The 56,933-nt window shown below is 42.3% G+C and carries 56 protein-coding genes and 2 rRNA genes (2 of these 58 only partly in view); 27 read left to right on the top strand and 31 right to left on the bottom strand.

Annotation, left to right across the window (positions count from 1 at the left end):
• Both ACQY1Y_RS06840 and rrf read left to right on the top strand, forming a co-directional pair.
• A 23S ribosomal RNA gene (locus ACQY1Y_RS06840) occupies window positions 1-2,136 on the top strand (it extends 744 nt beyond the left edge of the window).
• A gap of 55 nt (window positions 2,137-2,191) precedes the next feature.
• Window positions 2,192-2,309 (top strand): 5S ribosomal RNA (gene rrf, locus ACQY1Y_RS06845).
• A 47-nt stretch (window positions 2,310-2,356) separates the two neighbouring features.
• Here the strand turns inward: rrf and ACQY1Y_RS06850 are convergent.
• The 3 genes from ACQY1Y_RS06850 to kaiC all read right to left on the bottom strand — a co-directional run bounded on the left by ACQY1Y_RS06850 (window position 2,357) and on the right by kaiC (window position 7,710).
• Window positions 2,357-4,981, bottom strand: coding sequence for a DNA polymerase III subunit alpha (locus ACQY1Y_RS06850; protein WP_430014240.1), 2,625 nt, complete (start codon window positions 4,979-4,981; stop codon window positions 2,357-2,359).
• Between the two features lie 84 nt (window positions 4,982-5,065).
• Window positions 5,066-5,896: an amino acid ABC transporter substrate-binding protein gene (locus ACQY1Y_RS06855; RefSeq protein ID WP_430014241.1), complete on the bottom strand. Its 831-nt coding sequence runs from the start codon at window positions 5,894-5,896 to the stop codon at window positions 5,066-5,068.
• Between the two features lie 293 nt (window positions 5,897-6,189).
• Window positions 6,190-7,710, bottom strand: a complete 1,521-nt coding sequence (gene kaiC / locus ACQY1Y_RS06860) for a circadian clock protein KaiC (RefSeq protein WP_002744832.1) — start codon at window positions 7,708-7,710, stop codon at window positions 6,190-6,192.
• A gap of 309 nt (window positions 7,711-8,019) precedes the next feature.
• Here kaiC and ACQY1Y_RS06865 point away from each other — a divergent pair, with 309 nt between their 5' ends.
• Window positions 8,020-8,169, top strand: coding sequence for a hypothetical protein (locus tag ACQY1Y_RS06865; protein WP_430014242.1), 150 nt, complete (start codon window positions 8,020-8,022; stop codon window positions 8,167-8,169).
• A gap of 78 nt (window positions 8,170-8,247) precedes the next feature.
• Here the strand turns inward: ACQY1Y_RS06865 and ACQY1Y_RS06870 are convergent, their stop codons facing one another.
• The 6 genes from ACQY1Y_RS06870 to ACQY1Y_RS06895 form a co-directional block, all read right to left on the bottom strand.
• Window positions 8,248-9,174 (bottom strand): branched-chain amino acid transaminase, encoded by a 927-nt coding sequence (locus ACQY1Y_RS06870; RefSeq protein ID WP_409878550.1) that lies wholly within the window; start codon window positions 9,172-9,174, stop codon window positions 8,248-8,250.
• 23 nt (window positions 9,175-9,197) lie between these two features.
• The gene (locus ACQY1Y_RS06875) at window positions 9,198-10,958 is read right to left on the bottom strand and encodes a M61 family metallopeptidase (protein ID WP_430014243.1); all 1,761 of its coding nucleotides are present in this window, start codon (window positions 10,956-10,958) and stop codon (window positions 9,198-9,200) included.
• A 145-nt stretch (window positions 10,959-11,103) separates the two neighbouring features.
• A complete protein-coding gene (locus ACQY1Y_RS06880; RefSeq protein ID WP_430014244.1) occupies window positions 11,104-13,554 on the bottom strand; it encodes a transglycosylase domain-containing protein in 2,451 nt (816 codons plus the stop codon).
• A 115-nt stretch (window positions 13,555-13,669) separates the two neighbouring features.
• Entirely contained in the window at window positions 13,670-14,251 is a 582-nt protein-coding gene (gene mreD, locus ACQY1Y_RS06885; RefSeq protein WP_430014245.1) for a rod shape-determining protein MreD, read from the bottom strand.
• Window positions 14,218-14,967 (bottom strand): rod shape-determining protein MreC, encoded by a 750-nt coding sequence (mreC, locus tag ACQY1Y_RS06890; protein WP_288125589.1) that lies wholly within the window; start codon window positions 14,965-14,967, stop codon window positions 14,218-14,220. The genes mreD and mreC overlap by 34 nt, the downstream gene beginning before the upstream one ends.
• Before the next feature lie 73 nt (window positions 14,968-15,040).
• Window positions 15,041-16,078, bottom strand: a complete 1,038-nt coding sequence (locus ACQY1Y_RS06895) for a rod shape-determining protein (RefSeq protein WP_043999767.1) — start codon at window positions 16,076-16,078, stop codon at window positions 15,041-15,043.
• A 226-nt stretch (window positions 16,079-16,304) separates the two neighbouring features.
• Between ACQY1Y_RS06895 and ACQY1Y_RS06900 the strand changes: the two genes are divergently transcribed.
• The gene (locus ACQY1Y_RS06900) at window positions 16,305-16,655 is read left to right on the top strand and encodes a single-stranded DNA-binding protein (protein WP_002731888.1); all 351 of its coding nucleotides are present in this window, start codon (window positions 16,305-16,307) and stop codon (window positions 16,653-16,655) included.
• A gap of 55 nt (window positions 16,656-16,710) precedes the next feature.
• Here ACQY1Y_RS06900 and ACQY1Y_RS06905 read toward each other — a convergent pair whose 3' ends face one another.
• Window positions 16,711-17,520, bottom strand: a complete 810-nt coding sequence (locus ACQY1Y_RS06905; protein WP_430014246.1) for an aminotransferase class IV — start codon at window positions 17,518-17,520, stop codon at window positions 16,711-16,713.
• A 430-nt stretch (window positions 17,521-17,950) separates the two neighbouring features.
• Between ACQY1Y_RS06905 and ACQY1Y_RS06910 the strand changes: the two genes are divergently transcribed.
• Entirely contained in the window at window positions 17,951-19,576 is a 1,626-nt protein-coding gene (locus tag ACQY1Y_RS06910; protein ID WP_430014247.1) for an ArnT family glycosyltransferase, read from the top strand.
• A 108-nt stretch (window positions 19,577-19,684) separates the two neighbouring features.
• Window positions 19,685-22,672 carry an aminomethyl-transferring glycine dehydrogenase gene (gene gcvP, locus ACQY1Y_RS06915; protein WP_430014248.1) on the top strand — a complete coding sequence of 996 codons (2,988 nt, stop codon included), beginning with the start codon at window positions 19,685-19,687 and terminating at the stop codon, window positions 22,670-22,672.
• A 39-nt stretch (window positions 22,673-22,711) separates the two neighbouring features.
• On the opposite strand, the gene lpxB is transcribed toward gcvP, so the two are convergent.
• Window positions 22,712-23,941: a lipid-A-disaccharide synthase gene (gene lpxB / locus ACQY1Y_RS06920; RefSeq protein ID WP_430014249.1), complete on the bottom strand. Its 1,230-nt coding sequence runs from the start codon at window positions 23,939-23,941 to the stop codon at window positions 22,712-22,714.
• Between the two features lie 141 nt (window positions 23,942-24,082).
• Complete coding sequence (lpxA, locus tag ACQY1Y_RS06925) at window positions 24,083-24,919, bottom strand: acyl-ACP--UDP-N-acetylglucosamine O-acyltransferase (RefSeq protein ID WP_036401272.1); 837 nt, start codon at window positions 24,917-24,919, stop codon at window positions 24,083-24,085.
• A 150-nt stretch (window positions 24,920-25,069) separates the two neighbouring features.
• On the opposite strand from lpxA, the gene ACQY1Y_RS06930 reads away from it, so the two are divergent.
• The gene (locus ACQY1Y_RS06930) at window positions 25,070-26,389 is read left to right on the top strand and encodes a four-carbon acid sugar kinase family protein (RefSeq protein WP_069474397.1); all 1,320 of its coding nucleotides are present in this window, start codon (window positions 25,070-25,072) and stop codon (window positions 26,387-26,389) included.
• On the opposite strand, the gene ACQY1Y_RS06935 is transcribed toward ACQY1Y_RS06930, so the two are convergent.
• Window positions 26,357-26,587 carry a hypothetical protein gene (locus ACQY1Y_RS06935; RefSeq protein ID WP_430014250.1) on the bottom strand — a complete coding sequence of 77 codons (231 nt, stop codon included), beginning with the start codon at window positions 26,585-26,587 and terminating at the stop codon, window positions 26,357-26,359. The two genes, ACQY1Y_RS06930 and ACQY1Y_RS06935, sit on opposite strands and share 33 nt — an antisense overlap.
• 367 nt (window positions 26,588-26,954) lie before the next feature.
• On the opposite strand from ACQY1Y_RS06935, the gene ACQY1Y_RS06940 reads away from it, so the two are divergent.
• A complete protein-coding gene (locus tag ACQY1Y_RS06940) occupies window positions 26,955-27,932 on the top strand; it encodes a hypothetical protein (RefSeq protein WP_012266647.1) in 978 nt (325 codons plus the stop codon).
• Between the two features lie 282 nt (window positions 27,933-28,214).
• Here the strand turns inward: ACQY1Y_RS06940 and ACQY1Y_RS06945 are convergent, their stop codons facing one another.
• The 5 genes from ACQY1Y_RS06945 to ACQY1Y_RS06965 form a co-directional block, all read right to left on the bottom strand.
• Window positions 28,215-28,529, bottom strand: coding sequence for a HigA family addiction module antitoxin (locus ACQY1Y_RS06945; protein WP_002733868.1), 315 nt, complete (start codon window positions 28,527-28,529; stop codon window positions 28,215-28,217).
• Between the two features lie 16 nt (window positions 28,530-28,545).
• On the bottom strand, window positions 28,546-28,827 hold the full coding sequence (locus tag ACQY1Y_RS06950; RefSeq protein ID WP_272076280.1) for a type II toxin-antitoxin system RelE/ParE family toxin: 282 nt from the start codon (window positions 28,825-28,827) through the stop codon (window positions 28,546-28,548).
• A 146-nt stretch (window positions 28,828-28,973) separates the two neighbouring features.
• Complete coding sequence (locus tag ACQY1Y_RS06955) at window positions 28,974-29,417, bottom strand: type II toxin-antitoxin system YhaV family toxin (protein ID WP_430014251.1); 444 nt, start codon at window positions 29,415-29,417, stop codon at window positions 28,974-28,976.
• Window positions 29,407-29,727: a hypothetical protein gene (locus ACQY1Y_RS06960; protein WP_069474398.1), complete on the bottom strand. Its 321-nt coding sequence runs from the start codon at window positions 29,725-29,727 to the stop codon at window positions 29,407-29,409. The genes ACQY1Y_RS06955 and ACQY1Y_RS06960 overlap by 11 nt, the downstream gene beginning before the upstream one ends.
• A gap of 428 nt (window positions 29,728-30,155) precedes the next feature.
• Window positions 30,156-30,728, bottom strand: a complete 573-nt coding sequence (locus ACQY1Y_RS06965; RefSeq protein WP_430014252.1) for a hypothetical protein — start codon at window positions 30,726-30,728, stop codon at window positions 30,156-30,158.
• Window positions 30,729-30,905: 177 nt separating this feature from the next.
• On the opposite strand from ACQY1Y_RS06965, the gene ACQY1Y_RS06970 reads away from it, so the two are divergent.
• From ACQY1Y_RS06970 to ACQY1Y_RS07015, 10 genes are all read left to right on the top strand, one after another.
• Window positions 30,906-31,256, top strand: coding sequence for a hypothetical protein (locus ACQY1Y_RS06970; RefSeq protein ID WP_002733098.1), 351 nt, complete (start codon window positions 30,906-30,908; stop codon window positions 31,254-31,256).
• A gap of 12 nt (window positions 31,257-31,268) precedes the next feature.
• Entirely contained in the window at window positions 31,269-32,096 is an 828-nt protein-coding gene (gene minC, locus ACQY1Y_RS06975) for a septum site-determining protein MinC (protein ID WP_002793372.1), read from the top strand.
• A gap of 159 nt (window positions 32,097-32,255) precedes the next feature.
• On the top strand, window positions 32,256-33,056 hold the full coding sequence (gene minD, locus ACQY1Y_RS06980; RefSeq protein WP_002733442.1) for a septum site-determining protein MinD: 801 nt from the start codon (window positions 32,256-32,258) through the stop codon (window positions 33,054-33,056).
• A gap of 29 nt (window positions 33,057-33,085) precedes the next feature.
• Complete coding sequence (minE, locus tag ACQY1Y_RS06985) at window positions 33,086-33,361, top strand: cell division topological specificity factor MinE (RefSeq protein ID WP_002732811.1); 276 nt, start codon at window positions 33,086-33,088, stop codon at window positions 33,359-33,361.
• Window positions 33,362-33,369: 8 nt separating this feature from the next.
• Window positions 33,370-33,558, top strand: a complete 189-nt coding sequence (locus tag ACQY1Y_RS06990) for a hypothetical protein (RefSeq protein ID WP_430014253.1) — start codon at window positions 33,370-33,372, stop codon at window positions 33,556-33,558.
• A gap of 282 nt (window positions 33,559-33,840) precedes the next feature.
• Window positions 33,841-36,897 carry a phosphoenolpyruvate carboxylase gene (gene ppc, locus ACQY1Y_RS06995; protein ID WP_430014254.1) on the top strand — a complete coding sequence of 1,019 codons (3,057 nt, stop codon included), beginning with the start codon at window positions 33,841-33,843 and terminating at the stop codon, window positions 36,895-36,897.
• A gap of 520 nt (window positions 36,898-37,417) precedes the next feature.
• Window positions 37,418-38,701, top strand: a complete 1,284-nt coding sequence (glyA, locus tag ACQY1Y_RS07000; RefSeq protein ID WP_123230927.1) for a serine hydroxymethyltransferase — start codon at window positions 37,418-37,420, stop codon at window positions 38,699-38,701.
• Between the two features lie 78 nt (window positions 38,702-38,779).
• Window positions 38,780-39,844, top strand: a complete 1,065-nt coding sequence (locus ACQY1Y_RS07005) for a glycosyltransferase family 4 protein (protein WP_002732067.1) — start codon at window positions 38,780-38,782, stop codon at window positions 39,842-39,844.
• 67 nt (window positions 39,845-39,911) lie between these two features.
• Window positions 39,912-40,232 (top strand): hypothetical protein, encoded by a 321-nt coding sequence (locus ACQY1Y_RS07010; protein WP_002733512.1) that lies wholly within the window; start codon window positions 39,912-39,914, stop codon window positions 40,230-40,232.
• 65 nt (window positions 40,233-40,297) lie between these two features.
• A complete protein-coding gene (locus ACQY1Y_RS07015; protein ID WP_130757829.1) occupies window positions 40,298-40,594 on the top strand; it encodes a DUF4164 family protein in 297 nt (98 codons plus the stop codon).
• A 129-nt stretch (window positions 40,595-40,723) separates the two neighbouring features.
• Here the strand turns inward: ACQY1Y_RS07015 and ACQY1Y_RS07020 are convergent, their stop codons facing one another.
• Together ACQY1Y_RS07020 and ACQY1Y_RS07025 are read right to left on the bottom strand one after the other, a co-directional pair.
• Window positions 40,724-42,280 carry an AAA-like domain-containing protein gene (locus ACQY1Y_RS07020; protein ID WP_430014255.1) on the bottom strand — a complete coding sequence of 519 codons (1,557 nt, stop codon included), beginning with the start codon at window positions 42,278-42,280 and terminating at the stop codon, window positions 40,724-40,726.
• A 70-nt stretch (window positions 42,281-42,350) separates the two neighbouring features.
• A complete protein-coding gene (locus ACQY1Y_RS07025) occupies window positions 42,351-42,635 on the bottom strand; it encodes a hypothetical protein (protein WP_002742048.1) in 285 nt (94 codons plus the stop codon).
• 70 nt (window positions 42,636-42,705) lie between these two features.
• Between ACQY1Y_RS07025 and ACQY1Y_RS07030 the strand changes: the two genes are divergently transcribed.
• Entirely contained in the window at window positions 42,706-42,930 is a 225-nt protein-coding gene (locus ACQY1Y_RS07030; protein ID WP_430014256.1) for an AbrB/MazE/SpoVT family DNA-binding domain-containing protein, read from the top strand.
• Window positions 42,927-43,319: a type II toxin-antitoxin system death-on-curing family toxin gene (locus ACQY1Y_RS07035; protein ID WP_002802172.1), complete on the top strand. Its 393-nt coding sequence runs from the start codon at window positions 42,927-42,929 to the stop codon at window positions 43,317-43,319. The genes ACQY1Y_RS07030 and ACQY1Y_RS07035 overlap by 4 nt, the downstream gene beginning before the upstream one ends.
• On the opposite strand, the gene ACQY1Y_RS07040 is transcribed toward ACQY1Y_RS07035, so the two are convergent.
• The 6 genes from ACQY1Y_RS07040 to ACQY1Y_RS07065 form a co-directional block, all read right to left on the bottom strand.
• Window positions 43,316-43,438, bottom strand: a complete 123-nt coding sequence (locus tag ACQY1Y_RS07040; RefSeq protein WP_002793363.1) for a hypothetical protein — start codon at window positions 43,436-43,438, stop codon at window positions 43,316-43,318. The genes ACQY1Y_RS07035 and ACQY1Y_RS07040 overlap by 4 nt on opposite strands.
• A 111-nt stretch (window positions 43,439-43,549) precedes the next feature.
• Window positions 43,550-43,774 (bottom strand): type II toxin-antitoxin system RelE/ParE family toxin, encoded by a 225-nt coding sequence (locus ACQY1Y_RS07045; RefSeq protein ID WP_002742047.1) that lies wholly within the window; start codon window positions 43,772-43,774, stop codon window positions 43,550-43,552.
• On the bottom strand, window positions 43,755-43,982 hold the full coding sequence (locus ACQY1Y_RS07050) for a hypothetical protein (protein ID WP_172969780.1): 228 nt from the start codon (window positions 43,980-43,982) through the stop codon (window positions 43,755-43,757). The genes ACQY1Y_RS07045 and ACQY1Y_RS07050 overlap by 20 nt, the downstream gene beginning before the upstream one ends.
• Before the next feature lie 122 nt (window positions 43,983-44,104).
• Window positions 44,105-45,199, bottom strand: a complete 1,095-nt coding sequence (locus ACQY1Y_RS07055; protein ID WP_430014651.1) for a restriction endonuclease subunit S — start codon at window positions 45,197-45,199, stop codon at window positions 44,105-44,107.
• Between the two features lie 29 nt (window positions 45,200-45,228).
• Entirely contained in the window at window positions 45,229-47,274 is a 2,046-nt protein-coding gene (locus ACQY1Y_RS07060) for an HsdM family class I SAM-dependent methyltransferase (RefSeq protein ID WP_430014257.1), read from the bottom strand.
• Window positions 47,275-47,378: 104 nt separating this feature from the next.
• Window positions 47,379-47,546: a DUF433 domain-containing protein gene (locus ACQY1Y_RS07065; protein WP_430014258.1), complete on the bottom strand. Its 168-nt coding sequence runs from the start codon at window positions 47,544-47,546 to the stop codon at window positions 47,379-47,381.
• 92 nt (window positions 47,547-47,638) lie between these two features.
• Here ACQY1Y_RS07065 and ACQY1Y_RS07070 point away from each other — a divergent pair, with 92 nt between their 5' ends.
• From ACQY1Y_RS07070 to ACQY1Y_RS07080, 3 genes are all read left to right on the top strand, one after another.
• The gene (locus tag ACQY1Y_RS07070; protein WP_002795041.1) at window positions 47,639-47,839 is read left to right on the top strand and encodes a hypothetical protein; all 201 of its coding nucleotides are present in this window, start codon (window positions 47,639-47,641) and stop codon (window positions 47,837-47,839) included.
• Window positions 47,840-48,161: 322 nt separating this feature from the next.
• Window positions 48,162-48,389: a hypothetical protein gene (locus tag ACQY1Y_RS07075; RefSeq protein WP_002734104.1), complete on the top strand. Its 228-nt coding sequence runs from the start codon at window positions 48,162-48,164 to the stop codon at window positions 48,387-48,389.
• Complete coding sequence (locus tag ACQY1Y_RS07080; RefSeq protein WP_002734303.1) at window positions 48,364-48,648, top strand: type II toxin-antitoxin system RelE family toxin; 285 nt, start codon at window positions 48,364-48,366, stop codon at window positions 48,646-48,648. Before ACQY1Y_RS07075 ends, ACQY1Y_RS07080 begins: the two co-directional genes overlap by 26 nt.
• Before the next feature lie 124 nt (window positions 48,649-48,772).
• Here the strand turns inward: ACQY1Y_RS07080 and ACQY1Y_RS07085 are convergent, their stop codons facing one another.
• Window positions 48,773-50,329, bottom strand: coding sequence for an AAA-like domain-containing protein (locus ACQY1Y_RS07085; protein ID WP_430014259.1), 1,557 nt, complete (start codon window positions 50,327-50,329; stop codon window positions 48,773-48,775).
• A 360-nt stretch (window positions 50,330-50,689) separates the two neighbouring features.
• Here ACQY1Y_RS07085 and ACQY1Y_RS07090 point away from each other — a divergent pair, with 360 nt between their 5' ends.
• Both ACQY1Y_RS07090 and ACQY1Y_RS07095 read left to right on the top strand, forming a co-directional pair.
• The gene (locus ACQY1Y_RS07090; protein WP_130757832.1) at window positions 50,690-51,943 is read left to right on the top strand and encodes a competence/damage-inducible protein A; all 1,254 of its coding nucleotides are present in this window, start codon (window positions 50,690-50,692) and stop codon (window positions 51,941-51,943) included.
• A gap of 207 nt (window positions 51,944-52,150) precedes the next feature.
• A complete protein-coding gene (locus ACQY1Y_RS07095; protein ID WP_002731870.1) occupies window positions 52,151-52,282 on the top strand; it encodes a hypothetical protein in 132 nt (43 codons plus the stop codon).
• A gap of 83 nt (window positions 52,283-52,365) precedes the next feature.
• On the opposite strand, the gene ACQY1Y_RS07100 is transcribed toward ACQY1Y_RS07095, so the two are convergent.
• Window positions 52,366-53,961 (bottom strand): Hsp70 family protein, encoded by a 1,596-nt coding sequence (locus tag ACQY1Y_RS07100; RefSeq protein WP_430014260.1) that lies wholly within the window; start codon window positions 53,959-53,961, stop codon window positions 52,366-52,368.
• A gap of 187 nt (window positions 53,962-54,148) precedes the next feature.
• On the opposite strand from ACQY1Y_RS07100, the gene ACQY1Y_RS07105 reads away from it, so the two are divergent.
• Window positions 54,149-54,748, top strand: a complete 600-nt coding sequence (locus ACQY1Y_RS07105; RefSeq protein ID WP_430014261.1) for a Uma2 family endonuclease — start codon at window positions 54,149-54,151, stop codon at window positions 54,746-54,748.
• 99 nt (window positions 54,749-54,847) lie between these two features.
• The gene (locus tag ACQY1Y_RS07110) at window positions 54,848-55,315 is read left to right on the top strand and encodes a DUF29 domain-containing protein (RefSeq protein WP_002732981.1); all 468 of its coding nucleotides are present in this window, start codon (window positions 54,848-54,850) and stop codon (window positions 55,313-55,315) included.
• A 77-nt stretch (window positions 55,316-55,392) separates the two neighbouring features.
• Here the strand turns inward: ACQY1Y_RS07110 and ACQY1Y_RS07115 are convergent, their stop codons facing one another.
• The 3 genes in view from ACQY1Y_RS07115 to ACQY1Y_RS07125 are tightly spaced (at most 26 nt apart) and all read right to left on the bottom strand, a layout consistent with a single transcriptional unit that may run on beyond the window.
• On the bottom strand, window positions 55,393-55,968 hold the full coding sequence (locus ACQY1Y_RS07115) for a Uma2 family endonuclease (RefSeq protein WP_042790429.1): 576 nt from the start codon (window positions 55,966-55,968) through the stop codon (window positions 55,393-55,395).
• A gap of 26 nt (window positions 55,969-55,994) precedes the next feature.
• Window positions 55,995-56,570 carry a Uma2 family endonuclease gene (locus ACQY1Y_RS07120; protein WP_002751145.1) on the bottom strand — a complete coding sequence of 192 codons (576 nt, stop codon included), beginning with the start codon at window positions 56,568-56,570 and terminating at the stop codon, window positions 55,995-55,997.
• A gap of 26 nt (window positions 56,571-56,596) precedes the next feature.
• On the bottom strand, window positions 56,597-56,933 hold the 3' portion of the coding sequence (locus ACQY1Y_RS07125) for a Uma2 family endonuclease (RefSeq protein WP_430014262.1). 233 nt of this gene lie beyond the right edge of the window; 337 of the gene's 570 nt are visible here — the last part of the coding sequence; the start codon falls outside the window, past its right edge; it ends in the stop codon at window positions 56,597-56,599.

Below are 56,933 nucleotides of genomic sequence, written 5' to 3' on the forward strand. Positions count from 1 at the left end.
AGTGGAGGTCAGAACCGACTAATGTTGAAAAATTAGCGGATGAGCTGTGGTTAGGGGTGAAATGCCAATCGAACTCGGAGCTAGCTGGTTCTCCCCGAAATGTGTTGAGGCGCAGCGGTAGTGGAAGTTTAGTCGGGGTAAAGCACTGTTTCGCCGCGGGCTGGGAGACCGGTACCAAGGCGAGGCAAACTCTGAATACGGCTAAAAAAACTACCAGTGAGACGGTGGGGGATAAGCTTCATCGTCAAGAGGGAAACAGCCCAGACCACCAGCTAAGTTCCCCAAATGATAACTAAGTGAGAAAGGAGGTGGGAGTGCATTGACAACCAGGAGGTTTGCCTAGAAGCAGCAACCCTTAAAAGAGTGCGTAATAGCTCACTGGTCAAGCGCTCCTGCGCCGAAAATGAACGGGGCTAAGTTATCTACCGAAGCTGTGGACTACATTGTAGTGGTAGGGGAGCGTTCTATAGGGGGTGAAGCAGTAGCGGCAAGCAGCTGTGGACTCTATAGAAGTGAGAATGTCGGCTTAAGTAGCGAAAATGTGGGTGAGAATCCCACACCCCGAAACCCCAAGGTTTCCTCCGCAAGGCTCGTCCGCGGAGGGTCAGTCAGGACCTAAGGCGAGGCTGAAAAGCGTAGTCGATGGACAACGGGTTAACATTCCCGTACCGATTAATGATTGTGCCGGAGAACGGAGAAGGTCAACGTCAGCTGGATGTTGGTTACCAGTGCAAGCAGTCGAGGCGATGAGAGGTGGCGAAAACACCAGGAGCTAAGACGCGAGTCCCACCTCCCACGGGAGGGAAGTGGCGTTGATCAAGCTTCCTAGAAAAGCCCGAACCACGTTAATCATTAATTGCCTGTACCCGAAACCGACACAGGTGGGGAAGTAGAGAATACTAAGGGGCGCGAGATAACTCTCTCTAAGGAACTCGGCAAAATGACCCCGTAACTTCGGGAGAAGGGGTACCCTCGCAAGAGGGTCGCAGTGAATAGGCCCAGGCGACTGTTTACCAAAAACACAGGTCTCCGCCAAGTCGTAAGACGCAGTATGGAGGCTGACGCCTGCCCAGTGCCGGAAGGTTAAGGAAGTTGGTCAGGAGTAATCTGAAGCTGACGACCGAAGCCCCGGTGAACGGCGGCCGTAACTATAACGGTCCTAAGGTAGCGAAATTCCTTGTCGGGTAAGTTCCGACCCGCACGAAAGGCGTAACGATCTGGGCACTGTCTCGGAGAGAGACTCGGCGAAATAGGATTGTCTGTGAAGATACGGACTACCTGCACCTGGACAGAAAGACCCTATGAAGCTTTACTGTAGCCTGGAATTGGCTTCGGGCTTCGCTTGCGCAGGATAGGTGGGAAGCTTTGAAACTCTCCTCGTGGGGAGGGTGGAGCTAACGGTGAGATACCACTCTGGCGAGGCTAGAATTCTAACCCTGACCCCTAATCGGGGCGGGAGACAGTTTCAGGTGGGCAGTTTGACTGGGGCGGTCGCCTCCTAAAAGGTAACGGAGGCGCGCAAAGGTTCCCTCGGTCCCGTTGGAAATGGGACGATAGAGTGCAAAAGCAGAAGGGAGCTTGACTGTGAGACCCACAAGTCGAACAGGGACGAAAGTCGGCTTTAGTGATCCGACGGCACCGCGTGGAAGGGCCGTCGCTCAACGGATAAAAGTTACTCTAGGGATAACAGGCTGATCTCCCCCAAGAGTTCACATCGACGGGGAGGTTTGGCACCTCGATGTCGGCTCATCGCAACCTGGGGCTGAAGTCGGTCCCAAGGGTTGGGCTGTTCGCCCATTAAAGCGGTACGTGAGCTGGGTTCAGAACGTCGTGAGACAGTTCGGTCCATATCCGGTGTAGGCGTAAGAGCATTGCGAGGAGCCTTCCTTAGTACGAGAGGACCGGGAAGGACGCACCGCTGGTGTACCTGTTATCGTGCCAACGGTAAACGCAGGGTAGCCATGTGCGGAGCGGATAACCGCTGAAAGCATCTAAGTGGGAAGCCCACCTCCAGATGATTGCTCTCATGGCATTAAGCCAGTAAGGTCTCGGGTAGACTACCCGTTGATAGGCTCTAGATGGAAGCTCGGTAACGAGTGCAGTCGAGGAGTACTAACCGACCGAGGGCTTGACCTGATTCTTCTTTCACCACTTTTTTCCTAGCTTTTGCAGTCTTGAGGGTTCTACCCTTCCTGGTGTCTTTAACGTGATGGCACCACTCCGATTCCATCCCGAACTCGGTTGTGAAACTTCACCGTGGCCAAGATACTTGTCGGGTTGCCGACCGGGACAATAGCTCGATGCCAGGATTATTCTTTCCTACCCCTCAATCTCACCAGATTGGGGGGTTTGGTTTTTAGGAAAAATCAGAGGATTTTAAATCTAAACCTCGCTCAAATATTGTATCTATGGCTAACATTTCTCCGTCGCTAGTCATAAATTTATGATCTTTGGTTGCTTGGATAGTTTGCCCATTTTCTAGGGTGTATTCAAAGACTTCTTGTAAACCTCGCTCGTGCCATTGAGAGATTGGTTGACTATAAACAAAACCATTTTTATCTACACTATAAACAGTGCAGTTAATTTCTTCGCTGACAATTTTAGCAATTGGTAATAATCCGTATTCCTCAGTTAAAATTAACGTCTCACCTCCTAGACAATATTCGGCAAAATTTACCATCTGTTCAAAGAGATTTTCAGCGATTCTTTTTTCCACGCCATTTTTAGCAGCACCATCGATAAACATCTCCCTTTGTTTCTGCATTTCGGAGGCTTTTTTCTTACCCATTGCCCGACGCAATAGATCCGCTTCTCCCAGGGAATAACCCGCTAAATCCTGCGCCATTTTCATAATCTGTTCTTGATAGACTAAAACTGCGTAGGTTTCCTTAAGAATTGGTTCCAATAAGGGATGATCATAACGAATGGGTTCTCTACCGTGTTTTCTGCCAATAAAGAGAGGAATTAATCCCGCATCTAAAGGTCCGGGGCGATAGAGTGCTAAGATTGAAGATATGTCCTCAATACCCGATGGTTTTAACTCTTTAACGATCTGTTTCATTCCCGATGATTCTAACTGGAAAATACCTTCTAAATCCCCTTCTTCTAGTAATTCATGGGTTTTGAGAATATCGGGAGGTAGTTTTTTATGTTCCCCTTTAGCCCGAATTTGCAGGGCTTTTCTTTCATCTAAAGGCAATTGATCGAGATCGATATATATACCCTGATTTTGTTTAACTAAATCGGCGGTTTTTTTCAAAGTGGTTAAATTTCTTAACCCTAAAAAGTCCATTTTTAACAATCCCAATGATTCTAAATCCTCCATGAAATATTGGGTAATTACCGCCCCATCATTATTTTTCTGGAGGGGAACCACTTCATCTAAAGGCTGGGAAGAAATGACGACTCCCGCGGCATGAACTCCGAAGGTTTTGTTAGTACCTTCGATACGAATTGCCATATCTAACCAATGACGCACATGGGGTTCCGTATCGTATCTTTCTTTAAATGCCGGTTCGGGAGTTTCATCGGAAATCATCACTTTTAAAGGTGTGGGTTTACCGCGAGAAACGGGAATCATTTTCGCCATTTTATCCGATTCGGCATAGGGAATATCTAACACCCGCGCCACATCTTTTAAAACAGCTTTTGATGTCATACGGTTAAAAGTAATGATTTGAGCAACATTAGCCTCCCCGTATTTTTCCGTAACGTATTGGATCATTTCATCCCGTCTCTCGATACAGAAATCCGTATCAATATCAGGCATAGATTTCCGTTCAGGATTGAGAAAACGCTCAAATAATAAACCGTGATGAACGGGATCAATATTGGTTATTTTTAAAGAATATGCTACCAAAGAACCCGCCGCCGAACCGCGTCCTGGACCGACGGGAATATCATGATCTCTAGCATATTTTATATAGTCCCAAACGACGAGAAAATAGGTAGAAAATCCCATTTTCTGTAACATTTTTAATTCGTATTCCAGCCTTTCTTTGTAAACAGGCTCAATCTCGTGACGAGAAGGACATTTTAATCTTTCTAGTAATCCTAACCAAGCAATTTCTTCTACATAACTATCAGCAGTATGTCCCGCAGGAACTGGATAGTTAGGTAGTCTTGGTTCATTAAATATGTTATAAGGTTCGACTTTTTCTGCTACTTCTAAGGTGTTATTAATCGCTTCTTCAATCACATCTTCTGGCAGATGATCACGGAAAAGTAAACGCATTTCATCAGCAGATTTTAAGTATTCTGTTCCGCTATAACGGAGGCGTTTATCTTCAGTAATTAACTTGGCAGTTTGAATACAAAGTAAGGCATCGTGTGCTTCTACATCGTAACAGGAAATAAAGTGAGAATCGTTAGTAGCAACTACTTTAATTCCTAATTCTTTAGCAATTTTAACTATTTCTACATTGACAATCCGATCTTCTTTAGAACCGTGGTCTTGAATTTCTAAATAAAAATCATCACCAAAAAGTTTTTTATACCATTTAGCAGTTTCCTTAGCCAATTTTCTGTTATTAGCTAAAATTGCTTGGGGAATCTCTCCACCCAAGCAAGCACTGGTAACTATCAATCCTTCGTGGTATTGCTGGAGTAACTCTTTATTGATACAAGGACGAGCAAAAATACCTTTACCTTGAATACCTTTCAGATTAGAAATAGTAGTTAATTTAACCAGATTTTTATAGCCTTGGGTGTTTTTGGCTAAAACAACTTGATGATATTTTCGGTGGCGAAGATTGACTTCAATATCGCCATTAACTACATACATTTCGTTGCCAATAATTGGTTTTATTCCCTTATTACGACAGGTTTTAATTAATTCGATCGCACCATACATGACTCCATGATCGGTTAAAGCGATCGCTGGTTGTCCTAATTCGATCGCTCGATCAATTAGTGCCGGTAATTGGGAAGCACCATCAAGTAAGCTATAATCACTGTGAATATGTAAACCGACAAAAGACATAATTTTTTGAGAAAAAAGTGACAAAGAAAAAGAAAAAAACCTAGAATCTACTTACTTTTAATTTTCAGCAATTACAGTCTATGTTTAGGGTTGATTGAGAATCGTATAGGGAAAAAAACCTTGTTCTAAATTAAACCATTGTTCTCGCAGTCTCCGGTTATCATTGCTGCCGACGACAGTATCAACAAATTTTTTCCATTCGGGATCGTTTTTGGGTAAAATACAGCCATAAAGTTCGGTGGTAATCGGTTGACGGGGTAGTAGCACAAATTCTCGGAGATCCTGTCCTTGTTTAACGATTTCCCCCAGTAGAAGAATTCCATCACTAACCACTGCGTTTACTTCTCCCCTTTGTAATTTTGCCACTGCCTCACTTCGATCGCTGACAGCTTGCCAATTAGCCAGAGGATAGATATAACGAATAATACTATCGGTGGTGGTGTGGGGAATGTAGGCGATCGCAACCGCCGCTAAAGTGTTATTAATATCTATTTTATCAACATTTTCCCTTTTAGTTAGAAATTGCGCTCCTGTCATAAAATAGGGAGTAGAAAAATTAACCTTTTCTAGTCTTTCTTCCGTAATTGTTGCCGCATTACAGGATAAATCTACTTGTCCCTGTTCCACTTGCTGAAAACGATTATTAGTCGTCGCTTCTATAAAGGTTATTGTAATCGGTTTACCTAATTCTTGTGCTAATCGACGTTGGACTAAGCGCATTAATTCCACTCCGTAACCTGTCCATTGTCCCGTTTTCTCATCGATATAACTAAAGGGAGTAGCGTCTTTTCTGGCTGCCGCTTTTAATTCTCCCGTGCGAGCAATTCTTTGTAAAACTGTTTCTGCTAAGACTGATAAATGTAGATTATTTATCAGTAAAAGACCTAGAAAAATCAACCAAAAGTTTTTAGACATATCAAGAAAGCAAGAAGGAGATAGGGAGAAAAAGCCAACCACCGACGTGCGATTAGCAAATGCTGCTATATTTTAACTAGAGCTTGCTGAATAAATCTAAAAACCTTGTTGGATAAGACTTTTAGACCTTTTTAAAATCCAAAAGTGCCTCGTCTGGGAGTGATCAGGGGGAAAATTCCGGGACTTTTTCCCTGAAAATTAGGTAATTGAGCAGATGAAAATCGGTAAAACCCTACACCCCACACCCTAGACCCCACACCCTACCCCCACCGAAAAACTTTTTGCCGCAAACCCTAACTACGATCCTCAAATAATCCACTCAAACGTTCTACTTCTGTTTGTGCTGTGTACATAGGAGTTCCGGCCAGAATTCCGGTAACATTGCGGAAAGGTTGACCAATGTGCATACCTTGATGATCGATCGAAAACTCACGAATATCCTTATCGTGCATAGAACCGCGCATTTTTAAAACAGTGATACCCCGGCGCATTTCTCCATACATTTCCACATAACGCAGCAGAATAATTGAATCAGTAATTGTAGAAATATGTGCTTCTGTAATCGAGGAACCTCCTAATAAAGTGGGAGTGGTGGAAGTAAATAATCCTCCCACCTCTTTTTGCTTAATAAAAGAAGTCAAGCCGATAATAAATTCCCGAAATCCTTTCAGATTAGAAACCCTTTCTAAAGCAGATAAACTATCTACTGCCACTCGATTAGGTTGAAACTCCTCGATAATTTCCTTCATCATAATTAAATGATTTTCTAAACCCGTAGTTTCGGGATAACGGCAGACTACCTTTAATTTACCTTCCTTTTCCATGCGGTCATAATCCACCCCCCAACCGGTAGCATTTCTAAATAACTGTTCGCGACTTTCCTCGAAGGCAAAAATTAAACATCTTTCCCCATTGGTTACTCCCCCAGCCATAAATTCTGTCACCATCAGGGTTTTTCCTGTTCCTGTGGCTCCCGAAACCAAAATAACCGAATCGCGGAAGAAACCACCCCCACACATTCTATCGAGTTCGAGGCTGCCGGAAGTAATACGAATATTAGAGGATTTTTGTTCTAATTCAATAGCTGATAAAGGAATAATCACGGCCCCTTTATTGGGAATAATTGTAAAAGGAAATTCTCCTTTTTGGTGATCGGTTCCGCGATATTTTAAAATTTCGATCGTCCTTCTTCTTTTCTCATCGGTTAAAACGTTGCGTAAAATCACCACATTATCGGCCACAAACTCCTCCACCCCATAACGACTGATTTCGCCGTATTCTTGGGTTCTTTCTGCGGTCATAATCGCTGTTACTTCCAATTCTCGCAAAGCGGTTGCTAGACGAAAAAGATCACTTCTCACTTGAGCGCTGTCACTCAAATGGCTAAAAATTGCGCCTAAAGAATCCATAGACACCCGTTTGGCTTTATTTTTGCGGATAGCAAACTCAATGCGAGCGATTAATGCGCCTAGGTCGTATTCTCCTGTCACCATCGGCTTTTCTTCTGGTTGGGGGGAAGCATCGACAAAGGCCCATTGGCGATTCTCCTCCCACTGCCGGATATTCCAACCAAAACCACCCATATTTTTTCTGAGTGCGTGGGGTGGCTCCTCAAAGGTGACAAAAACGCCATTTTCTCCATTTTTGATGCCTTCTGCGAGAAATTGACAGGCAAAGACCGTTTTAGCACTTCCTGCCGTCCCCGCTATCAAAGTTGCTCTTCCTTTCGGCAATCCCCCTTCCGAAAGAAAATCAAAGCCGGGGATTCCTGTTTCTAACTTCTCAATCAACTCTAGGGGATTATTTTGCGTCATTCTAAGTTCTCTATGAAAACGAGCCAATGTTTATTGTACCTATTTCAGTGACCAGCGATACCAGAAATTCATCCCTAGTTTGACAGTTTGAGCATTGGTAATAAAATTTCCAAGACATAGTTTAAATGCCGGACAGCTTCACCCAAGAATAAATGGAAACTAGATAAGCAGGTAAATCTCGGCTACAATTAACCAAAACAGCAATAAACTAATAGTCAGAATCAAAGTAAGTTTTGTATTTAGTTGATTAATACTATTCTTGACAACTTTGAGAGAGTTTAAGGTATAATCATACTTATTTGCTCTACTATGGAACATACAACTGATAATAGTCAAAATCAGCAAGAAAGCGACAATCAACAAGAAAAAACAGCAACAGGGAAGAAACCCGTGCTGAAGATTGATCCTAAGAGAACTATACCCTACATACAGGAAGGAATCAAACCGAAAAATAGATAAATTCTGTTTATTTCAGGGTTCCTTGAGATGCGCCATTATTTGACGCATCTCAAGGAAAAATCAAGTAAATTTCTCTAACTATAAAGGAACTTGAGTAATCCAATCTTGATACTTTGGTTCCTGATTAAGAACGATAGAACTTAACTTTTCTTTTAACTGATAAGTAATCGGTTTAGCTGCAGGTAAAGAAAAAGTTTCAATCTTTTTAATCGGAGTAATTTTCGCCGCAGTGCCACTTAAAAACACCTCATCAGCGATAAATAACTCCGTCTTATCTACGGGTCTTTCAATAACCGGAATACCCAAATCCCGCGCAATAGTTAAAACACTATCTCTAGTAATACCCTCTAGGATATCTTGGTCAAAACTAGGAGTAATTAGCTGACCATTTCTGATGATAAAAATATTCATTCCCGTCGCTTCACAGACTTTACCCTGAGAATTCATTAAAATTGCCTCATCAAACCCCGATTCTACCGCTTCCGTTTTTGCTAAAGCAGAAGTGATATAAGCGGCGCTAATTTTACCTCGCAACGGGAAACTTCTATCCTCTTGACGATACCAAGAACTAATCCGACAGTTAACCCCATCGGCTGCTAAATAATCATCCATTTCTAGACCATAGACTAGAAAATCCTTCTCGATACCATGCAATCGCGGAGCAATTCCCAACCCTGAACTATAGACAAGGGGACGAATATAAAAAGGTCGATGACACTGATTCTTTTTCACAAAATCGATAATTATTTCATAGATTTTATCAGCAGAAATCTCGTAATTAAGAAACTTAGCACTTTGACTTAAACGCTGACAATGACGTTCTAATCTAAATAATAATATCTGTCCCGGATTGTTAGGGTCGGGAGTACCTCGTAAACCCCCAAAAGCGGCAGTTCCGTAGTGTAGTGCGTGGGTAGCAACGGATAATTTGGCCTCAGTAAAAGGGATAAATTTATTCTCAAAATAGGCGAGAGGAAGGAAAGGAATTTCGGCGGTAATAGACATTTTTTTGTTGATTTAACCAAGAACTAAACGGGATTTACCCATGCAGAAAAATTTTGTTTCTGGCTATTAGAAGGATTTTCTACCCTGATAATTTCATAGCGAATCGTCTGCGGGGTGGCCAGTGGAACAGCAAGGGTTCGCAATTCATCGAGATGAAAGACTGTTATCTGAATAATATCACCTGCGCGGTAGTCTTTTAATCTTTCGTTTAAGTGTTCCGCCGTCACCCGCAATCCATCGATAGCCAATAATTCATCATCAGCATTAATTCCCGCTTTTTGGCAAGGAGAACCCATCTCGACAAATTTAATTATTTCTTTACCAGCTTCACTCTGTACCCGCATTCCCAGATAAGGTATCGTCTCCCCATTGCCAACACCCCGCAGATAGAGTCCAAAAGGTTCAAGATATTCATTAAAGGGTAATTCTGCCAAACCGTCGATATAACGCTGGTAGAAGTCGCTTAAATCCACTCCCGCAGCCGATTCGAGAATTGCCTGCAACTCCCCATCGGTATAACCAATCTCCTCTTTACCGAAATGTTGCCACATCGAGCGTAAAACATCATCGAGGGAACGACGGTTATCGGTGTGGGTGCGAATTAGTAAATCGAGAAGCAGCGACAATAATTCCCCCTTGAGATAGTAGGAAATTTGACTATTATCGCTATTGCTATCCCGTCGGTAGAGTTTTATCCAAGCATCGAAACTCGATTCGCCTAGCGGTTGGACAAGACGACCGGGTATATTGAGATAACGAGTAATTTCTTTGCTTAAAAGCTCTAAAAAAGTCTTACTATCGTATATTCCCGCCCGTAGAGGGATTATCATATCGTAATAACTGGTGGTTCCTTCGGCAAACCAGAGGGAAGAAGTATAATTTTCTGCATCATAATCGAAGCTTTCTAAAGCTTTTGGGCGAATACGCTTGATATTCCAGAGATGAAAGAACTCATGGGCGACTAATTGCAGAAAACGATTATATTTATCCTTATCTCGTAATCCCAAACGCGCATAGTTAAGGGTACAGGAATTTTTATGTTCTAGTCCCCCGTAACCAGCCGCCGAAAGATGTAGCAAAAAGAGATAATTATCATAGGGGAGTCCACCGAACATAGCCGACTCGGTTTGAATAATTTTAGTCGTATCAGCGATAATTTGACTAGGATTGGCGTTTCCCCGTCCCCAGATAGCTAATTGATGGGGTTTTCCCTCGACGACAAAATCGTATAACTGATGAATCCCCACTTCCACAGGACTGTCCACCAGGGTATCAAAATCGGGAACGTGAAAGGTGTTTTTCTGTCCGGGTAAAGATTGTAAGGCAGTGGTAACGCGCCAATCGCCATGGGGGGGGATAATTGTCAGGGTGAGGGGATGTTTTTGATAATCGGGGATATAGAAAAATAAAGCAGCCCCGTTGAAGTAACCGTGAGTATCATCAAGATGGTTGGTTCTGACGGTTAAATCGTGGGCAAAAACGCGATATTTGACCGTTATTTCGGAACTGTCACCATTGTCAATCTGCCAGTGATTTTTAGCAACTTTGCGACTGTTAAGGTTAATAGCTTGAAAATCTTGAACTAAACGGGAGTATTCCCGCACTAGATAGGAACCGGGAGTCCAAACCGGCATTTTTAGGTTTAAAATCGGAGCTTGCCAACCGGTAATCTGTAGAGTGACTTCAAAGAGGTGCGAAGTCGGTTCCGACATAGCCACTTGATAGCTGAGACTTAAACGAGTTGAGGAGATGGTAGCGGGGGAAATAAGACTGGTCATCGGCATTAAACGGCTTTTAAGTTATTATAGCGGCAAGCTTTCGGCCAATTTACCCGGTTTCGCCGCCAAAAATCCGATGGTTTTCCAAGATTTGACCGAGCAGTTTGGGAAAGAAAACCCCCGCAAATCCTGCGAGGGTTGTCGTGCCGATTCAGCGTCTTTCTGCCGGGGGTGCAGGAGGAGCCACATCGGGGGGAGAAGTTACCTCTAGGGGAACCGAACGAGTTTCGGGAGCCGCCACATTGACGGGAACGGTAATCGGTTCGGCTGCTGCGGGGGCCGTATTTTGAGGACGAGGAGCGGCGGCGCTGGTAGGAGCGACTCTAGTACGCCGACGACTAGAACGGCGTTGGCCCGGTTCGCTAGTATTAGAACGAACGATAGTTTGCACACGACTTACCCGAACCCGTCGCCGTCTGCGGATAGGTCTTTCGGTGGGGGAACCCTCATCGCTGCTGGCTAAACGATTGTTAGTAGTTTGGGTAAAGTAGGTACGTCGGGGTTTAATGGGTTCCGCTTTTAATGTCACCGGACGTTTGCCTAAATTCGGTTCTGGGAAACCTTGATAGGGAATATCCTTAATTGCTTCTAACATAAATTGTCGCCACATCCAAGCGGACATGGTACTGGCTCCATTGGTGGGTTTATTATTGTCATTACCGAGCCAAATTCCCGTGACTAATTGGGGAATATAACCGACAAACCAAAGGTCGCGAGCTTTATCAGAAGTACCAGTTTTTCCTGCCACCGGACGACCAATTTGTGCTGGGGTTCCCGTTCCCGAATTAACCACATTCTGTAGCATCCAAGTCATCGTCGCTGCCGTGTTTTTATTCAGAGCAGTTTTTGGTTTAAAATTGGCTTGATAAATTACTTTACCATTGCGATCTAGTACCTGATTAATACCGTAAACTGGTTGATGCACACCATTATTAGCAAAAGTCCCGTAGGCGCTGGTCAATTCTAAAAGATTGACTTCCGAAGCACCCAAAGCCAAAGAATAAGTGGGTAAAAGTTTCGACTGGATCCCCATATCTTGAGCTAATTTAATCACCGGATTCCAACCGACGGCCACTAACACCTGAACTGCCACCACATTCAGGGAAGAAGTCAAAGCATCGCGCATGGACACCGCGCGGCCGCTATACCTATCACCGTAGTTTTCCGGTTTATAACCATCCACTACATACTGAGCATCTTTATAACTAGAATAGGGGGATTTCCCCGCCGCAATCGCCGCCGCATAGACAAAAGGTTTAAAAGTAGATCCTGGCTGACGTTTTGCCTGTGTCACCCGATTGAATTGATTCTTATCGTGGTCAATTCCTCCGACCATAGCCTTAATTTGCCCATTTTTGGGGTCAATTGCCACTAAAGCCGCCTGTTGGAAGTTCTGCCACTGGCCATAACGAGAAACCGCTCTTTCTACCACTTCCTCTGCTTCGCTTTGCCAACGAGGATTAAGGGTAGTTTTTACCACCAATCCCCCCGCTTCTAGGGTTTTAGCGGGAACCAGTTGCGGCAGTTCTTTTTCCACATAATCGGTAAAATAGGCCGCTTGCCGTTGCAGACGTTTTAGGGGACTGGTTTTAATGCCTAGGGGAGATGCGATCGCTTGTTCGGCTTGAGCAGCAGTAATAAATCCCACCTCGGCCATAGTTTTGAGGACGATATTACGCCGTTCTAGGGCAGATTTAGGGTTTTCGAGGGGAGAATAGAGACTAGGAGCGGGAACAATGCCGGCAAGGGTGGCAGCTTCGGCTAGGGTTAATTTATCGACGGGTTTACTGAAATATAACCAAGCGGCATCGGCAAGACCGTAGGCCCCGGAACCGAGATAAACTAGGTGAAAATAACGCTCTAAAATCTGGTCTTTTGTATAGTTATCTTCTATTTTCTGAGCGATACGCATTTCGCGTAATTTGCGATCAAAACTCCTTTCTTGGGATAAAAAGACAATCCGGGCCAATTGTTGGGTGATGGTGCTGCCTCCTTCCACTACTCCCCCGGCTCTCAGGTTAGAAAAGAGAGCGCGAGCAATACCCTGACCATCCACTCCCCCGTGTTCGCGAAAACGACGGTCTTCACTAGCGATAAAGGCCTCCTGTACCAGTGGGGGAACTTGAGCAATTTTCACGGTTTCGTAGGTGCTAGGGCCATTTTGCTTGAGGATTTCCCCATTAGCGGCTTCAATTGTCAAGGTGCCAGGACGAGCATAGGTTTGTATATCAGCGATATTTTGCGGTAAAGAGCTTTCAAGGCGATAAATGCCCCAACCTACCCCCAAAAGTCCCCCTGTCACCCCTAATCCTACTCCCAAGTACAAGCCAAAGCGGGGATGTTGTCGCCATTGCGGTAAGGGGGAATTGTCGATCAGGGTGGTAAATTTGTTCTTTAAGGGTTTTAATGTCTCTAGAGCCTTGCTACTGGTTCGGGAGACTAAATTAACCTTTTTCTCTTCGGAAGCGGCTTCTACTGGCTTTTCCCCAGCAACTGGCGCAGATTTGGAGTCGATAGGATCGACTTTAGGGGGTTGCTTGGAATTTCCTAATTTATTAGCAAGATTATGAAAAAATTGACTAAGTTTTTGTTTGTATTTCATGTTAGTTGAGCGGGTGAGGGTGAGTAATCAGTGAACAGTAATCAGTAATCAGTGAACTGAAAACTCAAATCTGATCACTGCTCACTGATAACTGATAACTGAAAAAGCTGACTCTTTAAAGATCGCTAAATTGTCGCCACCATTGCTGGAGAGGGTAATAGAGGAGGGGAGTCCAGAGACTACTAAGCAGAGCAGAAGTGAGGCCAATGCGTTGATAATCGAACCAAAGATCAGCGAGATTTTTGCCTCCTTGTAGATAGTATTGAAAAGCGATCGCACCATCAGCGATTAAAGTCATCACAAAGACAATTAAGACCACGGCGATCAATTCTTCTTTAACATAACGTTGTCGGTGTAAACGGGAAGTGAGGAAACCGATCAGACCAAAAACCATGATATGGGAAGGATAATTAGAGGTTAAACTATCTTGAATAGTGCCGATCGCTAATCCGGCCACCACACTATCGAGACAAGAGCGATTGAGACTCCAACTAACCAACCAAATCAGTAACCAATTGGGAGCGATGCCTAAAATCTCCATTCCGGGTAGCCGCATTAAGGAAAGAAAGGTACAGAGAAGCAACGAAGCGATAGTGACTAAAATATTCAGTATAAAACGAGAACGGGCTGATAAACGGCTTAATTTCAGCATAATTACCCTTCTCACTGCTGGGGTTGCGGGTGAACGAACACCCATTCGAGATTGTCCACGGTGGCGGTAAATTCAATTTTGGCGGTGGGGGCGGGATTTTCCTGTAAATTAAGGGAAATTATACGACCGATGGGCAACCCCGGCGAAAAAAGACTACTAAAAGCCGAAGTTGTCACCACATCTCCCGGTTTGACATCGGGAGCTTTTTCAAAAAAGCGCAGGGTGGCGACTTGGGAATTCTGACCTTGAATTAAACCCATGGCCCGACTACGATTCACCGTTGCTCCGATGCGACTTTGGGAATTACTGACCAATAGAACTTTGCTGGTGTGGGGGGTAACTTCCGTAATCCGTCCCACTAAACCACCAATTCCCGTCACCGAAGCACCCACTGGCACACCATCGGTGCTACCCCGACCGATAATCACCTGTTGCCACCAATCATCGGCGCTGCGGCCAATAATTGGAGCAGAAATCAGGGGTTTTTTCTGGGTTTGATAATAACCAAGCTGTTTTTTTAATTGTTGATTTTGATATTCGACTTCACTTAAACGATTTTGTAATTCTCGCACCCGTTGATCGGCCAGAAGTTGCTCTTGCAGATTAGTTTCCTCTCCCTGAAAAGGACGAGTTAATAAACCATACAATTCTAAAATCGCCCCACTTTGATAGGTGCGAATGTACCAAGCTCCCCCCAAAGCGGCAGCGAGCAGCAAAAGTCGCCATCTCTGCTGTGTCCATTTTCGTCGTGCTGAATACATGAGCGATTTTAAACCTCTTGACTGTGTAGAGTGAGAATCCGTGTCTTTTGCCGCTAACCGATCCTAGTGACCTTTAGACATTGCGAGTTGTTTCATTAACGATCCGCTCAAAGAGTTTCTGATTTTTTAACACTTCTCCCGTGCCTTTGACCACACAGCGCAGGGGATCTTCAGCGACATGGGTAACGATACCGGTTTCGTGACTGACTAGGCGATCGAGTCCCCGTAATAAAGCACCTCCTCCCGCTAACATGATGCCGCGATCGATAATATCGGCAGCTAATTCGGGGGGAGTTTTTTCTAGGGTACGTTTGATCGCATCAACGATCACGGAAAGTGGCTCATCCATACTTTCCCGTACTTCTTCCGCTTTGATGGTCACGGTGCGGGGTAAACCGGACATGAGATGCAATCCCCGCACTTCCAGAGGAGGAAATTCATCTCCGGGGGAGGGATAAGCCGAACCAAGGCGAATTTTAATATCTTCGGCTGTACGTTCCCCGATAATCAGGTTATGGACTTTTTTTAGATAGGCGATAATTGAGTCCGTCAGTTCATCCCCAGCGACGCGCACCGATTCGCTGATCACGGTCCCATCAAGACTGAGAATCGCCACTTCTGTCGTGCCACCACCGATATCGATGATCATATTTCCCGTCGCTTCCGAGACGGGTAAACCGGCACCCAAGGCCGCCGCAACGGGTTCATCAATTAACCCCACTTCTCGGGAGCCGGCATTTTTGGCCGCATCCACCACCGCGCGTCTTTCTACTCCAGTAATCCCACTGGGAACACCGATTACCATGCGGGGATTGCCAATCGTGCCATCGAGCGCTCGTTTGATGAATTCCGCTAACATGATCTCGCAACTGTAAAAATCGGCGATTACCCCATCGCGCAGGGGTCGCAGAGCGGTGACATGGCCCGGAGTGCGACCGAGCATTTTTTTGGCCTCCTCCCCGACAGCGACTGGGTTACGATCTTGATCGATCGCTACTACCGATGGTTCCTCTAAAACGATACCTTTCCCTGATACATAGACGAGGGTGTTTGCTGTACCCAAGTCTATACCTATGTCCCTTGATAAACCTAGTCCTCTAAAAAAACCCACTTGTTTTCACTCCTGTTCTGATCAATAAAACGTTGCTATAACTAGACTTTCGATCGAATCGACTTGGATTTTATTAGGTTTTGTTTCTCAAGTCTAGTTAATTATCGCTTCTTTCTCTCCAGATTTACCCAGGTCTTTGGCCTAATTTTCTCCCTAGTCACCGGTCAAGGCTAAGGTTTCAGGCTAAAATGAACATACTATTGTACTAAATTGAGGATTTAAGACCATGAGTGTAAATCTGGTTCATTTGGTGGGACGAGCGGGGAGAGACCCAGAAACCAAGTATTTCGAGTCGGGTAAGGTTTTATGTACTTTAACTTTAGCGGTTAATCGTCGCTCGAAAAATAGCGATCAGCCAGATTGGTTCGATCTGGAAATTTGGGGTAAAACGGCGGAAGTGGCCGCTAATTATGTGAAAAAAGGCGGTTTAATCGGGATTAAGGGTTCTTTAAAAATGGATACCTGGAATGATAAAAACACGGGATTAGCTCGTTCTAAACCGGTGATTCTCGTCGATCAATTAGATTTACTTGGTTCTAAACGCGATAGTGAGGCTAATTCCGAGCGAGAATTTTAAAGCTTAAGCGGCATTATTTCTGGATTTTGGGTGTGTTAGCCTCTAGTACACACCCTTATTTATTCTCAAATTGACTAAAAAAATATTGCTGTAAATCTGGTAAAATTTCTCTATAAATAGCTGTATTTATCTCTATATCCGAGCCAAGAATAGAATTAAAAGGGATAATTTCTACCAAGGAATTACTATAGGCGATCGCCTGTAAAGTCCCGACAAATTCCGGGGTCCAGAGATTTTCTTGCAGGGAAATATTTTGTTTTTTTAACCAGCCGATCAAAGCCGAGCGCCCGATTCCGGGTAAAATATCAGCAGTCAGCAGGGGACTGTACCAGCAATTATCTTTCCATCCCCATAAATTGCCCGTGCTAGTTTCTAACCAATTCCCCAATCGATCGACTAATATCGCCTCTTTTGCTCCTTTTTTTTGAGCAGTTTGTGACGCTAACCAAGGAGTTAAATAATTACCAGTTTTATGCTCTCCTAAAACGCGTTGCCAAGCGGGATTATCCACTACCCACCCAATAATTCCCCGCTCTTGTCTAAGGTTTAAATCTTCGGGTAAAAATCTGCCTTTAATCCACTCCCTACCATCGGGAAAAATTGTGATTCTCAGGACAGGATAGAATCGGGATAATTTTTCGGCTCCTTGGCGAATTCGCTGCCAATCGGGATCAGACCATTGGAAAACTTGTAAACTAGAGTGCAGACGTTTGATATGTTCTTGCCAATGGGTCAGGGGATGATCTAAGCTTTGTTGATAGATACGCAGGGTAGTAAAGAGTGTGGCTCCATAAAGCAGCCCAATATCATCAATACCCAGACTTATTCGCTCATCCTCGATTAATTCGCCATTATACCAATACATAATCAGTTATCAGTTATCAGTTATCAGTTATCAGATTTGAGTTTTAAGGATCTTCTAGAGTAGTTATGATATTTTAGCAGAAAATAATGGTTCTTCGTTACTTGGTATGGTTCGATCAGGGGGCAGAAATCGGCTAAATCCTTATCTGGCAAGGGACTTAATTGATTAGCTCGTTCTAGATTGAAAACAATTGGCAAAAATCGCAGCCATGTCTTTCTATATAAGGGTTTCACCCCTTATAACTCCCGTCCATTGCATAACACAAACCGAAGAACCAAAATAATCAAAGCTTTTTGCTTGGTTGGATTCTAGGCTATTTAAGGGATTAGGCTCATTGAAACTACTAATTTGCTATAACCAGTCTAGGAGAGCCTTACTGATTACTGTTTACTGATTACTGTTTACTGTTTACTGATAACTGACCTAGCTTATGAACCGTCAAAAATTTACTTGGGGATATTCTAGTTATAAATTGCGTCAGAGAGAAAATTTTAAAGAATTTCTGTGTTTACTGGGATTATTAATAGCGGCCTTAATTATCTATCTAGTGGGATTAGGTAATTTACCCTTGCGGGATTGGGATGAGGCAACAATCGCTCAGGTAGCCAAGGAAATTAGCCAAACCCCCCTGGAACAATTGCGCTGGTTATTTCCTAGTCTTTGGGGTGATCCCTACCTGAATAAACCGCCGTTGATTCACAGTTTAATTGGTCTAACCTACCATTTTTGGGGCATCAATGAGGCCAATACTAGACTAATTCCCGCTTTTTTTACAGCTTTATCGGTGCCGCTTCTCTATCTTCTCGGTCGAGAAATTTTTCCCGCTCGTTTGCCAGCTTTACTGTCGGCCTTGATCTATTTAACTCTTTTGCCGGTGGTGCGCCATGGCCGTTTAGCCATGTTGGATGGAGCGGTATTGTGTTTTGAAATGCTGATGTTTGTTGGTTTACTGCGCTCACGACGCGATTTACGCTGGTCTGTGGGGGCGGGGTTAGGATTTGCCCTCCTTTGTCTGACTAAGGGTATTATGGGGCTATTATTGGCGGGTATCGGCTTTATTTTTCTGCTCTGGGATACCCCCCGGTTATTAACGTCTGCCTATTTTTGGTCGGGTTGGTTATTGGGAGCAACTCCCGCTTTTGCCTGGTACACCGCCCAATTTTGGCACTACGAGCGGGAGTTTCTCGATTCCCTTTTTGTTCAACAGTTAAAGCGAGTTAGTGACGATCTGGACAATCATCGCGGACCGTTTTGGTATTATCTGCTAGAAATTATTAAATATAGTTGGCCCTGGTTAATTTTCTCGGTTTGGGGTTTACGTTTAGCTCGTCAGGAATATCTCTACAGTTGGGCGAAGTTACTGTTAGTTTGGACGGGTGTTTATCTGTTGGTGGTTTCGGTAATGGCGACTAAATTGCCTTGGTATATTCTGCCGATCTATCCGGCCTTGGCTTTAGCGGCCGGTTATGCCTTGGCGCAGATGGTTAATCTTCCCATCGATCGCACCTATAATCCAATCTGGTCAATTATTCTGGGTATTATCGGCGTTGTGACGGGTTTATTAGCTTTAATAGCCTATTTCCCTGGTAATTTTGCCGCTATCGAACCTATCCATCCCTTAATTATTTTAACCTTATTGTCACTTTCCCTGACCATGGTGACAACGGCGATTTTGTTAGCTCGGCGCTCGGAACAATTCAGCGTGGTTTTACTCTGGGGAATGTTTGTTTCTTTGTTTATTTTTGTCAATTCTCCCCTGTGGATCTGGGAATTAAATGAGAATTTCCCCGTCAAACCGGTGGCGAGTTTAGTACAGAAATATGTGCCAGCCGATCACCCTGTTTATATTGCTTTTGCCTACGAGCGCCCCTCGTTAAATTTTTATAGTAGTCGTCGGGTTTTTCCCCTGGCTACTGAAGAATTAATCAATCATTGGCAAAGTCACAAGCAACCTTACCTAATTATCGATCGTCAAACCAAAGAAGCTACTGATTTAGAAGGATTAAAGGCGCTCGGAGCCACGAATTCCGGTTGGTTTTTGGTGACGAAGCAGTAGTGGGGTTAATTTTATGAATGCTTTCGATAGCAAATTAGCTTAGGCTTTAACTTGCTGGCTTCAAATATTACAAAAATTTTACAAGTTGCGTTAAAATCACCCCTAGCGATGAAACGCAGCACTTTTGTAATTGTTGAAACCGAGATTAATATGCTAAATAGGTCAATTACGGCCGAGAAAACTGAGGAATTCGCTCCTGCTGACCTGCAAGACCTGCTAGACTGCACCGATAGCTTTGTTAACCGTCATATTGGGCCGACGGAGACGGAAATCGAGAAAATGCTGGCGGTTTTGGGTGTTGCTACCCTTGAGGAATTAATCGCTCAAACTGTCCCGTCAGGAATTCGTTTACAAAAAAGCCTTAATTTACCACCTGCCTTGAGTGAATACGCCGCTCTTGCCCAATTAAAAGCTATTGCCTCCAAAAATCAGGTATTTCGCTCCTTTATTGGCATGGGCTACCATGACTGTATCACCCCGCCGGTAATTCTCCGCAACATCTTAGAAAATCCGGGTTGGTACACCGCCTATACTCCCTATCAAGCGGAAATCGCCCAGGGACGCTTAGAAGCTCTCTTAAACTTCCAAACTCTCATCACTAGCTTAACCGGTCTAGAAATTGCTAACGCTTCCCTCCTCGATGAAGGAACAGCAGCTGCAGAAGCGATGAGCATGAGTTATGGACTATGTAAAACTAAAGCCAATGCTTTCTTTATCTCTAGTAGTTGCCATCCCCAAACGATTGAAGTTGTTAAAACCAGAGCGATTCCTTTAGGTATTGATATTATTATTGAGGATCATCGTCTCTTTGACTTCCAAACGCCGATTTTTGGCGCATTATTACAATATCCAGCCACCGATGGCGTAATTTATGATTATCGGGAATTTATCAGCAAAGCGCAGGAAAATGGGGCGTTAGTCACCGTTGCCGCCGATATTCTCAGTTTAGCCCTGTTGACTCCCCCCGGCGAATTGGGGGCTGATATTGCCGTGGGTAGCAGTCAACGCTTTGGGGTTCCCTTGGGTTATGGAGGTCCCCATGCCGCCTATTTTGCCACCAAAGATGCCTATAAACGTAGCATTCCGGGGCGCATTGTCGGGGTATCGAAGGATAGTCAGGGTAAACCCGCACTGCGTTTAGCTTTGCAAACCCGCGAACAACATATCCGCCGGGATAAAGCCACCAGTAATATTTGTACCGCACAGGTGTTACTAGCGGTGATTGCTTCCATGTACGCGGTGTATCACGGACCGGAAGGAATCAAGAAAATCGCCCAAAGAGTGCAGAAATTAACCGCTTTATTGGCAACTGGTTTAAAAAAGTTGGGTTATCAAGTGGGGAAAGAACCGCACTTCGATACGCTCAAAGTTACGGTATCCACGGGAGTTAAGGATATCTTCGCCAAGGCAAAAACCCATAAGATTAATCTGCGTTATTTTGATGAGAATAATCTAGGAATTAGTCTCGATGAAACCACCAGTCTCAGGGATGTGTGGGATTTATGGCAAATTTTTGCGCCAACCGAGGAATTACCCTTTGCCACGGCGGAATTAGTCGAGAAAATTAGTCTAGAATTACCCGCTAATTTAACCCGTACCAGTGCCTATCTTACCGAGCCGGTGTTCAATCGTTACCACTCGGAAACGGAATTACTCAGATATCTGCACCGTCTGGAAACAAAGGATCTAGCCTTAAATACTTCCATGATTCCCCTCGGTTCCTGTACGATGAAACTCAATGCCGTAGCGGAGATGATTCCGGTAACTTGGGCAGAATTCGGCAAATTACACCCTTTTGCCCCGATTGACCAAGCAGAAGGCTATCAACTGCTCTTTCAACAGTTAGAGACTTGGTTAGGGGAAATTACCGGGTTTGACGGCATTTCTCTACAACCGAACGCCGGTTCCCAGGGAGAGTATGCCGGTTTACAGGTAATCCGAGCCTACCATGAAAGTCGCGGTCAAGGTCATCGTCAGATTTGCTTAATTCCTGAGTCCGCTCACGGGACTAATCCTGCCAGTGCTGTTATGTGTGGTATGAAAGTAGTGGCGGTTAATTGCGATTCTCGGGGCAATATTGATATTGATGACCTGAAAACTAAGGCCCAGAAGCATCAGGATAATCTAGCGGCTTTGATGGTGACGTATCCTTCCACTCACGGCGTTTTTGAAGAGGGAATTAGCGAAATTTGCGCCTTGATTCATCAATACGGTGGTCAAGTCTATATGGATGGCGCGAATATGAATGCTCAGGTGGGTTTATGTCGTCCGGCGGATTTTGGCGCTGATGTCTGTCACTTGAATCTCCATAAAACTTTCTGTATTCCCCACGGTGGTGGCGGCCCCGGTATGGGACCAATCGGAGTAAAATCCCATTTAGTGCCTTTTCTGCCCGATGTTTCCCTAGTTTTGGCGAAATTATCCCCAGAAACCGCTAACGGTAAGCATCAGGACTCGATTGGGGCAATTTCGGCCGCGCCTTGGGGTAGTGCCAGCATTTTGGTGATTTCTTGGATGTATATCGCTATGATGGGGGCAGCCGGCTTGAAAAAAGCGACAGAAGTGGCAATTTTGAACGCTAATTATATGGCTTTTCGTTTGGAGTCGGCCTATCCGGTGTTATTTAAGGGTAGCGCGGGAACAGTTGCCCACGAGTGCGTGATTGATTTACGTCCCCTGAAAAAACAGGCCGGCATCGAGGTGGAAGATGTGGCAAAACGCTTGATGGATTTCGGTTTCCACGCGCCGACGGTTTCTTGGCCCGTGGCGGGTACAATGATGGTGGAACCCACGGAAAGCGAATCTTTGGGGGAATTAGACCGTTTTTGTGAAGCTTTGTTAACTATCTATCAAGAAGTACAAGCGATCGCTAATGGTAGCATGGATCCCCACGATAATCCCTTGAAAAATGCCCCCCACACAGCTGCGGTTTTAACTGCCGATGATTGGAGTCGTCCCTATTCCCGTCAACAGGCAGCTTACCCGCTTTCTTGGCTAAAAGATTATAAATTCTGGCCGGTAGTGGGACGGGTTGATAATGCCTACGGGGACAGAAATCTGGTTTGTTCCTGTGAGGGGATGGACGCTTATAAGTAATCGTAATTCCTTGATAATATTTGGTGGGGTAGTGGCAAATTACCCCGCTTTTTTCTGGTTTTTCGGAACTTGATCCGTAAAATTAAGTACCTCTTGTGCCACTCGCTCACAACTGCCTACTGTTCCTAAACCGGCCTTGGTTTCTGCGTATTCATCTAACATTTTTTGGCGACGTTGCTGATTTAATAATAAATCTAGACATTCCTGCATAATTCTTTCTGGGTTAGCTTCCTCTTGTAATAATTCGGGAACAATTTCTCGCATTAAAACTAAATTTACTGGTGAGACAAATGGTACAGAAAGCTTCATAATATTGCGGGCAATCCAAGCAGTAACTGCACTTAAACGGTAAACCACCACCTGCGGCACATTTAATAAAGCAATTTCGAGATTAACTGTACCAGACTTAGCCACAGCCAGATCGGCTGCGGCAATCGCTTCTAAAGTCTGATCTCGTTCCATAATCACCGCATTTAATCCGTATTCCGCCACTAATTCTCGCATTTTTGGTTCGTATAAAGCTAGGGGAACGGGAATTAAAAACTTAATATCGGGAATTTTTTCCTGTAATTTTTGGGCAGCAGCACACACCGTCGGCACGAGATATTTAAACTCCTGTTGACGGGAAGCAGGTAATAAAGCGATTACCGTTTCTTCGGGTTTTATTGCCCATTTTTGCCGCATTTCTTGCCGATTGGGAGCATTGGCCATACGATCAACTAAAGGATGTCCCACCCAAGTTACCGGTAAACCTTTTGTTTCAAAAAAACGAGCTTCAGCGGGAAAAATTGCCAATAATTTATCGGTGACGGCGATTAATTTTTCCGTATTAAATAACTTTTCTGCTGTGGCCCTGAGTTTAGCTGAGGGGATATTTTCTTCTGACCAAATCCACACCTGTGGGGCAATATAATAAATAATTGGGACATCGGGAATAATTTTTTTAGCCGACTGACCGATCGCCACATTTGCCCCCACATAATCAATTAAAATAATGATATCAGGGGGATTATCTCTAAAAAACTCTTTTGCTCGTTTTTGTAGTTGTAAAGTTGGCCAAATAAAGGGGATAGATTCAATTAATCCCATGGCAGCCAGTCGAGTGGTTTTACCCAACATTTTTGCTCCGGCTAACTCCATGCGATCGCCACCTAGGGCAAAAATTTCTAACTCAATTGCCTGGGTTTTAGCTAGTTTAAAAAGGGATTCAATCAGCATGGCTGCCTGTAAATCACCCGATACCTCACCCGTACTAATAAATATACGCATTTGGATAATTATTTGATAATAAAAGAATTCAGGAGACAGGATTGCTGGAGATAGGATTGCTGGAGATTGTTTTTATTTATTCTTCCCACTTCCCCATCACCCCACACCCCACTTTCCACACCCTGTTCCTCAATCAAGAAATTATTTTCCCGGAATTAAACCGCGACGTTTTTCTCCCGTGGTAGAGGATTGTAAAAATTGACAGAGATGTTGAACATGGGGGTTATCGGTTAAGAGAGAAACTTGTTCTAAAGCCTCCTGAAGATTTATATTAGAACGATAGATAATCCGAAAAGCTTTTTTGAGTAAAGCTAGATCTTCATCGGTAAAACCGGCCCTTTGTAAACCGACTAAATTAAGAGTTCGTACCCGACAGGGATTGCCTTCCACTAAAGTAAAAGGGGGAACATCGCGATCAATACGACTCATTCCTCCTAACATGGCCATTTTGCCAATATGAACAAATTGATGTACTCCTAAAACCCCCCCGATAACTGCTTTTGATTCGATCTGAACATGACCAGCCAAGGCGACACTATTAGCGATAATAATGTTATCTTGCAAAATACAATTATGGGCAACGTGAACATAGGCCATTAATAAATTATTACTGCCAATTTGGGTAACTTCTCCCGTATCCGTGGCGCGATTAATCGTGACAAACTCGCGAATTTGGTTATAATCACCAATTTCTACGCTACTTTCGCCCCCTTTATACTTTAAATCCTGTGGTTCATTACCAATAACAGCCCCAGAAAAAATATGATTACCCTTGCCAATTTTAGTCGGACCCTCAATGACCACATGGGCATCAATAATTGTATCAGCTTCAATTTCCACATTGGCCCCGATCACAGCATAGGGACCAACTTTAACCTTGGGATCAAGTTTTGCCGACGGATGGATAACCGCAGTGGGGTGGATTAACGTATTCAAAGGGAAGTCTCCCGCGCTCAACTTCGTCACTGTATGAATCATGGTATAGCTTATCCTATATTGGACAGATTGTGATCAAGATTGATAGCGGTTGCTTAGGGAGGGGACGACTTTAATGGGGAACCAGAACCCGATAAACTATTAACCAGATTCTCTTGGTTCCTTCGTCCCTCCCATCCTGATAAAAAATATATGAGCAATAATAGACCTAAAATTATAGTCTTAGATGACGACCCGACAGGTTCCCAAACAGTCCATAGTTGTCTGTTATTGATGCGGTGGGATGAAGATACTCTCCGCTTGGGATTGGCAGATAATGCGCCAATTTTCTTTGTTTTGACCAATACGCGCGCTTTAACCCCCGAAAAAGCCGAGTCTGTCACCAGAGAAGTCTGTCATAACCTGAAAACTGCCTTAACTAAAGAGGGAATCGAGGATTTTTTGGTGGTTAGTCGTTCCGATTCTACCCTGCGCGGGCATTATCCGATCGAAACTGATGTTATTGCCGAAGAATTGGGCGGTTTTGATGCACATTTCCTGATTCCAGCCTTTTTTGAGGGGGGGAGAATCACTCGCGATAGTATTCACTATTTAATCATCGATGGCGTTCCCACTCCCGTCCACGAGACGGAATTTGCTCGCGATTCGGTTTTTGCCTACCATTACAGTTATCTGCCGGATTATGTGGAGGAGAAAACGCAAGGTAAAATTAAAGCAGATGATGTGGAAAGATTTTTACTGGCAGATATCCGTCAAGGTAGTTTAGAACGACTGCAAAAGCTCAAAAATAATCAATGTGGGGTGGTAGATGGGGAAACTCAAGCGGATCTCGATCGCTTTGCTGAAGATATTTTAACCGCCGCAGGGGAAGGAAAAAAATTTTTATTCCGTAGTGCCGCCAGTATTTTAACTTCTTTGGCTAATTTAGGAACTCAACCGATCGCACCCGAATCTATGGGTAAGTATAAGCCCACGGGGGAAGCCGGGGCAATTATCGTCGGTTCCCACGTCAAAAAAACTAGCCAACAATTAGATAAACTGCTTCAACAACCCAACACCGTCGGAGTCGAAATCGATGTGACGGCATTGCGCGATCGTCCTGAGCAACGAGATCAACTCCTAGCACAAGCTCTGGAAAAAGTCAAGCTTATTCACAAAAATAAACAAACCCCCGTGATCTATACCAGTCGGCAAGAGTTAACCTTTGCCTCTGTGCAGAAACGTCTTGATTTTGGGGTTGCCGTCTCCACCCTGTTAATGGACATTGTTAAGGGTTTACCCAGTGACATCAGTTTTTTAATCAGTAAAGGCGGAATTACCTCCAATGATGTCTTAAGTACGGGTTTAAGCCTGCAATCAGCCCGTTTACTCGGTCAGATTCTCCCCGGTGTCTCCATGGTCCGCACAGCAGCCGATCATCCCCTCTTTCCTAATTTACCCGTGGTTCTTTTCCCGGGTAACGTCGGTGATGTCCAAGCTTTAGCTACAGTTTATCAACGTTTGTGTCAATAGGAGGCAATCAGTAATCAGTGAGCAGATATGAGTTTTCAGGTTCTTCGTTACTTGGTATGGTTCGATAGGGGGGCATAAATCGACTAAATCCTTATCTGGCAAGAGACTTAATTGATTAGTTCGCTCTAGAGCAAAAACAATTGACAAAAATCGCCAAATGTCTTTCTCTATAAGGGTTCCATCCCTTATAACCTCCATTCATTGCATAACACAAACCGAAGAGCCAAATCTCGAATGCAATTTTTCCGTCTTCAAGCTAAAGTGCTTGAGACGCATGACTTCTCGGACTTGTTCTAACAGTCGAGGGTACTGTGCTTCTTCCGTCATCGGCAAATGCGGTAAAATCCACTTGAAGGGAATACCAGACCACCCTCTGCGGTTATTATTCCCTAATTGAGGTGATTAAACCGCACAGTGCGGTATTAGGTATGATTAAGGGGGTGTTAGACCGATGCAAGTGGGATAGTAAGATAGAGGAGGGTGCTAGACCGCAGTGAGCGTTATAATTAATAGTTAGCATTTTTAAAAGGAAAATTAGTAGAACAAAGCTCGGAGGGAAGGCGAGATGGCTGACAAAGGACAGAATCCCGAACTCGAAAAGATCGATGAGCGGATACTGGAGCTGATCGAGCGACGCATCGAGGAGAAGGTCATCCAGCGCGTCGAGGCAACCCTGATGTGGCGCTACGGCCTTGCCGGTGTGGCATTTGCCTTTGCCTTGGTCATCGCCGGCCTAGGCTGGAACCAGATCATCACCTCTATGGTAGACGCAAAAATCAAGGAGATCACCGGTCAGGCAGAGGAGAAGAGCGAGCGTATCAATGTAACGCTCGGTATCGCGGAGGAGTTAGCCAAACAGAATGCCGAGTTTATCGCTTCAGCCAAGAAGAAGCTCGCCGAGGTGGGCCCGACTATCGATACTATCAACACATTGGAGACTCGGCAGAAAGCTCTCGACGATCGAACCAAGGCTCTGATCGTGACGGTTGGCGAGAAACCTATCACAACGTTGCTCGATGAAAACATGACAAGGGTTGCCGCCCTCGGCAAGCAGGTCGATCGACTGAGCCAGATCGTCGAGAAGCTACCCGGCACTAGCACGCTGACGGCCAAGGACGGTTCGACGGTGACTAAGGTGCAGACCGATGTTGCGAATCTTGTGCGACGGACGGATGAACAAGTGCGCCAGAGCGCCGAGGCGCAGAAGATGCCCACGGTGTTCATTCAGTTCGCCGGTGCGCCCCGCGAGCAGGCGAAGGCCCTGCGTACCGCTCTCCAAGCCGCCAAATACAATGTGCCTCCCGAGGATCGCGATGGCGGTGCCGCGGGGCTACACGAGGTTCGTTTCTTCAACAATAACGATAATAAGGATGCGTCCGCGGCGGGCAAACTGGCGAAAGATACAACGAATGCCCTGAAACAGCTAGGCTATAAAAATCTGACGGTGCAGACGGCGGACTTTACGAATTTCTCCGGCGTGAAGCCACAGCCCGGTGTGCTGGAACTGTGGATCGAACTGCCCAAGCTACCTCCGAAGTCCTGATGGGGGGCAATGGGTTCGGCAAATCGGCAACTACCCCTTGAGCGGCGGGTGGGTGCTGGTCTAACATTGCGCTGAACCGGAACGGAGCATAGACTACCTGTTGAGTTGCAAAGGTTATCGCTGTCCGGTTAGTGCGATCGCCGCTCTTGTAGGGTGCGTTAACGAAGTGTAACGCACCTAATCTATGGTTATTCAATAATTGATGTAATGGTGGATTACGCTGCGCTAATCCACCCTACGGGGGGTTAAAATTATTATTCTTCCCCTATTTCTTCGGTTATGCTACAGTGCTTGTGAAGCAGCATAGACTTTTACTTCCTTCTCTAAACGTTCTCTGAGCCTATCTTTTTCTACTTCAATATCATACCTTGTTTGAAGATTCATCCAGAACCTTTCAGACATACCAAAATAACGAGAAAGCCTTAAGGCAATATCAGCAGTAATTCCTCGCTTTTCCTCGATAATTTCCTTGATTTGCTCTATTGGTACATTAAGATCTTCTGCCAAACGTTCTTGGCTAATTTCCATCGGTTTGAGAAATTCTTCTAACAGAATCTCACCAGGATGAATGGGGGCTAATAATTTTTTCTCAGTCATGATTATTGAGTAACAATTAATGATAATCGACTATTTCTACATTGTAGGCGTTGCCATTTTTCCAAATAAAACAGATCCGCCACTGATCGTTAATTCGGATACTATGCTGATTTTTTCTATCTCCTGAGAGTTTTTCCAACCGATTAGATGGAGGAATGCATAAATCCTGTAAAGTTTCGGCCGCGTCTAAAACTTCTAGCTTTCTCCGAGCATTTCGTTGAATATCTTGAGGTAATTGTCGTGAAAATTTACGTTTGAATACCTGCTCTGTCTCCTTAGATGCAAAACTCTTAATCATCAATAATTAGGAAAATGCACTACTATCATATCATCTTAGTGCGATCATCGATCTCATGCTAATGTTAGATCGCAATCTTTCTGTGGAGGAGCAGTTGAAAGTGTATCTGTGGGTTACGATCGCTTTTTCAACCACCTTATCACTAGCTAATCTTCTTGGCTATCAAGGATTAAAGCGTCAAGAGAATTGGGAAAATCACCTCGCTCAACCATTTTTGTGAAAACTTTGTAACAATCATTTTTATCCCCTTGTTTGCGAGGATAGCTTAGCCATAAAACAAAAATTGCTTTATACTCCTCGGTTTGTATAGCCCGAAAGAATAAGCGATAACGGTCAGGTAGTCCCATCTTTTTGATTCTTCCGTAATGCTTGAGCGCCCCAGTCAGAGCAAAATGGGAAGTAAAAGGATCGAGAGGGATTTTTTCTTTAATGGCGACCATAATCGCCCTGTAGAGTTTGACTGTAGAATGAGTACGGTATGCTTCTGTTGGCAAGGTGTTTTTTAGTTTACGAACCTCAACTTGTAAATCGCGGCGTTGTTGCCCAAAAAGTCTTTTAATAAAGTAGATTCGCCAACCGTTAACTATCAAGTTCTACTCCTGTCATCAACTCTTCATCGACCGCTGCCATCGCTTCTGTATAAGCTTCTAACTCAGCATCAGCATTTAATAGGGCTTGCTTGGTCAGAAAATCTAAAAATAAACTCATCATCAGTTCATCTTCCTCCTGTTCTACAGATTGAGGCTGTAAGCGGACTAATAAGGTATCAGGGCTGATAACTTCAACAGCACCTTTAGCTTCCTTAAACTGGGGATTATCCTTAAAAAAACTGGCACTCAAACGGAAACCTGAAGCATTGCCTATCCTAGCCCAGGTTAGATTGTATTGTTTGTTACTCATGATTTTAGGCAAAGTTTACTACATATCATGTTATTACATAATTTAATAACATACAAGGTTGCCCAGTTTCTCTACCGCGTTTTAACTGAACTTACCCCATACATATATACTATAGGGGAGCGCGCCGAGAAAGCCATCGAGTAAAACTAGCGGATTTCGATTTAACACCGCGTAATGAAAAAAGTTCCGATTTTTGCCGTGGTGTACCGCAGCGTGAAACTTGCCGAAAACGTGTTCTGGAACATGGTAGAGAAACGTAGAAATTAAATCACCGAGTAGCAAGAGCGCTAGGGTGATCAGGATGGCTTTTAGTATAAGTAGTGTCAAAGTTTTCCCCTTAATTTTCCGCTCGATCGTGTTTTGCAATTTACTATAAAAGAGAAAGTTAAATTTTTCTTTATGATTAAGTTAATTTTTAAAATCACGCCTTATGTGAGTTGCCCAAAGGGTTGAACAGGAGTCTGCTCAAAGGTGAGAACATCAATACCAAAACGCTGACGCAACAGTATCCGCAGGGTATGACTTGCCATTTTAGCGGCAACCTGGACACAAAGTGCCTCAACTTTCTTTCTGAGCAATCGCTCCAAGTTGCGTCCTGTATTCTGCACCTCATTGAAAACCCCCTCAATCCGTTCTCGAAAATGTTGAAGAAGTCGCTCAAAGACGGGAGAAGTTTGTTGATGTTGATTGACTCTCTTAGCTGCAGAGACTCGATTACCTGTGGTTCTTGATATCTCAGTCTGCCAATCAGTACCAATAAACCCCTTGTCGGCTAGGATATTGTTGCCTTGAATGAACTGCAATACGGATTCTGCTGCGGGAGCGTTCGTCAGTATGAGCAGGGACGAGGGAATAAACCAAAAGGTCAACATTTCACTATCACTGAAACTAGGCTCAGGTCCAGGCAGCATGGGAGTCAAGCGATATCCCTGTTCTTGATACCAGTCATCCACCAGGACATAAATAATAGTCAAGAGGGTGGGAGCATCTATCCTATTCATGGGAGGCCTCATGCTTTGGAGTGATTACCTTTATCGTGACGCCTCCCTTTGATTTTACAAACCTCTCTATCTCGCATCAGCCGTAATTCCTAATTCATAATTCCTAATTCCCACTGCTGCTGGCTGCTCAAGGTTCATAATGAAAGAAACATCTATGCTGATAGCCAGTTAATTTTTATGAAAACTGTTGCCGATACGGACTTGAAAAGGCTAGAAGACTTAATTATCAACGGACAAAAAGCGATCGAGACTCGTTTCACGGCGATCGAGAATAGTATCGTCGAAATTAAAGCTGATATTGGCGAAATTAAGGCTGATATTAAGGAAATCAAGCAAGATGTTAAATCCCTAGAGATAGGACAGGCAAAATTAACCGAAAGAGTCGAAGGGATGGATAATCGCCTCAAAATAGTCGAGGGCAGTCAAAAAAATCAAATTTGGGCATTGATAACCATTTTAGGCGGTTCACTGATTACCGCTTCCGTCGGTTTGCTGATCGCTATTTTGCGCTTTGTCTTGTTTAAGTAAAAAATTATCTTTATGGATGAAACCAAAACCGGAATAAATCAAGAAATCGACCTAGAAACCGAAAAAATTGAGCCATCAGCCTCGGTAAGGTCAAGATACACCCAAATTCACCTTAAAAGTGAGGGCGAGAAATTGGTGCTAATTTTACCCAAAACCGGCGCCGGGGAGACAAGTCAGGATTGGACAGATATCTTGACAGGATTGAAATATTATCTCCGTAATAGCGGTCAAAACTGCCCAGCTAGAACACCTGTACATCTACAGGCCAACGATCGCCTGATGGATACGCGGCAACTACAAGCGATCGCCACAATTTTAGACAGTGCCGAATTACCCCTACATACGATCCAAACTCAAAGAAGACAAACCGCAGTGGCAGCGGCAACTATGGGTTACAATGTCGAACAAATGCAATCAAATGCCACGGTTTTCGGGGACGAGCAACCGCTGCCATCCCTCCTCGCTGAACCTTTATACTTAAAAACTACCCTGCGATCGGGTGTAGAAATCCGTCACCCGGGTACAGTTATAGTCATGGGCGATGTCAACCCCGGCGGATCGATTGTCGCTGATGGCGATATATTAGTTTGGGGGAGTTTACGCGGTGTGGCCCATGCGGGATTCCGCGGCGATCGAGCGGCGCTAATCATGGCCCTGCGAATCGATTTAACTCAACTGAGGATCGCGGAATTGGTGGCACGGGCCCCGGCTTTAAATAGCGATCGCATAGAACCAGAAATCGCCTGTATCAGCGAAGGAGGAATCCGCATCATTGGGGCTTATAATTTTTCCAGAACCTACACATTTAAAGATAAAGTGGGGTGGGTCGAAAAAAGGTGATCAGTAAACAGTGATCAGTAAACAGTGATTCAGTGACTGGTAAAAATAGCGATTAACTGCGTTGAAACGAAAAACTCTATAAAACTGATAGCTGATAACTGATAACTGATAACTGATAGCTGATAACTGATAACTGATAACTGATAACTGATATAAATTATGGCTCGTGTAATTGTGGTGACATCGGGAAAGGGAGGAGTCGGTAAAACGACGGTAACGGCGAATCTAGGTTCAGCTTTATCTCAATTAGGCTGTCGAGTCGCCCTTGTCGATGCCGATTTCGGACTGAGAAATCTCGATTTATTGTTAGGATTAGAACAGCGTATCGTTTATACTGCCCTCGATGTGGTGGCGGGAGATTGTAGCCTTGATAAAGCTTTAGTTAAGGATAAAAGACAGGAAAATCTGGTTCTATTACCGGCGGCACAAAATCGTACAAAAGAGGCAATTACTGCCGATCAAATGAAGGATTTAGTCGCCCAATTGTCAAAAAGTTATGATTATGTATTGATTGATTGCCCGGCAGGAATTGAAATGGGTTTCCGCAATGCGATCGCTGCTGCCCAAGAAGCGATCATCGTTACTACCCCAGAAATGTCGGCGGTGAGAGATGCCGATCGCGTGGTAGGATTACTAGAAAGCGAGGATATTAAAGGTATCCGTCTGATTGTCAACCGGCTGCGGCCAGAAATGATCCAACTTAATCAGATGATCAGCGTCGAGGACATTCTCGACTTATTGGTAATTCCCCTGTTGGGGATTATTCCCGACGATCAAAGAATTATTATTTCCACTAATAAAGGAGAACCATTAGTATTAGAGGAGAAGACTTCTCTTCCCTCCATGGCCTTTAGAAACATTGCCCAACGTTTACAGGGTCGCGATGTGCCGTTTCTAGATTTAATGGCCGGTCAGGAAGGTTTTCTTACCCGTCTGCGTCGTCGCTTGTTTGGGCCTTAAACTCTCTCATCTCAACCCTTTAACCTACTATGAATGACCTGATCGATAAACTTCTAGCATGGCGCGGTTCGGGCAAAAGTGGCGACCAAGCTAAAAAACGCTTAAAACTTATTCTAGCCCATGATCGCGCCGATCTTAGTCCCGAAATTCTCGATATGATGCGTCAAGAAATCTTAGAAGTGGTCGGTCGTTATCTTGATATCGACACCGAGGAAACCGAGTTACTCTTAGAAAGTGACCAACGAACTACCGCCCTGATTGCTAATTTTCCGATTCGTCGCATCAAACGCCGTCCTTTAACCTAAAAATTGCCATGAAAACTCAACCGATCGAGCTTTGGCTTAGTCTAGCGGTCAGTCCCTTTCTTTTATCCTACTTGGGACTACGTTCTATTAATAATTGGTTGATAGAAGTCGGGAAAGACAGCGAGGAATTGTTTCGCGGCGATCGCTTGCCCCTTCTCAATATTCCCGATCAGTTACCGGTCAAAAGTGACCAATAATCCAAGAAAAAAGTCCTTTTGCCCCCTGAAAAGAGGCAAAAATAGCGAAATTTTTGTTAAAAATAGGAAAAAATGTGATTCTTTGGCATATAATCTCATTTTTGACAAACCGTAAAGAACTAATCCCGATATATCAGTAATCAGTGATCAGTTATCAGTTATCAATGATCAGATTTGAGTTTTCAGTGAATAGTATTAACGGGCAAGTTCTGAGCTTTCTTTTCACTGATGACTGATGACTGATGACTGTTTACTGATTACTGATTACTGATTACTGAAATTATGAGCGTCCTTGTCCCCTCGACCGAAACCGAACAGGATATTTTCCCCACTTCCAACCTGTTTCTGCAGCAAAGACTGAAATTAATCGAAGATTTATGGAAAGAAGTCTTGATCTCCGAATGTGGTCAAGAATTAGTCGATTTACTGGAATTACTGCGCCATCTCTGTTCTGAGGAAGGACAAGTGACCGATGATAGTGCGGAGGCAACGATCGCCAAAATGATCGAAGACTTGGAACTAGGGGAAGCGATCAAAGTTACCCGCGCTTTTGCCCTCTATTTCCAGTTAATAAATATAATCGAACAACACTACGAACAAAGGGATCAGCAACTACTGCGACGGACGGTGATCGGGGAAGAAAACGAAAGTCCCAAGGCTGAACCAACGCAAAAAAGCCTTTTAGCCACCATTGTCGGGGCCGATTGGCTAGAAAAAACCCTAAACGAGTCCGATCACTCCAGCCCAAAATCGGGGCTATTTCACTGGTTATTTCCCTATCTCAAACAGGTGAACGTCCCCCCCCAGGAAATTCAGCGTCTTCTCGATCAATTAGATATTCGTCTGGTTTTCACGGCCCACCCCACGGAAATTGTCCGTCATACCATTCGCATTAAACAGCGCCGCATTTCGGGCATTCTCGAAAAACTCGACCAAGCAGAAGAAATCTTTCGCAGTATGGGGTTAACTAACTCCAGAGAAGCACAGACAGTCACCAAACAGTTAAAAGAAGAAATACGTTTTTGGTGGCGAACAGATGAACTACACCAATTTAAACCCACCGTCGTCGATGAGGTGGATTATGCCCTTCACTACTTCGATGAAGTTCTCTTCGATTCCCTACCCCAGTTAACCCTGCGTCTGCAGCAAAGCCTACAATCCTCCTTTCCCCGTTTACAAGCGCCGAAAAATAACTTCTGTCGCTTCGGTTCTTGGGTGGGGGGCGATCGGGATGGCAATCCCTCCGTTACCCCCGAAGTCACCTGGAAAACCTGCTGTTATCAGCGCAATCTCGTTGTTAAAAAATATCTCGATGCTATTCGCGACCTGACCAGTATTTTAAGTGCCTCCCTGCACTGGTGTCACGTCTTGCCGGAGTTGCTGGACTCCCTGGACAGAGATAAACAGCAAATGCCCGAAATCTATAGCCAGTTAGCAATCCGCTACCGTCAGGAACCCTATCGCCTCAAATTGGCCTTTATTCAAAAACGTCTGGAAAATACCCGTGATCGCAATGATCGCCTTAATGACCCGGAAGAACGACAATTATTAACTAAACTCAACGAAACCAACATCTATCGCTCTGGTTCCGAGTTTTTAGCCGAATTACAGCTATTAAAGCGCAGTCTCTTGCAAACCGGTCTTTCCTGTCAAGAACTCGATCGACTGATCGCCCAAGTGGAGATTTTTGGCTTTGTCCTGACTCAGTTAGATTTTCGGCAAGAATCCACCCGTCACGCCGAATGTATCGAAGAAATCGCCGCCTATCTCGGAGTTTTACCCAAACCCTACGGCCAATTAACCGAATCAGAAAAAATCGCCTGGTTAGTGGCGGAATTAAAAACCCGTCGGCCCTTAATTCCCCGGGAAATGCCCTTTTCGGAAAGAACCTGCGAAACCATTGAAACCCTGCGAGTTTTAAGAAGTCTGCAAGGGGAATTTGGTCTGGAAATCTGCCAAACCTACATTATCAGCATGACCAACGAGGCCAGCGATGTGCTAGAAGTGCTGTTATTAGCCCAAGAAGCTGGGTTATACGACCCCGCCACTAGCCGCAGTTCCCTCCGCATCGTTCCCCTCTTTGAAACCGTCGATGACCTCAAACACGCCCCCGGCATCATGCAGACTTTGTTTGAATTGCCCCTCTACCGGGCAGCCCTAGCCGGCGGTTACGACCATTTAGGGGCTTTAAACGGGGAGGAAGTGACCCCGGAACCGGCCATCCTCGAACCGGGTAATTTACAGGAGATTATGGTGGGTTACTCCGATAGTAACAAGGATTCCGGCTTTTTAAGCAGTAATTGGGAAATTCATAAGGCCCAGAAGGCTTTACAGAAAACCGCTAAACAATACGGCGTGGATCTACGTCTTTTTCATGGCCGGGGCGGTTCCGTTGGTCGCGGTGGTGGACCGGCCTACGCCGCTATCCTCGCCCAACCCCGGGGAACGATTAACGGTCGCATTAAAATCACCGAACAAGGCGAGGTTTTAGCCTCGAAATACTCTTTACCGGAATTGGCCTTGTATAACCTCGAAACCGCCGTAACGGCGGTCATACAGGCAAGTTTACTGGGCAGTGGTTTTGATGATCTCGAACCCTGGAATCGCATCATGGAGGACTTGGCCACCCGTTCACGGCAAACCTATCGCAGTTTGATTTATGAAGAACCGGACTTTTTAGACTTCTTTCTGTCCGTAACTCCCATTCCTGAAATTAGTCTTTTACAGATTAGTTCCCGACCGGCGCGCCGGAAAAGTGGTCAACAGGATTTAACTACCCTGCGGGCAATTCCCTGGGTATTTAGTTGGACCCAAACCCGTTTTCTTTTACCGGCTTGGTATGGTTTAGGGACAGCTTTACAGATGTTTCTCGATGATTCTCCTAGCAGAAATTTGGAATTGTTACGCCATTTTTATCACAAGTGGCCTTTCTTCCAGATGGTGATTTCTAAGGCAGACATGACTTTATCAAAGGTGGATTTACAGATGGCCTATCACTACGTCAGTGAACTTTCTAAACAGGAAGATCGAGAACGTTTTCAACGTCTGTTTGAAAGGATTAAAGAGGAATATAATCGCACTAGCGAGATTGTTCTCCAGATCACCGGCGAGAAACATTTATTAGATAATGATCCGAGCTTACAGCGCTCGGTGCAGTTACGCAACGGTTCGATCGTTCCCCTCGGTTTCCTACAGGTGTCTCTCCTCAAGCGTTTACGTCAATACAATAGTCAAGCTCAATCCGGTGTGATTCATTTCCGCTATTCTAAAGAGGAGTTATTAAGGGGCGCTTTAATGACGATTAATGGTATTGCCGCAGGGATGAGAAATACCGGTTGATTACAGATAATTAATGGTAGTTTTCGGGTGGTTATCTTGAAGGTAATCCACCCTATTTTTAAAATTTGTCAACTTTTTGTAGAACTTCTACTAAGTTGTTATTTTTAAAGGGAAAATCACCGTTAAAATTGGGCATTACTTCTGATTTTATCACTCAATCCCAGCTTTTGGGGGGTTCTATTGGCTAATATTAAGTAGCTGGTTATAATTAAATTAAAAATGGATTTTAGGTTCGATCCCCCCTGCCCCCCTTGATAAGGGGGGTGCCGATCCCCCCTTAGTCCCCCCTTTAATCCCCCCTTAATAAGGGGGGCATCTGATAATTTTTAACGCCTACCTACTTACTATCACTTATTGACTAAAAATGAAGATTTTACTGCTAACAGTTGACAATTGATGAGCGACCCCGAAGAGAGGCAATTAAGCTCACTGGTGTGTCGGAAGATTAGAGATTGTGCCAAAATGGAGAAAGTGACCCAAGGATTACAGGTAAATTGTTAAAAAAAAGGATCGAGTAACCGTGACTGATACCAACCTAGATATACTATCCCTGACGGATCCAGCGATCGCAGGGATTCTGCAAAAAGAACTACAACGTCAAAGAGATCACCTAGAATTAATCGCTAGTGAAAACTTTACCTCGGCTGCCGTCATGGCCGCCCAGGGTTCGGTTTTAACCAACAAATACGCCGAAGGACTGCCAAAAAAACGCTACTATGGCGGTTGCGAATACATTGACGAAGCGGAACAATTAGCGATCGATCGGGTTAAACGACTATTTGGGGCAAACCACGCTAACGTACAACCCCACTCTGGCGCCCAAGCTAATTTCGCCGTTTTCCTGACCCTCTTGCAGCCCGGCGATACGATTATGGGCATGGATCTCTCCCACGGTGGTCATCTTACCCACGGTTCCCCCGTTAACGTTTCCGGAAAATGGTTCCGAGTCGTACAGTACGGAGTAAGTCCCGAAACCGAACTCCTCGACTACGATCTCATCCTTGACATCGCCCGCAAAGAAAAACCAAAACTAATTATCTGCGGTTATTCTGCCTATTCGCGCCGGATTGATTTCGAGAAATTCCGCGCCATCGCTGACGAAGTGGGGGCCTACCTGATGGCAGATATCGCCCATATTGCCGGTTTAGTGGCCACTGGTCATCATCCTAACCCCCTACCCCACTGTGATGTGGTCACTACCACCACTCACAAAACCCTGCGCGGTCCTAGGGGGGGGTTAATTATGACCAAAGACGAGGAATTAGGCAAAAAATTCGATAAATCCGTCTTCCCCGGTACCCAAGGCGGTCCCCTAGAACACGTGATTGCAGCGAAAGCGGTGGCTTTTGGGGAAGCATTGAAACCGGAGTTTAAAATCTATTCGGGCCAAGTAATCGCTAATGCCCAAGCTTTGGCCGGTCAGTTGAAGGCTAGAGGGATTAAAATTGTCACCGATGGTACGGATAATCACTTGATGTTACTCGATTTAAGATCCGTGGGCATGACCGGGAAAGAGGCCGATCGCTTGGTGAGTACCATTAATATTACCGCTAATAAAAACACTGTTCCCTTCGATCCCGAGTCTCCCTTTGTCACCAGTGGTCTGCGCTTGGGTTCCCCGGCTATGACCACCAGAGGACTAGGAGAAACGGAATTTATCGAGATTGGCAACATTATCGCCGATATTCTCCTTAATCCAGGTGATGAAGCCCTGAGAACTGCTTGCCGTCAACGGGTAGCCAAACTCTGTGAAAGCTTCCCCCTCTATCCCCATCTCCATATTTCCGTCCCCGCCTTGGCCTAAAAAGAGAGATAATAAAAGTTCATAATTGGCGATTGCCTGTCAGTGGCCAATTGTGAATTAAATCGCCCCCCAATTCCCATGTCCGGAGATTTATACTATCTAATTGCTTTTCTGATCGCCCATACCGTGGTACTTTGGAGTACCCCCCTCGTCAGAACCGTCGGACTGAAAAGCGGTTACGTCGATAAACCAAACGAAAGGAAAGTCCATGAAAAGCCTATGGTTCGACTGGGGGGAGTTTCGATTTTTGTCGGCGCTTTAACTGCCCTCCTGATCGTTTGGTGGTTGGGAGGGTTTGCCGGTTTAAACAGCGATCGAGAATGGGAAGTGTGGGGCGTAACCCTAGGCGGTTTGGGCTTTTTTCTCATCGGTCTAGCGGATGATCTTTTTAATCTTTCCCCCCTCAATCGTCTGGTAATGCAGTTTAGCGTCGCTTTTCTAGCTTGGCAAGCTGGGGTGAGGATCGATTTCCTCTCTATTCCCTTCGGCGATTTATTACAAATTCATTGGCTAAGTTTACCAATTACTCTCCTCTGGTTAGTGGGGATGGCTAACGCGATTAATTGGATTGACGGTTTAGATGGATTAGCGGCGGGGGTTTCGGGTATATCTGCCGTGGTGATTTTGATTGTAACTTTGGTGATGGGACAACCGGCCGCCGCTATTATCGCCGCCGCTTTAGCGGGTGGGGCCTTGGGTTTTCTGCGTTACAATTTTAACCCCGCCCAAATTTTTATGGGGGATGGTGGGGCCTATTTTATGGGTTTTACCCTGGCGGGTGTGGCGGTGATTGGATTGGCTAAAACTACTGCTGTGACTACTGTTGCCGTTACCGCCGTCCTATTGCCCTATCTCATCCTCGCGGTTCCTCTCCTCGATATGTCCACGGTGATTATTTCCCGTCTCAAACGCGGAAAATCCCCTTTTGTGGCTGATAAACGTCATTTACACCATCGTTTACTGAAAGCGGGTATCTCTCACCGTCTGACAGTATTATTTATCTACGCTCTAACTCTCTGGGTGGGCAGTTTAGCCCTCGGTTTTTCCAATGTTCCCAGTGGTTGGGGTTTTGCCTTTGGTGCGACTCTCCTCCTCGGTTACGTCGGTTGGCAAGTCTGGCGCAATCGTGGCAGTGAACCGTAAGCCGTCTTAAACTAGAAAAAGGATTAATAATTAAGATAGCGGCAGGATGACTCTGGGAGTTTAGCAAATGTCTAACGAAACCGTAACTTATTCCCTTGAAACGGTTCTTAAGGAAATCAAAGACAGCATCAAGGAAGTCAACCACAAAGCTGATAGAATCGAGCAACGTCTGACAAAATTAGAAATCGGACAGGCAGAACTTAAAGGAGAAATTAAAGCTTTAGATGAGCGACTAAGCACAAAAATTGACGGATTGACCGCTAGAGTTGCCTATCAAGAGTTTACTAATCGAGGCATTTTGATCGCCCTTGTTGTTGCTATTTTAGGAGGAGCAGCTAAACTTTTTGGGTTTATTGGCAACCCCCAGAAGTTGCCCTTAGCATCATAAATTTTTCCTATCTTATTTTTTCAGCAAGCCCTAATTAAAGTTATCAAAAGTAGGAGTTTAGCACAATGTCTAACGAAACCGTAACTTATTCCCTTGAAACTGTCCTGACAAGGATTGAGGGAAAAATCGACTCTTTACAAAGAGATGTTAATGAGCGTCTCACTAAGCTAGAGATAGGACAATCAGAAATAAGAGGGGATATTAAGGCCCTAGATTCTAAAGTTATGGAAATAGAAAAGCCTATTGATGACCTGAATGCACGGGTGAATATTACCACTAATGGGTTTCTTGGCATTGTCGGAATTTTGGTGACAGGAATAGTAGGTATTCTGGGAAAAATCGTCTTTTTTCCTAATCCCTAAAAGTTATCCTTAGTCTTTGTTTACTCTACAATTTTCAAGGATACAGAGAAAAATGATCTGCAAAAATCCCTCTTTCCGTTCTCCTCTCTGCGACTGTAGCGCCTCTGCGTCAAACAAAAAATATAAAACTCAAGCCCTAATTACAGTAATTCTATATTGATTTTCTGTCACCACAACTTCAGTGGATAATCTTTCTTCCATAGGTAAAGCATTTTTCCTCCTATCAAAGATAAATAACCAACCAAAATCTAAACCCAAACGCCCTAAATAAGATTCTAATTGTTCAATTCCGTCAGCTTGCGGATTGCGTTTTTTATCCCGCCATACTTTTAATTCAATCCCTAAAGTTACATCTTTATACTGCAAACATAAATCCATTCTGTCACTACCAATTGCATATTCCCTTTCTAAAACTCCTCCACCATTAACCACACGATGTAAAAAAGCCATTAATACTATATGCGGAGCAATTTCATGGTAAGCAGCACTACTTAATAATGGTTCTCCATGCTGTCGCCAAAATTTGAGAAATGCTGTTAATAAAGCATCTATATTTAATTCACCTTTTGCTGTCAACCAACTAGGACTAATTAAAGGTAAACTGTCCTGAGTTCCTTGTACTAAAACGCGGGGAATTACTTCACGATAAATGTGGTTAGAAATAACTAATCCCCCCATCGGATCACGTCGTAATAATCCTAAATCTATTAAATATTGCCTATCATCTGCTAGGGTATCGGGTAAGGTTTGCCCTGCTAAAATTGGTTCAATAATGTTTTTAACTCGTTTTTCTCTGAGTTTTTCCGCTAAACTATCTAAATGAGTATCCTGACGAGCTATTAATATTTCTTTGGCTGTTAAAATATGTTCTTTGGTAATAGCGATATTTCTATCTTTTACCATTTTTTCTACAATTTCTTTAGCTAAAGCATTGACTAACCAAGGTTGTCCTTGGGTTAAATCAAACGCTGTTTCTATTGCTTCTGGTGTAAAAAGTTGTCCAGTTGCTGCTGTATGTTGTTGATATAATTCTCCCACTTCTGCAAGATTAAAATTTCGCATAGTCAGAGAAGCAACTTTGATATTAAAAGGACTAGATGTATTTAATCTATCACTACCACCAGATGCTACTTTATAATCTCTCACATCTCGTAAACCAATTAATCCTACTGAGGTCGGAAAATTTTCAGGACGATTAGGAAACCCATCTCTTAACTGTCGTAAAACTGATATTAATGTTTGGTCTTGTAAAGAGTCAATTTCATCTATAAATAATACTATGGGACGATTGATAGCTTTTGCCCAAGCTGTTAAAAAATCGTTAATTCTATTTCCTGGTTCTTCCTGTTGCCATTGTTTAGCAGCTGGTTGCAATTCTTTAGGTAAACGGATATTTATTGTATTATACCATGCCCCTAAAATTGCCAATTCTGCGGCAGTAGGATCATGATTAAATGCACTTCCTACTTCCACTGATACCATGACTGCGGCATAATTTCCTGTAGCAGTAAGTTGTTTTGCTAGGGATAACATAGCGGTGGTTTTCCCTGTTTGTCGTGGTGCATGAAGGACAAAATAACTTTCTTGTTCAATTAGCTCCTCTAAATCTGGTAATCGTACTGTGGGAGATAACATATAGTGGATATCGTCTTTACAGGGACCGGCAATATTAAACCAGCGAGTCATGGTATTTTGGCAGTGGGTGAACTCTTTAAGTTTACACTATCTATAATTATGTTGGTATCAAGCAAGATTTTCACAGGTTATGTTTCTCCTTTAAATATTCCCATTTAGCTTGATCTGGATCAAAATCAGGAGGTGCAGGTTGGGTTTTCTCAAACCAGTTTTGCAAAACCTTGATTTTAGTTGATCTTTTTGGTGTTTCTGGTGCTGATTCAGTGGTTAGGGTTGTGGTATGATCAAGGGTATCTGTAGCTGCCCAAACTACAATTTCCCCTTTTCTGGGGGGTAAATTCAGGGGTTCGGTAATTACTAAGTTACCAGATTGATCAATTTTTCCTTTGAGTTTGTATGCTTGCATGATGTTTTTCATGAGACTCTAGTTTTTATATTATTATCTCAAATTGACTGAATTGGAGGTTATTAACTGAATGTACACCTTAAAAATTAGTAGAGTTGGAAATTCCTTGGCTATAACATTACCTCAAGAAGCTCTGGAAAAACTTAAAGTTCAAGAAGGAGACAGTGTATTTGTCACTGAAACACCAACAGGTATTATTATAACTGCTGGTAATCCTGATTTTGAAAAAGCAATGGAGGCTTACAGAAAAGTCAGCACAAAATACAAAAATGCACTTCATGAGTTAGGGAAATGAATGGAATTTTCTGGTTAGATGAAATAATTGTTAAAGCCATACATGAAGACCAATTAATACAGCATGGTGGTCTGGCGGGTGTGCGAGATAACAATTTGTTTTTCGCTAGTTTAGATAGACCAAAAAATTTACTTGCTTATGGTGAACCTACACCCAGTATATTTGATTTAGCTGCGGCTTATGGTTATGGATTTGCTAAAAATCATGCTTTTATAGATGGTAATAAACGGGTAGCTTTCGTAGTAATGGCTATCTTTCTGGAATTAAATGGATATTCGTTAGATGTTCCAGAACCCGAAGTTGTTTTAATAATGGAACGACTAGCAAACGGTCAAGAAAGTCAAGAAACTATATCAGAATGGCTGCGAGAAAATTCTATTAAATATTAAAGGTTATCTGTGGCTGCCCAAACTACAATTTCCACGTTTCTGGGGGGTAAATTCAGGGGTTTGGTAATCACTAAGTTACCAGATTGATCAATTTTTCCTTTGAGTTTGTATGCTTGCATGATGTTTTTTATGAGACTCTGTTTTTATATGATATCATATTGAACAAATTCATTTTAATAAACCTCATCATGACTGCCAATATCTATCAATAAAATAACCATTTCTAATAACTACTCATCTTGGGAGAAGTTAAAGATAATTCTACAGTTATAAGCAACAGAACAAGACCATAAACCTGCTAGTTCACCTCCTAATTTATGAGAATTCAAAGATGGTGTAAAAGGATCATCAGCCAAAATCCTTAATACATTAATAATTTGATTTTTTAATTCTGGATTTTTCTTTGTAATCTTCTTGAAAGACCTTTTAAATCCACTACTCCAAACAACTTCCATCATCATCTCCTAGTAAATCAGCAATCAAATCATCAACAGTTCCTCTCTTTGCTGTACCATTTTTAAAAGCCTGTTTTAGTTCTTCTGCATTAGTTAAAATTTCAGTTCGTTTTTGATTAATTCGTTGTTTTTGCAGAAAGTTAAATAAATACTCTCGATCTTCTGTGGGTAAATTTTCGATAGAATTAATAATTTCCTGTAAAGTCATCATGGAACCTCCTAATTAAGTAAATTCTAGCTTTGGTAATTCTATTTTAATCTATAAGTTCAGTGGTTGGGGTTGTCATCGCCCAAAAATCAAGACTCACAATAATAGAGATCGCACTATGCTTATTTATTTACGACTGTTTTTATAGCCGCTATTTTTCTGTCAGCATACAAAACAACCTCTTTTATAACGAGTTTTTGAATAGCAGAGATAAAAGTTTCCATGATTGCGTAATTTATTTGGTTGTTTTGGATTGGGAGTGAAACTTTATCTTTTTGTATTTTTCTATTACTAATACTGTCGCCCCAAGAATATTTATACCCCAAGCTTATATTGATACAAGTTGCTAAATATAATTGGTTTAACTTGGTTCTTTTTTCTTCATTTTTTAGATACAAAACCAAATTATGGCTATCGTTAGAATAAAAATCTTTTTCTTGGTATGTAACAACGAAAGTTTTTCCGCCAATAAAAACACAATTTCCTTTATCTAAATATTTGTCATCATAAGAAATGTATGAACTTACCGCATTATTTTCACTACTTGCACACAAGTAAGGAGTTTTTCCACTATTTTCAATTATATCTCTAGATAAAATACTTCCAGAATTTTTTACCTCAAATAAATCTACAATATTAAATTCTTCAAATTGCTCATTCTCAAAATCATCTAAAACCTGTTGTTCTTCATCTGTTAAAGTATAATCTTTTAATCCAGTAGCTAATAAATAGGCTTCCAGATCCGCTATACGTTCTGCTTCTAACTCCGCTATAAAGCTTTCCATAAATTCAAAATCTATTTTGCTGTTTCTGATGGGAAGCGAAACTTTATCTTTTTGGATTTTTTTATTACTTATACTATCGCCCCAGAAATATTTGTGTCCCAAACTTCTATTAATACAAGCTACCAAAAACAATTGACAAGCTTTGTTTCTTTTTTTATCATTTTTTAGATACAAAACCAAATTATGACTATCATTAGAATAAAAATCTTTTTCTTGGTACGAAACAACAAAAGTTTTTCCGCCAATAAAAATACAATTTCCTTTCTCTAAATATTTTTCATCAAAGGAAATGTATGAACTTACGGCATTGTTTTCTCCACTTGCACATAAATAAGGGGTTTCTCCGCTATTTTCAATGATATCTCTTGATAAAATATTTCTTGTGTTTTTTACATCAAAAATATCAATAATATTAAACTCGCCCCACTCCACATTTTTCAATTTCTCATGAAGTGGGGTTTTTACTTTCCCAATCTTTCCTCCTCTGTACTTTGTTGTCTTAGAATATTAGAAACTTCCCAAGCTAAATAATCACTTACTGTTTTCTTGAAATCCTGTAAACTAGGTTTAGTGTCAATAGGTGCTGTTTGATTCCAGTCACTACCATTTTTGGGGTCAATAGTGCCTTCATAATATTCTTTTTCGGTAAAAATATTGAGTTTGCTTTTACCAAAACGGACTAAGTTTACCAACTCTTCGTAGCGTTCTTTGGCGCTGTCAGTGTCTTTTAAGTTGTTGCTGGATTTTTTGCGGTTGGTACGAGTGTAACCATCATTTGAGAAATCAATAAACTTTACTATTTCATCTTTATGGTGTTTTTCATTTACTTTAAAAACATATATATTTGTTTGTACACTAGATTTCCCGATAAACAAGTCAATCGGCATTTTAATACTTGCCAAAAGGGTATGTTTTTCTAATATTTTTTTGTTGTATTCTTTGGCTCTACCTGAACCAGCAGAATTTTGAATAATAATAGCGGCATAACCTTTATTCATCATTGCAAGGGCTTTTTCCACAAAGTTCATCCCATTACCATTCGCAGAATATGGAGGATTTAAGACAAAAGCATCAGCAGGAAATTTGCTATTTGTTTGACCAAAAACGTAGTTCCCGTCAAAATCTTTTATAGAGTCTTTATTTAAAATATTAGAGCTGCCGTCGCCCATCAAAATCATATTTAGAATTGCCAACATATACACACTTGAAAGCAATTCTAACCCAAGCAATTGCTCGGTTTTTATTTTAATTTCTTTTTGAGTAAGTTCCTCAGGAGATTTAATATTATCTTTGGCATCAATAAGCATTTCATTCATCGCGGCAACTAATAAACCTGCCGAACCTGCGGCAAAATCCCACACATAAGAATCTTTGTTTACTCGCGCCAATTTTACTAAAAGAGTAGCGATATAAGATGGGGTAAGCACTACATCGTTTAGTTTATCTTGCGAAAAACCAAGCCAACTATACATTTCATTAAAAAGTTTTCCTGTAAAATCAGTAGTTAAGCCTATTTTGTAATATATTCCTAGATCATCTACAATTTTGCTAAAAACTCTTTTGAGTTGACTTTCACCATTTTCAACTTTATTGATATTTTCAGTTAATAATGTATTGGATAAAGTTCTGATGATTAAATCTTTCTTTTCTGCGGGAATCTCTTTTTCACCTAAAAAAGCTGTAATTTTTCTTACTATTATTTCACCGTCAGTATTGCCTTTTTCAGTAGAAGATTTTAAATCAGATTTTTCAAGAGGAGAAACTTTACCCGGTATTCCAATTGTTGCAATAATTGAAGCAGCAACGAGATATACACGATCATTTTCTCCCAAACCTTTTTCGTTTTGATAAATATCGTTGTTGAGCTTTACTAAGCTGGCATCAATCTCTTTTTCTCGTTGCTCTTTTAGTTTGTCAATTTCTTCCTGTGATAGATTTAATGTTTTTACTTTCTCAATAAACTGATCAAAATTTTTAGGTGCTAAAAAAGAAAAATCGGAAAATTCTCCAACTATTTGTCCGACACCAAAGTTACTTTTAGAAACATAATATACACCGATTTCGTGCTGTATTTTTCCAGTTTCATCTTTGTATCCCGTCATACCAATAGCTATTATACCAGTATAGCTTGTATGATGTAAAATAGCATTTGCATAATGTACTGCACCGTTTACAGCAAAAGAATTTATATTTTTAAAATGTGGCTCATTTTTATTAGTTCTATTCTCAACTTGTCCGTCACTGTCAAGTTTTACAAGTTTATCTTTATAGCCCTTGTACTCAATAAGAATAGGATAATAATTCAAATTTTTGTCTTTCAGTAGAAGTTTTGCATCTGGACGATTTGCCCCTGCTCCGCCATTTTTAGTGAAATAATCAGAAAGTGCTTTGTCTATTTCAGTATTTAAAGGGTCTTGCTCTAATTTATAATCTAATTTATAAGATCTAAGCCACCCATTACCTAACTCTGCAATATTTGGTTCTATTGATTGTGCCATTTTTCCCATTGTATTATCCTACTTTTTCAATTTTATTAAAAATAAATGCAGTAAAAAGTACAACTATTGATTATACAGAAACTTACGATATATTACCCCAAATAAGGATATTATTAATATTTTTTTGTATAATATTTCCCAATAGCGCAATCATAAAACAATTTACGCATAATCCCTCTAAAAAGTCTATTATATGGATAAACTGTAATTCCCAAGCCCCGTACACAAGGCTTACCACCACATTTATTGGGTTCAATTGTGATATAGCCTCTATAATTCATAATGTGGCAAGTGCATTTTTGCTAATCTTATGATACCATGTTGATACAGGCTTTTGGTTAGCTCTTGCCAATAAAAAAGATACAGTTAATATATGTCAACCATTAAACAAATTGAAGCAGTTATTCTGACGCTGCCACCAGAACAGTTTCAGCAGCTCTGGCAATGGATATTAGAGATAGACTACCAACGTTGGGATGAGCAGCTAGAACAAGACATCGCAGACGGCAAACTGGAGCCTTTAGCAGCAGAAGCGATCGCTGAGTTTAAAGCGGGACATTGCCGAGAACTCTGATGCACTACACAACCCGCAGATTTTGGAAATGCTATGAGGATTTACCCCCTCAAATTCAGAGTTTGTAGGGTGCGTTAGGAGAGCAAAAAGATTATAAAATATACAAATAAATTAAATACGCGACGTAACGCACCATTATTATTAAATAAGATTTTTAAAAACATAATAAAATAAATTATTTAGTAAATATGAGGTGCGTTACGCTGTCACTAATACACCCTACAAATTATCTATTACATCAGAAGATTAATAACAGAAGTCGTGGATCTAAATTTTATCAGAATCACATATAATCAAATTGGGTAAATAACCAAAATAATCTATGAATACGTTAGAACTTCGTGAACAAATCCAAAAATATGTTGAACAACTGTCACCAGAAAAATTACTTGTAGCAGTTGATTTTTTAGCATATTTGGCAACAAGAGAAGATGATGCTACTCAAGAGTTATTAGAGATTGTAGGATTTAAAGAAAATTTTGATCATGCTAGAGAAAATGTAAAACAAGGAAAGGTGATTACTGTTGACAAACTTAAACGAAAATATTAATTATACTGTTGTTATTAGTATTGATGCAGGGGAGTTTTTTGAATCTGCTTCTGCTACTTTACAAAAAAAGTTAGATAGATGTTTTGAACGTTTAAAAATTAATCCTCGTAATCATCCTAATATAAAATCTCTCAAAGGTGAATTATCAGGTTATTATCGTTATCGAGTAGGTGACTATAGAGTTATTTATGAAATTAATGATGATTTAAAACTGGTAACGATAATTTTTATCGCCCATAGAAGTAAAGTTTATGAATAGCTGAAATAAAAATTAAGCAGCCAATTCTGTAGGGTGTGTTAATTAAATGCAACGTACCTTATAAATTCACCGTTAAATATCTTTGAAAAAAGCATTGTTTCCAAAAATACTTCATTTAAAACACTCAAGCTCTAATCACAGTAATTCTATATTGATTTTCCGTCACCACAACTTCAGTTGATAACCTTTCTTCCATAGGTAAAGCATTTTTCCGCCTATCAAAGATAAATAACCAACCAAAATCTAAACCCAAACGCCCTAAATAAGATTCTAATTGTTCAATTCCATCAGCTTGCGGATTGCGTTTTTTATCCCGCCATACTTTCAATTCAATCCCTAAAATTACATCTTTATACTGCAAACATAAATCCATTCTATCGCTACCAATTGCATATTCCCTTTCTAAAACTCCCCCACCATTAATCACACGATGTAAAAAAGCCATTAATACAATATGCGGTGCGATTTCATGATAGCCAGTGCTACCTAATAACGGTTCTCCGTGCTGTCGCCAAAACTTGAGAAATGCTGTTAATAAAGCATCTAGATTTAACTCCCCTTCTGGTGTTAACCAAGTCGGTGCAATCATTGGTAAAGAAGCCATTGGTGTGACTGTTAAAACTCTGGGTAACACTTCCCGATAAATGGGATTAGCAATAGTTAAACCTCCGTAGGGGTGCATTTTACATAATCCTAAATCAATGACAAATTGAATATCATCATTAGGTATATTCCCTAATTCTAAACCGGCTAACATCGGTTCAATAATGGCTTTAATTCTTGGTTCTCTTAACCTTTCCGCTAAACTATCTAAATGAGTATCTTGACGAGCAATTAATATTTCTTTGGCTGTTAAAATGTGTTCTTTAGTAATAGGAATACTTCTATCTTTTACCATTTTTTCCACAATTTCTTTAGCTAAAGCATTAACTAACCAAGGTTGTCCTTGAGTTAAATCATAAGCTGTTTCTATTGCTTCAGGTGTAAAAATTTGTCCGGTTGCTGCTGTATGTTGTTGATATAATTCTTCTACTTCTGCAAGATTAAAATTTCGCATAGTCAGAGAAGCAACTTTTATATTAAAAGGACTAGAAGTATTTAATCTGTCACTACCTCCCGATGCTACTTTATAATCTCGCACATCTCGTAAACCAATTAATCCTACAGATGAGGGAAAATTTTCAGGACGATTAGGAAAACCATCTCTTAACTGTCGTAAAACTGATATTAATGTTTGGTCTTGTAAAGAGTCAATTTCATCTATAAATAATACTATGGGACGATTGATAGCTTTTGCCCAATCTGATAAAAAAGCCTTGATTCTGCTTCCTGCTTCTTCCTGTTGCCATTCTTTTACAGGTGGTTGCAATTCTTTAGGTAAACGAATATTTATTGTATTATACCATGCCCCTAAAATTGCCAATTCTGCGGCACTAGGATCATGATTAAATGCACTTCCTACTTCCACTGATACCATGACTGCGGCATAATTTCCTGTAGCAGTAAGTTGTTTTGCTAGGGATAACATTGCGGTGGTTTTCCCCGTTTGTCGTGGTGCGTGTAGGACAAAATAACTACGTTGTTGAATTAGCTCCTCTAAATCTGGTAATCGTACTGTGGGAGAGAGCATATAGTGGATATCGTTGGAACAGGGACCGGCAATATTAAACCAGCGAGTCATAGAATTTTATTATTTAGTGGACATTTTAATTTTAGATGATTTTGGTGGGGTTTGTAATGGCGGGAAGGAAGAGGTGATGATCGGCAATACCTTGTTATGCTTGATTATGATCAATTATTGTTATATAGAGGAATCCTAGGCTGATTTTACGTTTGCTAATGGGTAGTGATACTAAATCTGGTTATTAAAAGTGGCATTTAATATACAAGACTTTGATTGTTGATAGCTTACTGGTATAATGTGGGAGCGCATTGATATGGTTAACTTCCATGACCATCGTTACCGAAACCCGATCGCACTGCGGTGACAGGAGATCAGTTGATGATCAAAATTGAAAATTTAAGCTAATTGTCAAAAATTATGGCCGCTGAAATTATTTGTGTAGGAACGGAATTATTATTAGGGGATATAGTTAATACTAATGCCCAATATTTAGCTCTAGAATTGGCAAAATTAGGCATTCCCCATTATTATCAAACGGTGGTGGGGGATAATGTGGAAAGACTGAAAAAAGCGATCGCTATTGCCCGAGAACGTTCCTCAATTTTAATTTTTACCGGGGGACTGGGACCTACTCCCGACGATTTAACCACAGAAACAATCGCCGATTTTTTCCAAACGCCCCTTAGAGAAGATAAAGAGATTTTAGCAGAAATCGAGGCTAAATTTACGAGTTTAGGGCGAGAAATGCCTCCTAGTAACAGTAAACAGGCTTTAATACCCGTGGGAGCCGATTTTTTGCCAAATCCGACCGGAACCGCCCCCGGCATGATCTGGCAACCAGAGACTAACGTAACTATTCTCACTTTCCCCGGAGTACCCTCAGAAATGAAGAGAATGTGGGTAGAAACGGCCATTCCTTACCTAAAAAGTCAAGGATGGGGCAAAGAGAGGATTTATAGTCGTTCTCTGAAATTTCGCGGTATCGGTGAGTCAGCTTTAGCGGAAAAAGTTGCCCATTTATTTGATCTGACTAATCCCACCGTTGCCCCCTATGCTGGTTTAGGCGAAGTGCGTTTGCGAATTGCGACGAAAGCCCCTTCTTTAGAGGCTGCTTTGCAGGTAATTGAACCGGTAGCGACGGAAATTAAGGAAATCGCCGGATTAGATTATTTTGGGGCCGATGATGATACTTTACCCTCGGTAGTGGGGGAACTGTTGCGGCGACAAAAACAAACTTTGAGTGTGGCAGAATCCTGTACCGGAGGGGGATTAGGGGAAATTATCACCCAAATCGCCGGCAGTTCCGATTATTTTTGGGGTGGGGTTATTTCCTACGATAATCGGGTAAAAGTTGCCCTCTTAGACGTAAATGAGCGGGATTTAAATAATTTCGGGGCTGTCAGTGCCATTGTTGCCCAACAGATGGCTCTAGGAGTGCAAAAACGCCTCGCTACCGATTGGGGGATCAGTATCACGGGTATTGCCGGACCGGGAGGTGGCAGCGAGACAAAACCCGTGGGCCTAGTTTATATCGGTTTAGCCGATCCTCGGCGAAATGTCACCGTATCAGAGCATCGTTTCGGAGAAAATCGATCTCGCTTGACTATTCGCCAGATTAGTGCTTATACCGCCCTCGATCGCCTACGACGGAACTTATTAACAATATCTTAAAAAAGAATTACCAAGAATATATACTCAGACTAAAAAGTTATGTTAAGCTTAATATAAGTACAAGATATAGATTCCCCCGTTCGTCAGATTGAACAGCCAAACGATAAAAATTAGTTAAAATTCTCTAGAATCAAGCTTTTGCGTGGCTGTTGCGGGGATCAATCGACGAAAACTCATAGCTAGTATCTCAAAGGAGCCATTTGGTCAATGGACTATTTAGATGAAGTGATAGAAAAATTGAGAGAATGGGCGCGCAAACTGGTCGAGAGTGTTTTTGGTCCGGAACCCGAACCCGAACCCGAACTAATCCCGATCCCCGTGCGCGATCACAGTCGATAAAGCCACCAGTAAAACAGAATATTGCGATAATATCAGTGCAAACTTACTATGAGTCTGCACTTGATTTTTAGGTGAAGCCGGGTCTAGCTTAATTTGGTGACAATTTGATTATTTAGTAACAATTCTTGACTGAGTAAATCTTCCACATTAATCCGCAGAAAACACTGATCATCAATCCAGAACTGCACTTTAATGCGATCTTTACCCCGGAAACCTAAAGGAGCGAGTTTAGCGATCGAACGGGCCCCCTCGCGATCATTTAAGGGTTGGACGCTAGTTTCTCCATTACTCAGGGAACGAGTAATTAATTTATCACCATCAAAATAAACCTCCATTGCTCCACTTTCTGTGCCTAATTCGCCGATAATTAACTCAATGCTGGGTTGATTGTCCACGGAAGCACCTAGGACTAATTCCACGGGTTTTTCCATGGGATAGGGTTGTCCAGAGTTAATAATTGGATGCCAAGCGTGGGCATTTTTGCGACGATTCCAGTAACGAATGCCGTAGCTATGATAGAGAAAATCTTTGACTTGATAACCTTGGGCTAATTGTAACGCTCCCAAAGCGATCGCTTCAAAGGGTCGATCCTCTTTAATTTTACTACTATCAAAATACTGTCGCACCCAATCTTTTACCGCCGGAATTTGTACAGTTCCCCCAACTAATAACACCGCATCGATGTCGCTAACTTCAATTCCATTGCGTCTTCCCTGTTGCAAAACTCCCGTCATTAAATCATCTAATTGATTAAAAAAGTTTTGTTGTTGGAGAATATCGGTCAATTGTTTTCGATCTAGGCTTAACTCGTAACTCTCGAAATTTTCCTGATCAAAATATACCTCCTCGGCGGTTAATTGGGAAGAAAGTTGAATTTTTAATCTTTCTGCTAGACGAGTAGTCAAGGAAGTTTTCGCTAAAGATTGCTTTTGGGCAAAATAATCGACAATCCAATCATCGATATCTGACCCCCCTAAATTTATCCCCGCCTTGGCTAAAACCCTCGCTAGTTTAGTTTTTTGGGCGGAATTATTGCCTAAAAGTTTTTCTCCACACTTGAGAATAAAACCTTGATTTTTTTGAGGATTATCTAAATCTAATTGTACCAAAGAAAGATCGAGGGTGCCACCGCCAAAATCTACCACTAAAATCACTTGATCCCCAGTGGTTCCATAACCCAAAGCGGCGGCCGTGGGTTCATCAATTAGTCGAATTTGTTCGATTTCCCATCCCTGACAAACATTACTTAACCAATTGCGGTAACTTTCAAAACTATCGACGGGGACGGTTAAAACTAGAGATTGAGGGGTTTCCAGGGTGGTGTTTTTTAAGTTGTCGATGATGCTATCGAGAAACCATTGGCCAACTCCCTCGAAACTGAGGACAGTTTCCTCTAATTCCGGTAAAAATCCTTGAATTTTTGCCCCGATACCTCGTTTAAAGCGACGAAAAAAACGCGGATCTTGATCGATATCTAAACCCCGATCGCGCACTGCTTGACCAGCAATTACTTGCAGAGGATTGGCTGATTTAATATAGAGTAAACTGGGAATTAGGGGCGGATTGTCGGCTATTTGTTGGGATAACTCCGATAATTTCACGGTTTCGGCCCTATTTGTCGCCCCATTCCAACGAGTAATGACGGTATTACTGGTTCCGAAATCAATAGCGTAGAACACGATCGATAGTTTTTAGGTAAATTTAGTTAATTATTGGCTATTGTAACCTGTTATTTAGTGAAACCGCCCGATTGAGGTGGAAGTTTCCCTAAAAAATCGGGAATTTGTTCAGCGCAAGCTAAAGAATTCTGTGCAGAAACTTGACCAATAATCTTTAATAGTATAAGTTGCACCTGATCAAAGGATTATGTTAGCAGTTACTACCTCACCCGAAACCCTCTTCTTAGAAATTCCTAGCGCGATCGCTCTCTCTATCACCCTTGAACAGTTTGAAGCCCTTGCGGAGGTCAACCGGGACTTAAAATTAGAACGTACAGCCCAAGGAGAATTAATCGTGAATCCCCCGACAGGTGGCGAATCAGGACAGCGAAATTTTAGCTTAACGACTCAACTGGGTCGCTGGTGCGAAGAAAATGAAGCTTTAGGAGTCGGGTTTGACTCTTCCACTGGATTTATACTGCCAAATGGGGCGATTCGTTCTCCCGATCTATCTTGGGTGAGTCGAGAACGCTGGGAATCTTTAACCCCTAAGCAGAAAAAAGGATTTATTCCCCTCTGTCCCGATTTTGTGGTGGAATTGCGCTCTGAATCCGATAGTCTTGACAAATTACAGAAAAAACTGCTTGAGTATAGGGAAAATGGCGCAAGGTTAGGCTGGTTAATCGATCCCCAGAATCGGCAAGTTGAAATTTATCGTCAAGGAAAGGAAGTAGATATCTTAGAAAATCCCACTGATTTGTCAGGTGAAGATGTTTTACCTAATTTTAGCTTAAATTTAAAGCTCTGATGTTTTAAGGAGTAATCCTGCGATATTCTGCCAATGTTTTTGAGATCGGGGAGTCGCTTTAAAATTATCTAAGAATTCTTTTTTCTAGGTCATCATCAAATGAGCATCGAAAAGTCTTTAGTTTCCTCAGGTAAAAGTCTTTATCAAGAAGATTTCTACCGATGGTTACAAGAAACCGCTAATTTACTCAAAGAACATCGTTTTGAAAAATTAGACTTAGAAAATTTGATCGAAGAAATTGAAACGATGGGAAGGAGTGAAAAACGAGAACTAGAAAGTCGCTTAACCGTCATTGCCGAACATTTGCTTAAATTGACTTACTGGCTAACTGAAAAGGAAGCAAACGCTCAAGGGTGGCGCAGCACAATTGTTGAACAACGCCGACAAGTTCAACGCTTATTAAAGGAGAGTCCAAGTCTGAGAAGATTGATTCCTGAAATCTGGATAGATTGTTACCAAGCAGCCAGAGAAGATACTGTCAGAAAGTATCTTCTCTCTGCTGATTTATTCCCAATTGAATCACCCTTTGCCCTTGCAGAAATCCTTGATTCTGACTATCTTCCTTAAAACTAAAGTTTGGTGTTTTATCGATGAAGACAATGCCTAACAAAGCCAAGCGTTAAACGGCAATCACTACCTCTGATTTACCAAATCAAAGTAAGATTTAAACTAAATTCTGGCAGAATACTTTCCCCCGATAAACTCTCTGGATTAGTTAAAATTTTTACTGCCTGTCCTTGACGATAAATTTCCACTTCTCTAGTTTTTCTATTGATTAACCAACCTAAACGAGTCCCATTATCTAAATATTCCTGCATTTTTTTCCTAGCGGTTTCTAGGCTATCACTAGGAGACATTAATTCAATGACAAAATCGGGAGATAGAGGTAAAAATCTTTCCTTTTGTTGCGGGGTTAAAGCTTGCCATTTTTCTAAAGGTATCCAAGCAGCATCGGGAGAGCGATCGGCCCCATTCGGTAGTTTAAACCCCGTGGAGGAATCAAAAACTACACCTAGTTTATGTAGGTTATTCCATAACCATAATTGGGCAGTGATTCCAGCGTTAGAATTACCAGTTTCTCCTCCGGTTGGTGGCATAATAATTAAATCTCCTTTGGCGCTGCGTTCCAAACGTAAATCTCGGTTATCCTGACAAAGTTGAAAAAACTGTTCATCGCTGAGTTGCCAAGATTCAAATTTAATTTCTACTACTGTCATCATAGATTCTCTTTTATAGGATTATAGAATTACCAAATATTATCAAGTTCTAAGACAAATTGAGATAAAATATTTTCCCCCGATAAACTCTCTGGATTAGTTAAAATTTCTACTACCTGTCCTTGACGATAAATTTCGACTTCTCTAGTTTTTCTATTGATTAACCAACCTAAACGAGTCCCATTATCTAAATATTCCTGCATTTTTTTCCTAGCCGTTTCTAAGTTGTCACTAGGAGACATTAATTCAATGACAAAATCGGGAGATAGAGGTAAAAATCTTTCCTTTTGTTGCGGGGTTAAAGCTTGCCATTTTTCTAAAGGTATCCAAGCAGCATCGGGAGAGCGATCGGCCCCATTCGGTAGTTTAAACCCCGTGGAGGAATCAAAAGCGATACCCGTACCATTATTATCTGACCAATTAAATAATTTTTGGGTGATTCTACCGTTACTATTGCCCGTTTTTCCTCCGGTTGGTGGCATAATAATTAAATCTCCTTTAGCGCTGCGTTCCAAACGTAAATCTCGGTTATCCTGACAAAGTTGAAAAAACTGTTCATCGCTCAGTTGCCAAGATTCAAATTTAATTTCTACTACTGTCATCATAGATTCTCTTTTATAGGATTATAGAATTACCAAATATTATCAAGTTCTAAGACAAATTGAGATAAAATATTTTCCCCCGATAAACTCTCTGGATTAGTTAAAATTTCTACTGCCTGTCCTTGACGATAAATTTCTACTTCTCTAGTTTTTCTATTGATTAACCAACCTAAACAAGTCCCATTATCTAAATATTCCTGCATTTTTTTCCTAGCCGTTTCTAAGTTGTCACTAGGAGACATTAATTCAATGACAAAATCGGGAGATAGAGGTAAAAATCTTTCCTTTTGTTGCGGGGTTAAAGCTTGCCATTTTTCTAAAGGTATCCAAGCAGCATCGGGAGAGCGATCGGCCCCATTCGGTAGT

It is taken from the genome of Microcystis ichthyoblabe FBCC-A1114 (genome assembly GCF_050500245.1).
Lineage (GTDB): Bacteria > Cyanobacteriota > Cyanobacteriia > Cyanobacteriales > Microcystaceae > Microcystis > Microcystis ichthyoblabe_A.

What these genes read in the sequence shown, in the direction of transcription:
- ACQY1Y_RS06850 (WP_430014240.1), bottom strand. Translation starts at nt 4,981, where the DNA reads ATGTCTTTTGTCGGTTTACATATTCACAGTGATTATAGCTTACTTGAT.
- ACQY1Y_RS06855 (WP_430014241.1), bottom strand. Translation starts at nt 5,896, where the DNA reads ATGTCTAAAAACTTTTGGTTGATTTTTCTAGGTCTTTTACTGATAAAT.
- kaiC (WP_002744832.1), bottom strand. Translation starts at nt 7,710, where the DNA reads ATGACGCAAAATAATCCCCTAGAGTTGATTGAGAAGTTAGAAACAGGA.
- ACQY1Y_RS06865 (WP_430014242.1), top strand. Translation starts at nt 8,020, where the DNA reads ATGGAACATACAACTGATAATAGTCAAAATCAGCAAGAAAGCGACAAT.
- ACQY1Y_RS06870 (WP_409878550.1), bottom strand. Translation starts at nt 9,174, where the DNA reads ATGTCTATTACCGCCGAAATTCCTTTCCTTCCTCTCGCCTATTTTGAG.
- ACQY1Y_RS06875 (WP_430014243.1), bottom strand. Translation starts at nt 10,958, where the DNA reads ATGCCGATGACCAGTCTTATTTCCCCCGCTACCATCTCCTCAACTCGT.
- ACQY1Y_RS06880 (WP_430014244.1), bottom strand. Translation starts at nt 13,554, where the DNA reads ATGAAATACAAACAAAAACTTAGTCAATTTTTTCATAATCTTGCTAAT.
- mreD (WP_430014245.1), bottom strand. Translation starts at nt 14,251, where the DNA reads ATGGGTGTTCGTTCACCCGCAACCCCAGCAGTGAGAAGGGTAATTATG.
- mreC (WP_288125589.1), bottom strand. Translation starts at nt 14,967, where the DNA reads ATGTATTCAGCACGACGAAAATGGACACAGCAGAGATGGCGACTTTTG.
- ACQY1Y_RS06900 (WP_002731888.1), top strand. Translation starts at nt 16,305, where the DNA reads ATGAGTGTAAATCTGGTTCATTTGGTGGGACGAGCGGGGAGAGACCCA.
- ACQY1Y_RS06905 (WP_430014246.1), bottom strand. Translation starts at nt 17,520, where the DNA reads ATGTATTGGTATAATGGCGAATTAATCGAGGATGAGCGAATAAGTCTG.
- ACQY1Y_RS06910 (WP_430014247.1), top strand. Translation starts at nt 17,951, where the DNA reads ATGAACCGTCAAAAATTTACTTGGGGATATTCTAGTTATAAATTGCGT.
- gcvP (WP_430014248.1), top strand. Translation starts at nt 19,685, where the DNA reads ATGAAACGCAGCACTTTTGTAATTGTTGAAACCGAGATTAATATGCTA.
- lpxB (WP_430014249.1), bottom strand. Translation starts at nt 23,941, where the DNA reads ATGCGTATATTTATTAGTACGGGTGAGGTATCGGGTGATTTACAGGCA.
- lpxA (WP_036401272.1), bottom strand. Translation starts at nt 24,919, where the DNA reads ATGATTCATACAGTGACGAAGTTGAGCGCGGGAGACTTCCCTTTGAAT.
- ACQY1Y_RS06930 (WP_069474397.1), top strand. Translation starts at nt 25,070, where the DNA reads ATGAGCAATAATAGACCTAAAATTATAGTCTTAGATGACGACCCGACA.
- ACQY1Y_RS06935 (WP_430014250.1), bottom strand. Translation starts at nt 26,587, where the DNA reads ATGGAGGTTATAAGGGATGGAACCCTTATAGAGAAAGACATTTGGCGA.
- ACQY1Y_RS06940 (WP_012266647.1), top strand. Translation starts at nt 26,955, where the DNA reads ATGGCTGACAAAGGACAGAATCCCGAACTCGAAAAGATCGATGAGCGG.
- ACQY1Y_RS06945 (WP_002733868.1), bottom strand. Translation starts at nt 28,529, where the DNA reads ATGACTGAGAAAAAATTATTAGCCCCCATTCATCCTGGTGAGATTCTG.
- ACQY1Y_RS06950 (WP_272076280.1), bottom strand. Translation starts at nt 28,827, where the DNA reads ATGATTAAGAGTTTTGCATCTAAGGAGACAGAGCAGGTATTCAAACGT.
- ACQY1Y_RS06960 (WP_069474398.1), bottom strand. Translation starts at nt 29,727, where the DNA reads ATGAGTAACAAACAATACAATCTAACCTGGGCTAGGATAGGCAATGCT.
- ACQY1Y_RS06965 (WP_430014252.1), bottom strand. Translation starts at nt 30,728, where the DNA reads ATGAATAGGATAGATGCTCCCACCCTCTTGACTATTATTTATGTCCTG.
- ACQY1Y_RS06970 (WP_002733098.1), top strand. Translation starts at nt 30,906, where the DNA reads ATGAAAACTGTTGCCGATACGGACTTGAAAAGGCTAGAAGACTTAATT.
- minC (WP_002793372.1), top strand. Translation starts at nt 31,269, where the DNA reads ATGGATGAAACCAAAACCGGAATAAATCAAGAAATCGACCTAGAAACC.
- minD (WP_002733442.1), top strand. Translation starts at nt 32,256, where the DNA reads ATGGCTCGTGTAATTGTGGTGACATCGGGAAAGGGAGGAGTCGGTAAA.
- minE (WP_002732811.1), top strand. Translation starts at nt 33,086, where the DNA reads ATGAATGACCTGATCGATAAACTTCTAGCATGGCGCGGTTCGGGCAAA.
- ACQY1Y_RS06990 (WP_430014253.1), top strand. Translation starts at nt 33,370, where the DNA reads ATGAAAACTCAACCGATCGAGCTTTGGCTTAGTCTAGCGGTCAGTCCC.
- ppc (WP_430014254.1), top strand. Translation starts at nt 33,841, where the DNA reads ATGAGCGTCCTTGTCCCCTCGACCGAAACCGAACAGGATATTTTCCCC.
- ACQY1Y_RS07005 (WP_002732067.1), top strand. Translation starts at nt 38,780, where the DNA reads ATGTCCGGAGATTTATACTATCTAATTGCTTTTCTGATCGCCCATACC.
- ACQY1Y_RS07010 (WP_002733512.1), top strand. Translation starts at nt 39,912, where the DNA reads ATGTCTAACGAAACCGTAACTTATTCCCTTGAAACGGTTCTTAAGGAA.
- ACQY1Y_RS07015 (WP_130757829.1), top strand. Translation starts at nt 40,298, where the DNA reads ATGTCTAACGAAACCGTAACTTATTCCCTTGAAACTGTCCTGACAAGG.
- ACQY1Y_RS07020 (WP_430014255.1), bottom strand. Translation starts at nt 42,280, where the DNA reads ATGACTCGCTGGTTTAATATTGCCGGTCCCTGTAAAGACGATATCCAC.
- ACQY1Y_RS07025 (WP_002742048.1), bottom strand. Translation starts at nt 42,635, where the DNA reads ATGCAAGCATACAAACTCAAAGGAAAAATTGATCAATCTGGTAACTTA.
- ACQY1Y_RS07030 (WP_430014256.1), top strand. Translation starts at nt 42,706, where the DNA reads ATGTACACCTTAAAAATTAGTAGAGTTGGAAATTCCTTGGCTATAACA.
- ACQY1Y_RS07035 (WP_002802172.1), top strand. Translation starts at nt 42,927, where the DNA reads ATGAATGGAATTTTCTGGTTAGATGAAATAATTGTTAAAGCCATACAT.
- ACQY1Y_RS07040 (WP_002793363.1), bottom strand. Translation starts at nt 43,438, where the DNA reads ATGCAAGCATACAAACTCAAAGGAAAAATTGATCAATCTGGTAACTTA.
- ACQY1Y_RS07045 (WP_002742047.1), bottom strand. Translation starts at nt 43,774, where the DNA reads ATGGAAGTTGTTTGGAGTAGTGGATTTAAAAGGTCTTTCAAGAAGATT.
- ACQY1Y_RS07050 (WP_172969780.1), bottom strand. Translation starts at nt 43,982, where the DNA reads ATGACTTTACAGGAAATTATTAATTCTATCGAAAATTTACCCACAGAA.
- ACQY1Y_RS07060 (WP_430014257.1), bottom strand. Translation starts at nt 47,274, where the DNA reads ATGGGAAAAATGGCACAATCAATAGAACCAAATATTGCAGAGTTAGGT.
- ACQY1Y_RS07065 (WP_430014258.1), bottom strand. Translation starts at nt 47,546, where the DNA reads ATGAATTATAGAGGCTATATCACAATTGAACCCAATAAATGTGGTGGT.
- ACQY1Y_RS07070 (WP_002795041.1), top strand. Translation starts at nt 47,639, where the DNA reads ATGTCAACCATTAAACAAATTGAAGCAGTTATTCTGACGCTGCCACCA.
- ACQY1Y_RS07075 (WP_002734104.1), top strand. Translation starts at nt 48,162, where the DNA reads ATGAATACGTTAGAACTTCGTGAACAAATCCAAAAATATGTTGAACAA.
- ACQY1Y_RS07085 (WP_430014259.1), bottom strand. Translation starts at nt 50,329, where the DNA reads ATGACTCGCTGGTTTAATATTGCCGGTCCCTGTTCCAACGATATCCAC.
- ACQY1Y_RS07090 (WP_130757832.1), top strand. Translation starts at nt 50,690, where the DNA reads ATGGCCGCTGAAATTATTTGTGTAGGAACGGAATTATTATTAGGGGAT.
- ACQY1Y_RS07095 (WP_002731870.1), top strand. Translation starts at nt 52,151, where the DNA reads ATGGACTATTTAGATGAAGTGATAGAAAAATTGAGAGAATGGGCGCGC.
- ACQY1Y_RS07105 (WP_430014261.1), top strand. Translation starts at nt 54,149, where the DNA reads ATGTTAGCAGTTACTACCTCACCCGAAACCCTCTTCTTAGAAATTCCT.
- ACQY1Y_RS07110 (WP_002732981.1), top strand. Translation starts at nt 54,848, where the DNA reads ATGAGCATCGAAAAGTCTTTAGTTTCCTCAGGTAAAAGTCTTTATCAA.
- ACQY1Y_RS07115 (WP_042790429.1), bottom strand. Translation starts at nt 55,968, where the DNA reads ATGATGACAGTAGTAGAAATTAAATTTGAATCTTGGCAACTCAGCGAT.
- ACQY1Y_RS07120 (WP_002751145.1), bottom strand. Translation starts at nt 56,570, where the DNA reads ATGATGACAGTAGTAGAAATTAAATTTGAATCTTGGCAACTGAGCGAT.